Origin of the sequence: Pedobacter cryoconitis, assembly GCF_003259615.1 — a bacterium.
In the GTDB taxonomy this organism is placed as follows: domain Bacteria; phylum Bacteroidota; class Bacteroidia; order Sphingobacteriales; family Sphingobacteriaceae; genus Pedobacter; species Pedobacter cryoconitis.
Genome location: NZ_QLLR01000007.1, coordinates 115343 through 173013, shown reverse-complemented (window position 1 = coordinate 173013; position 57671 = coordinate 115343). Strand labels below are relative to the sequence as shown.

Below are 57671 nucleotides of genomic sequence, written 5' to 3'. Positions count from 1 at the left end.
AGTTTCAGCATAAAATCAGGTTCAAGCTGATCTAAAAGAGAAATTGTTTTAACGTAATAAGTGGAGAAAATCCGCTGCCTGATCGCAGACTTATCAGAACCAGCTATCACTGGATGGCCTTTATCGTTCAAAGGCAAAACAGGATAAATAACACTCTCCATATCTTTATTCAGTAATTGCAACAGTATATAACCGACACCAGACTTACCCGATAATAGCCCATAATCAAATTGATTGGCAGAAATATAGGTGTTATAACTCCGCTTGCGCGCATATTGTACACCAGCCTGATCAACTACTGATAAAATTAATCCGGCATAATTCTTTTGCTGCAGATCGGCAAACCGGGATAAAAAAGGCAGCAAACCTGTATACCCGCTGCAAAGCGTAAAATCAGTGCGGTGCATTTTTTCAAGATCCTTCGAACATTTTTTCATCACCAACTCACACTGTTCAAGGTAAATTTCCTTTCCTGTCAGCTCATATGCAAATAACCTGGCCAGACCAATCCCGCCAGCACCATGTGCCCATGAATTTACCTTATTCATTTCTGGTATGAACACATCCAGATCCCATCGGTGTGCATCTGGTAAACTCAGCCTGAATTTACCTAACCTCAGATCCAGCCAATTTCCAGAACCGGAATCAAAATACTGCATCTCATAAGCAAGCGCCTGTTCGGCAAGATAAATCAATCCATCATTTTTAAAATAATTGCCCACCTGCATTAAAACACAGGCAATTCCCGATGCTCCGTGGGAAAATCCAGCCAAACTATCAAAAGATGATTTCGATTGATTATAATCCCATTTCAACCCAAACTCCGAAATCCTGGCTTCTTTAATAATCCTGTCCACCAGCTGATGAATGATAGTCAACAAGTTTTTAGTTTGCAGATGATGGTACAGTAAAGTGATCACCAGCAAGCTGCCGGAATATCCACTTAACAAATCAGCTTTCACCGTATTATTAACAATATTTTCCTGATTGTCCGATAATAATTGTGAAGCATGTCGTAAATATTGCTCTTCTTTATTGTGCTCATAAAGTTTGATACAGACATAAATCACGCCCGTAATCCCCGTATAAAACCCAAAAGAACGCGGCTTTAAAACAGCTTCTTCCTGCAGCACTTTATTGACAATATCTGCTGCCATTTTTAAGTCTTCCCTATCACCGGAAAGTTCAAAAAGACCAATATAAAATAAAGCAATACCGCTATTTCCATTAAAAATATCAACCGTTGTTTGAAAAGAAAACTTTTCAGCAGTCTCATAAAAAGGACTCTGCCAGTATACCCCAATTTCATCCCTTTTACAGGAGGCCAGCAAATCATTTTTCACCTGCGCCAATTGCTTATGAATTCTCTGGGTTTGTAAGTGGGTAAATGAATACATGAATTTTTAAATTAAGAATTGGCAATAAAATCGAGACATCGAAGGGTACAGTACATTCCATAAGCCTCTTCCTGATTGCTTATACCCAGGCGGTTGTTATTCATGTGCATCAGACTCGTCATGATTTCAATGTATTTGGTTTCTTCAAATTCTGCCTGCTGGTAATTTTGCATGATCAGTATATTTTCCTTTAACAAATCTTGTAGCTTTTTATCTGCTGTCCCCGAAGTAACTTCTTCCCAAAAAACTTTTGATGCAGGTAAAATAACCTCTTTTGTCCGGTTAAACGAAATTTCGAATTCTTTTAACCAGAATATTTTTTGAACCGCTGTATCCGTTCCTGAAATATACAAACGAGACAGCCAGCCATCGATAAAAAAATTACAGACCGTGATCAACCGGAAAATTTCCCATCCGGTAGCCAGCAATAAAACCAGGTGTAACCGCAAAGCTTGCAGCAAGACAGAAGCGCCCGGTTTTCTCGTACAAATCCAGTCCAAAATGAAAGCTGAAGACTTAAAAAAATGAAGCTCAGCCCATCGCAAGCTCTGCTGATTGCCATAACGCATAGTTTCAGGTTCATAAACAGAAAACTGTATGGTTTGGTCAGTGGATAAAGAACCAGTCACAGCCGTAGAAGCAGAAGCGTTCAATTTCCCGGCAGCCGGATACTGAATAAAAAAATCACCCGCTCTTTTTTCCAATGCTTTAGCCAAAACATCGTGTAAAGAGATCTCAGTTTTGATCCTTAGCCTGATATGGCCTCCATTTTCCCAATAACGGATAAAAAACCAGTTTAAATCAGGAGAAAATTCACGGATAAATGGTGCAATTAATTCCTTTAACATCAAATCCAGATCTCCGGGATAAAACAGGTAGGCAACAAACCATTGATGCGCTGCAGATTTAACTTTCCTATTCATCCTAATACTTATACCATTGGAGCAAATATTCCTTAACAGGCTCATCGTAACCAGATTGAGTTGTAGCATTAGCCACAGGAAGCATTTCCTCGATAATCACATAATCACCTGCTCTAACCAGCAAACGCTTAAACATTTCGACCAGTAAAGGTTGTTCAAAGGAAATAAACTGAGGTTTATAATCATCGCCAAGTCCTTCTTTTTTGCCTTTCGCCTGTGCTGAGGGCTGAATCACAAAAGATCTTTTCCTCAGGAATAAAAATAGCATTACAGGGATACCATGCTGACTGCGCCAAACATTAATCCTGATAAAATAAGCGTAAGCCGTTTCTCCCGGCTGCTGAACAGGTATACAGCCTGTTTTTATACGCCAGGTTTTTCTCCTGAGAATAACCGAATTTTCATAAGTAATTCTTGGCAGGGACTCAATATCGTGCTCCTGTTCTCCCATATTCAGATAACAGGTATCTACTAGATTGATAAATGGCTGTAAAGAAAGTTTTGTTTCCTGGTTAAAATGAGCGAGAAGCTGGTACAGATTAGAGCGGTTATAAAAAGATTCCAGGCACAAATCGTAGGTAAAGACCTGCTGCTGTTGATAAGTTAGTTTTAAAGTGCCTGTCTGCTGTTCAAAGCTTACGGTTAATTCATCTACGGGAATCTGCTGTTTCTCCGGATAACTTTTATTTCCACCTGGCAAAGCGAGTTCGTGGGTGAGTAAAGAAGGATGGATATTGGCATTAAAACTTGAAGCATCGTTGAGCTCAACTTTGAGCATTTCAGGATGAAGCTGTGCATTATATTTCACAAAATCTGTAGTTATATCAGCTGCAAATAAGGGTAAGAAACGACCACTTACTTTACCCATCCCCGGCAGTACAGTATTGATTACGCCGAAAACACAGTCCTGATTTTGGACACCCTGTTGCAATTTCCCTTTGTAAAACTGAACGAAAAGCCCTCTTGAATACTGAGTAGCAGCAACCGGGGTTACGCCCGGTGATGGTTTCGGAAAAAAATCATTCCCCAGATCCAGCGTATTTGGTTTATGCTGTGTCAGCATAGCTAGTTTTCCACTGATCTCTTTTTCCCAATCACCCATGTCTGATAGGGCCGCACCTGCCCCGGCAGCTTTCTCCTTTTCAGGTTTTTTGACATGAAAATAATAAGCCTGGTAAAAATCAATCACTTTCACCTGCGCCTGTGCAGGGTAATGTTCCAGAAAGAAACTAATCATTTTCTCACGCTCAGTTTTCAGTAAATCGAGCGGAAGCAGGTGATTTAAAAGCTGATCGGCCTTTGCCGTAAACTCTTTAAGATAACGATCTTCCAGAATTTCCGGATCAGGTGTATAACAATCTTCATAAAACAGCTGCCTGCCGGAGAAATGATGCGGGACGAAATTCAAGGTTTCAAAAACGCCGTTAACAGGTGGTGTTTTTATCCTGCCCGGATCAGACTGCTCCACAATTAACGGGAGCCCGGCCTCAGCTTGTAATTTCTGAAAAACATCAGCTACCGTTTTCTCCGCATAATCCAGGATCAGCTTTCGCTTTACAGTATCGCTCTTTACATACGCCAGCTGATATTGCTGCAGTTGCTTAAACAAATAAATGATTTGAAAAACTGCTGGCTCACTGCTCTCAAGGCCAGTAAAGAATTTCAATAATTTATGATTCCATTGCGGATCAATTCCTGAAGTCTCCATACCAGGCTCCAGTAAACCCGCAGCGACCAGTTTAAAAAGATAGTTTTTAATTGACGTGTAATCAGCTTGCTCCACAACATCAGCCATATAATTCGCCAGTTCTTTCATATTTACTGGCTCCTGAGTATCTTTAAGGTAATTGAAGACCAATATTTGTAAACCTGAAGCCGGCAAAAGCTGAAAGGATTCTATATTATTAAAATTAACCAGGAAGTGTATTTTATCGGCCTTAATGACCGCCGTTTTATTAAGTTTGATAGTCAGCAATTCATTCACGGCAGGATGATGGACCAAGATAGATTTCAGGTATTCAAATAATGCGTTATTGAGCCGCAGGCTATTTTTAACAGTTTTAGCCACGGACGAAGGAATCCCGGACTTAGCTAATTGCATAATTCCGGTATAAGTAAAAGTGCTGAATGGAGAGGTTTTAAAGCACATCCTTGTTAAATAACGCAGCAAACTGAACTCTATCCGCAATTCCTTTTGACGGAAGGAAGCCGGCTCTTTTTGCACATAGCCTGCTAATTGTTCCAGTAAAACAGGGCTTGATAAAAGCAGTCCATTTTGCAAGCCCGTATCCATAGCCATTTCCTGAAGTTTCATGCTATGTTCCAGCATCAGCTTCTGATAGTTTAAAGTATTCATTTGATGGAAAGTCTCCATATGCTGGCTCACCTGCAGATAATTCTGAAAATCAAGGGCCAGCTCTGCAGAAAACATATCCGGCAGTTCTTCCAGCTTTTGCAGACTCACCTTTTTATCATTAAATACCTGTCTTTTAAGATTAATGAGCCGCTGCCGCAGGGCATCATTAGTTTGAACAGTAATCAGCTCAAATAACCCTTCACAAATCAATACTTTAAGCTTTGCTTTTGCAGCTTTCATCTGTTGATCTTTTCGCAGTATCCCTTTGAACTCTTCCAATTTAAAAGAATCAAAAGCCTGGTAATTCATCCCTGCATATCTTACTAAAGCGTGTGGAAATATCTCAATGCTCATTTTTTTATTTAAATTATTTACTTAGCTCCAGTTGATTTTTAATGAGCTGGTAATAGCTCCCCTTCCGGTTGATCAGCTCCTGATGTGTTCCTTTTTCAACCAGCTCACCTTGATGCAGCACAACGATCTGATCTGCGTTTTTTACCGTACTTAAACGATGCGCAACGATCAGTACCGTTTTCCCGGCGAAGAAATTATTCAGATTGTTGACAATTGACAACTCATTGTGTGCATCCAGAGAATTGGTTGCTTCATCCAGAAATATATAGGCCGGGTTTCTATAGATCAGCCGGGCAATCAGCAGCCTTTGTTTTTGTCCTTCACTTAAGCCATAACCATCTTTTCCCACTACAGTCTCATAGCCAAACGGCATAGCCATAAAAAAATCGTGCATATTGGCCAGCCTGGAAACTTCATAAAGCCGCGCTTTGTCTTTGACTGCTGAGCCGGCAAAAATATTATTCGCAATCGTATCCATAAAGATATAACCGTCTTGCATCACCACGCCGCATACTGCTCTCCACTGCCTGGCATGTACCTGATCTACAGAACGGTTACCAATCCTAATTGATCCTTTGCTCACCTGGTAAAACTTCAGCAACAGTTTGATCAGCGTAGTTTTCCCACTTCCGCTCATGCCCACGATAGCTGTAACCTTACCAGCGGGAATCAACAGGTCTACATTTTTCAGAACGAATGGTGCCCGGCTATTTCCATATTGAAAGCTCACCTGTTTCAGTTCGATAGCTTCGGGCACGGTGGCCATTTCCTGGTATCCGACCTCAAAATCTTCTTCCGCTTCCTGATGTACTTCTGCCATCCGCTGTAAACTGAACTTTGTATTTTGAGAGACCCGGGCAAACTCAACAAGTTGTGTAACCGGCGTATTGAGCTGCCCGCAGATGTAAGTAATGGCCAGCATCCCGCCCAGGGTAACCTGATCATTGATCACCAGCATTGCAGCCGCATAAGTGATCAGTACATTCTTGACTTCATTAATGAAATAGCCAATTCCCTGCATCAGCTGATCCAGTTGTAAAGCTTCAAGCTTAAGTCCGTAAGACTGATCTTGCAGCCCTTCCCATAACTCCTGCTTTTCCTGCGCACTCCCTGTCAGTTTAATTTCCTGCATCGCGTAAAAAATCTCGAGCAGCAACTGCTGGTTGGCAGAAAGCACTTTAAATTTCTTCTGGTCAATAACCTTTCTTTTTTGCTGGAAGGAATTAGACCAGACCACACTGATCACTGCGCCAATCAAAAAGATTAAAAAGATCTGCCAGTTATAATAGCACAATACCCCACCCAATACGATCAGTGTAATCGCAGAAAGAATAAAGCTGATCAGAGAATTCGTCAGGAATTCTTCGACCCGCTGGTTATCATTCACCCGCTGCATATTATCACCTGCCTGCCGGTTATCAAAAAAAGAAAAAGGCAGTTGCATCAGCTTGGCCAGAAACTCCTTTAGTAAAACGATACTGGTTCTGGCTCCTAACCTGAAAAGTAACCTGGCACGGAGAAAATCCATCAGCATCCTTCCGGAAAACAACATCAGTTGCCCGATACAGATCAGAAAAAGCAAGTTTGTATTTTTTCCCTGGATCCCCTTATCTACAATCAGCTGGGTTAAAAATGGAATGATCAGCGAGAAACCACAAGCCAGTAAAAGACTAAGCCCCACAGGAATCAGGCTCTTACGGTGCAATTTGAGATAAGGCAATAAAGACCATAAAGAGGCAGAATGATCAGCGATACTTTGTTTTTCCTGAAAAACAGGGGTGGTTTCCAGTAATAAAGCTCTGCCAATAGTGCTTCCTTCTTTAATTTGCCAGGAGCGGATAAAATCTTCCTTTCGCACTTTAACCTTTCCACTCAGTGCAGGGTCTGCCAGGTAAGCGTATTGCTCGGTCATCCGGTATAAAACCACATAGTGTTCCTTTTCCCAATGCAGGATGCAAGGTAACCGAACCTTAGTAAACAGTTGATCGTAAGGCAGTTCCGCAGCCAATGTTTTGAACCCCAGCAAACCTGCCGCCTCCAGCATACCAGCCATTGTAGTACCCTGTTTTCCTATACTGCAGAGTTTTCTGAAATAGGCTACCGGAAAAGTTTTCCCATAATACGCCGAGACTATTTTAAGACAAACCGGCCCGCAGTCCATCGCATCTGGTTGTTTATAAAACGGAAAATTCCTGCTCAAAGAGAAAGGTTGAAACATAGCTAAACGATTCTTAAATACAACAATGTTGCAAATATTATAAATATAATGCAACTTTGATGCAATTAATAATTAATAAATGTCCTCATCCGTTTCTACTCCTTTACGCACCTTAATCTGGAAAGAATTCAGGTTAGCTTTTCGTGATCAAATTATGAGCACATTAGCTATAATTATTTATACTTTGTTCCTCATCAGCGGGTTGCTGACTGCTTTTCAATACCAGTACGATCAGCAAAGCCGCGAAAGCTCCAACAAAAAATTCCGTCAGCAGTGGGAGGCGCAACATAACAATCCACATGAAGCTGCGCATTTCGGCACTTATCTTTTTAAGCCTTTAAATCTTTTAAGTGCTTTTGATCCCGGGCTCAATGATTATTTCGGAACCACCTACCGTGTAGAAGCCCATGTACAACATGAGGTGGATTATAGCAATGCAGAACGAAACGATGCTTTGATGCGGTTCGGTCAGTTTACCCTCGCTTTGATTATGCAGTTGCTGATCCCGCTGTTATTGCTGTTCATCAGTTCTTCTGCGCTCACCTGTGAGAAAGAATCCGGCACTTTTAAAATGTTAATGGCACAAGGTATAAAGCCTTCACAACTGGCCTGGGGAAAGGTTTGGTCGAATTATTTGTTGGTGATTTTCCTGGTCATGCCAATTTTTACAGTGCTGTTTTTCGTCATCCTGCTCTCTCCTTCGGGTACTGCTTTACTGGGCCGGTTTTTAATTATTGTCTGTGGTTACCTGCTTTTCTATTTACTGGTCACTTTAACTGGTGTGATCGTATCTGCATTGAGCGGCACTTCAAGAACGGCCACCTTAACTGTTTTAACAGTATGGTTATTCAGCAGTATTCTCTTTCCAAAAATAGTGGCCGGTAAAGCAGCAGACTGGTACCCTTTGAGCTCACGTGCGGCTTTTAACAATCACGTTAAGCAAGGGTTTTTAAAAGGGATTAACGGGGATTTGCCTTACCAGGAAAGGGGAGAGAAATACTATGCAGCGCTATTGAAAAAATACAAGGCCGAGAGTGCAGCTCAGCTTCCGGTTAATGCCGATGGTTTGCTGCTGCAATACCAGGAAGATTATCAGAACAAGGTATTTGACCATTACTATGCGGAACTGGCAAACACCTTTAACCAGCAGCAATCTTTTTTGAATTATGCAGGTTTAGCTGACCCTTTTATGAGTTTGAAAAGGCTTTCAATGGCAATGTCCGGTACAGATTTTTACCACCATCAAAGCTTCTTTCTTCAGGCAAAAGCATACCGCAATATGTTAATCCGCAAACTGAATCTTCAGCTGGCCACTCATCCTGTAAAATCAAATGAAAGTTACCAGGCAGATCCGCGGTTTTTTCTCCAGCTCAAAGATTTCACTTACCAGGCTCCAACCTTATCGGAAACCCTGTATTTACAACGGATGGCGTTACTTTCCATCAGCTGCTGGACAGGCCTGCTTTCCATCGCGTTATTCTTCCTTACCAAACCCTCATTGCGCTAAATATGCAGTTACCCATCTTAATTTTCCGTTTCGAATGGCGGCAATTCTTACGTCAGCCAGTTCAATTATTCTTGCTGTTATTTTTCCTGCTGATGAGTTTATATAGCCTGTACAACGGCCAGCGATTTGTTGAAAGTCAATTAACCGGACTGGATACGCTGGTAAATAATCAGCAGGCACATGTTCAGGAACTGATCAGCAGATTTCATACCGATACCACTACAGCCAAAGGGAAAATGCTGGCCCGGCAGGCCGGATTGCCGCAAGTGGTGGAATTCAAAGCGCCGCCGATAGCGACCAATCCTCCTGCCGGACTGGCTTTGATGGCTATTGGTCAGCGCGACCTGCTCCCCTATTTCGACATCATCAGTAGTAAGCGTGATGTTTTAACACCTCCGAACGCGGAAATTGCGAATCCGGAGAAACTGGCTTCGGGTAATTTCGATTTCTCTTTTGTGCTGATCTATTTGTTTCCGCTATTGATCATCATTTTGAGTTATGATCTTTTTTCCAGAGAAGCTGAGCAGCAAACTGACCGCTTACTAGCTGTTCAAAGCGGAGAAATAAAGTGCATTCTATTCCATAAAATTCTTTTCCGCCTGCTATTCGTCAGCCTGCTGACTAATATACTGAGCTTCATCGGCCTGTTTATTCACCCAGCTTCCACTGCCCTGCATCTGCCTGATGTTCTTTTATGGTTCCTGGTTACCAATAGCTATTTGTTGTTCTGGTTTGCGGTCTGCTGGCTGATGATCATCCTGCGTAAATCTTCACAACTCAACGCTTTAGTTTTACTTGGCATCTGGTTACTGCTCACGCTGATCTTACCAGCGGTGATGAATAAAATTGCAGCGCTCAAACATCCCATGCCCCTGCGTACTGAACTTGTATCCAGTCAGCGGGAAACGATGGTGCATACCTGGGAAATGCCGATCCCGGGGTTGCTTCAGGAATTCTATCGAAACAATCCGCAATACCTTAGTCTGAAAACTGACGGAGATACTGCAATTTATGGCAATAAAAGATTCGTAGCCTATTATGACCTGCTCGGCAGGCGAATGAACAAAAATGTTCAGGAATATACTACAGCTGCTGCTAAACACAATGCCTGGTTAAGTCAAATGGCGTGGTTTAATCCGGTGGCGCAAATGCAGGCGCTGCTGAATTCAACTGCAAAAACAGGGCTCAGTGATTATCTCTATTATCAAAATCAGACCAGCATCTTTCAAAATCAATGGGTAAAGCTGATGAACAGCTACCTGTTGTCCAACAAAAAATTAAGCCTTGCCGAAGTTCAGCACCTGCCCACATTTCATCCCGCAGAAGATCAAACCAGGGCCTTGCGTATTCTGATCAGTACACTATCCATCTGGCTGGCCATTTTATTCCTCCTGCTGGTTGCCCGTCAGCTTTCCCTTTCAAAGAAAAAACAAGTCCGAATAATTCACAATTCCACTAATTGCCACACCAAATGAAAAAAACCCTTTACTTACTTATCCTCAGTTTGAGCGTACTGCCAAGTTTTCTCCACGCCCAGCAACAAAAAAAGTTAGCCGATACCACGCGGCATATTAATAAACTCAACCAGATCAACGTGACCAGCAAGAAAAAGGTCAGGATCAAAACCGATACACTCTCCAACAGCCTGAAGTTACAACAACCTTTAATCCAGATCCCCCAGAATATTATCAGCGTTTCCAGCGGACTCTTGCAACAACAAGGCGCATTAGAACTCAAAGATGCTGCACGTAATGCCAGTGGTGTTTATTTCGGTTATAACAGCACCCCGTTTGATAACTCTGCGGTAGCACAAATTCGTGGTTTCGCAGCTTATACAACTTTAAATGGGATGTCGCGCCGTTTTAGTTATGGCGCTTCTATTGATGATGATGCACTGATAGAAAATGTAGAATTTGTTAAAGGGCCTGCAGGTTTCCTGAATTCTGTAGGTGAACCGGGCGGTTCTATCAATATCCTCACCAAAACCCCGGGGCATAAACTTTTCAATATCGTGCAAACTGCAGGGAGTTTCAACCTGTACCGCATCACTGCCGATATTGGTTCTGAGGTGCAGAAAAAAGGATTCTCTTACCGTTTCAATACGGCTTATCAGCACAAAGATTCTTACCTGAATGATATTCGTACCAATAAATACGTGGTGGCTCCGGTAGTCCAGTATAATTTCAGTCCAAATACTTATGTACTGGCAGAATATGATTTCATCAGAGGGGAAGTACAGAATGGTTCTGCAATTGTCAAAGTACGAAGTGAACAAGACATCTTAAAAGGTCCGGTCAGCACAAATTATAGTTCAGAGCGTAGTTTACCTGCAAGTTATACACAGAATGAAACTGCAAGGATATATGCGGTGCATAAATTCAAAAACAACTGGCAGCTTACCTCACAATCTTCTTATTTATCTTCCCCTTATAAAAACTGGAATATGACCTCCAAAGGAAGTATGGTAAACTTTGATGCGGATGGAAATACAAAACGCAGGGCCAGCTTATCCATGGGTGCAGGAAAGACCTTTTCTACGCAGCTATTTGCAAATGGCCAGCTTAAAACCGAAGATATTAAGCATCAGTTATTATTCGGTGCAGATTATACAAACAGCAGGGATTCTTTATCATTGAATAACGGAAAGATAGAATCAGCTTATAACAAATCCGGTACAATCAATACGGCCACACCCGAAACCGTGAATCAGATTACCAGGATCAACAGGACAAACAACAATACTTTTATCAAATCGGCCTTCGTTTATGACAATATCCAGCTGCATAAAAAGCTCTTATTGACTCTTGGCGCGAGATATACCTGGTATACCAATGAAAAAGAAACCACGAATGCCAAAGGTGTCGTTAAAACCAGCAATTACAATCAAAAAGCACTGTCTCCACGCGCCGCGCTAACTTACCTGGTGAATCCGGCCACCTCTATTTTCTTCCTGTATGACCAGTCTTTTGTTCCGCAAAGCTACCAGAGAGTTATCGTAGATCCGGTGAGTAAAGAAGTTACCGGAACAGAGGCGATTGACCCTCAAAAAGGTAAAGATATGGAACTAGGTATCAAAAGAAACTGGTTCAACTCGCGTTTATACACGACTGTAAACGGGTTTCATACCTTAAAATCAAATGTTCCGGTAACAGATCTGGTCAATACCGGCTTCGTCATCCCTGCAGGCCAGGTTACAAGTAACGGGATCGAGATAGATGTCATTGGAAATATTACCGATCAGCTTTCCATTTCTACCAACTATACTTATGTGAAGTCTACAATCACTAAAGACGATGATCCGGAACTGGTGGGTAAAGAACTTCCGCAAACTCCGCAGCAAATCTTTAATACCTGGATACAATACAGTTTCCCGCTAAAAAATAAAGCGAGCCTGAACCTGAGTGCAGGTCAGACGACGATGATCAAACGCAGTACCTCAGAGAAAAACCAGTACATCCCCGATTTCACCAAGTATGATGCAGGACTGAGTTATGTGCAGGATAAATATTTCTTTCGCTTAATCGCAGATAACCTGACTGGTAAACGCTACATGTCATCCGGTGATTTAATTACAGGTTATCCCTATGATGGCCGTAATTTCTACTATATCGATGGTGATCCGTTTAATGTAAGAGTATCTGTAGGAATTAAGTTTTAAACCAGAAAAATATGTTACAAGCAATAGAACTGACTAAAAAATATGGGGACCAGGTAGCGCTTAATGGCCTGAACCTGACTATTCAACCCGGCGAAGTATTTTGTCTGTTAGGCCAGAACGGGGCAGGTAAAACCACGACAATTAATCTGTTTTTAGGCTTTACAGGGGCTTCCTCGGGACAAGCACTGGTCAATGGGATTCTGGTAAGTCCGGATCAGCCGCAGACCAGGAAATTTCTGGCTTATATCCCCGAAGTTGTGATGCTGTATGCAAACCTGACCAGTTTAGAGAACCTTGATTTTTTTAGCCGGATCGCCGGATTTAATTATAAAAAAGAAACGCTCGAAACCTACCTGTTACAAGCAGGTTTACAGCCGGAAGCTTTCCATAAGCGGATTGGAAATTACAGTAAAGGCATGCGCCAAAAAGTAGGGATTGCTATTGCTGTAGCCAAAAATGCAGCGGTAATTTTAATGGACGAGCCAACCAGCGGACTTGATCCAAAAGCCACACATGAATTCAGTGAAATTGTCAAGCAGCTTTCTCAGGATGGAAGAACTGTTTTTATGGCTACGCACGATATTTTTAATGCAGTAAATGTGGGTACAAGGATTGGGATTATGCGCCAGGGATCACTCATCCACACGTTGAATGCCAAGGATATTTCTGCGAATGACTTACAAAAGTTATACCTGGAAACGATCTGAACCAGGGCACGATCTGAACCAAAAAGCCGGGCAGCAGGATTAAACCTCCTGCTCAGCTTTTAATCTTTTAGCTTCATCCTTACGTAAAAACCGGAAAAGTGCGAATCCGATAATCAGGGTAATAATCCCTTGGGCCATCACCGTATCCGGTGTACCAATCCATTGGGATAAGGTTCCGATCAATAAGCCGCCTAAAGGCTGCATTCCGAAAAAGGCCATCGCATAAAAGCTGATGACTCTTCCGCGCATTGCCGGATCTACAGTTGTTTGAATCAAGGTATTACTAATGGTAATCTGTGACATCATTCCGAAACCGGATATGGTCGCAAAGACTAAGGCAATAGGATAGTAAGTGGTGTGTGAAAATAAGACCAGTCCAGCTCCGAATATTAAAGTATTGGTAGCCAGTATTTTTCTCAGGTTCCTGCCGGGTTTTAAAGAGGCGAGGAAAATAGCACCGCAAAACGCGCCCAGCCCGATTACACTATCAATCACACCAAAGGTAGAAGCTGTTCCTTTAAAAATATCTTTCGCATAAACAGGGATCAGGGTACTGAAAGGTAAAACAAGCAGACTGATTAAAGCCAGCATAATCAGCACGAATGCAATAGAAGGTGTTTGTTTAATATATTGAAAGCCTTCTTTAAGTTCCCCAAACACATTTTTTGTTCTTGGCTTCTCTAAATATTTCGGAAGTTTCATCATCAGCAGAGAACCGATCACCGCAATAAAGCTCACCGCATTCAGACCGAAACAAATATCCTCTCCAAACTTTTCCAGCGCCAGTCCGGCAATCCCCGGGCCGATGAGCCTGGATAAATTCACCATAGAAGAATTTAAAGCGAGTGCATTGGGCAAATCGGCTTTATCATCTACCATTTCATAAACTAAGGATTGTCTTGCAGGTACATCGAAAGCGTTGATAATACCGAGTAAAGCACTGAGTGCAATAATTTCCCAGACTGAGTAATGCCTGAAGAAAATCAGTAAAGTCAGCAAAATGGCCTGCCCCATGGAAGCAAACTGCGTAATGAGTAAAAGTTTATAGCGGTTATACCGATCGGAAGCTACTCCGCCTAAAAAAGAAAAAACAAAAGACGGGAACATGCTTGCAAACAACGTAAGTCCAAGCATGAACTTAGAATGCGTTTCTGAATACACGACCCAGCTGACTGCAGTTTTCTGCATCCAGGTTCCAATCAGAGAAATAGATTGACCACTAAAATACAGCCTGTAATTACGGCTTTTAAAGGCATTGAAGGTACTGATCTCCATATTAGTCTAAACGCAGTTTGAAGATTAGCGGCCAGTTTTTACCCGTTACGTAAAGTAGTTGATGTGTTTTGTCCCAGGCAATCCCATTCAACACACTATCCTCAGATTTTGGGGTATAATCTGGTGCATAATTTGACAACAGACCGAAACAATCAATAGTCCCAACCACCTTTCCGCTGGAAACATCCACCTTTAATATTTTTGTAGTCTGCCATTGATTGATGTAGAGAAATCCATCTGCATATTCCAGTTCATTCAGCTGGTCTACTGTTCCTAAGTTATCTGTAACTTGTATTTGCCCCACTACAGCAAAGGTTTTCGGATCAAGTTTATAGACAATAGAACTTCCTACGCTCACATAAAGGTTTTTGCCATCATTAGTCATCCCCCATCCTTCATAAGGCCACTTGAAGGTCCCTGTTGGTTTGCTCAGGTCTTTCAGGTCATAGACATACGCGATATGGTTTTGATAAGTCAGCTGAAAAAGCTGGTTGCCCAGAATGGAGATTCCTTCCCCATAGATACTCTTGTCTTTGATCGGAAACTTTTGCTCCAGTTTACCAGTACTGGTATCTGATATGGAAACAAATGAATTCTCATACGTTCCGGTCCCCTCGTATATTTTTCCACCATGAAGTTCAAATCCTTCGGTGTAGGCCGCCGTATCGTGCGGTAAGGTACCTGTAACTTTATAAGTCAGATTTTCAGGAATTTGGGTTGAAGTGGAATCTGCTGAAGCAGGGGTTGTTTTTGTTTCCTTGTTATTATTCTGACAGGAAACAATGGTCATTGCCAGGCCAAAAGCCAGCACTTTATATTTGTTATACATGAAATTGTTTGTTGCTGCGATTTGAAATCTGCGGGAAATATATAAATATTCTTAACAATAAAAGGCCGCCTCATTGGAGGCAGCCTTATTTTATGAAGGTAAAAAACCTTATTCTTCTTCTTTTTTAGGAGCAAATCCGCGATCTGCATCTAAGGTGTAGGAAGCTTCTGAAGATTTATCTGCTTGTTTTAAATTGTCTATTTCGGTGGCCAGGTTATCTGCTTCGGATGCAGGAATAGCATCGATTCCGTCAGATTGTACATCTTGCTGACTTAATTGGTCATCTTCCTCTTCTTCGTTATTGTACGGTGTATTATTTTCTGTAATAATCATAATTTCCAGGTTTTAGTGATAAAACAAAATAGTAATCAGCTTGTTTCAATTCTGCATATTTTATAATGTAAAATTGCTGTGAGCTGATTAAATATGCGGAAGATTTAAGCTTTTTTAAAACTCTTTAATAGCGTAATTCCCAATATACCTGCAATCAGCGAAGCAATCAGGATACCATATTTAGCTTGTTCAATGAATTCGGGCTGCTCAAATGCGAGGTTACTGATAAACAGCGACATCGTAAAACCTACTCCGGCCAATAGCGCGACCCCTGTAATATGTTTCCAGTTTGCCTGATCCGGCAATTGTGCCAGCCCGGTTTTGACCATTAACCAGGTGAATAACAGCACACCTACGAACTTACCGATGATTAAACCCGATATAACCCCGATACTCACCGGATTGACTAAAGCGGAGAAGAAATCTGCGCCTATAATGATACCTGCATTCGCAAGTGCGAACAGCGGCATAATCACGAAAGCTACCCATGGATGCAGTGCGTACTCGATTTTCTGTAAAGGAGTTTCTGCGGCCAATGTCAGGCTTTTCACTTGTTCGATGGTTCTATGTTGTTCTGAGGTAGTCAGCAAACCGCTGTTAGGGATCTCCTGTTCAAAATCATTTGATAGTTTTCTCAGGTTTTCAGAGAAACTGTTCTCGTTAATCTTAGTCACTGCAGGAATAGTAAATGCGACTAAAACCCCGGCTATTGTGGCATGGACCCCTGATAGTAAAAATCCAATCCAAACTGCAATCCCGATTAAAAGATAAAAGGCTGTACTTCTGATTCCTAATTTATTACCCGCAATCAATATCAGCAGAAAAATTGCTGCTACACCAAGCGGAGCAAAATTCAGATTACTGGTATAAAAGAATGCAATTACTAAAACTGCGCCCAGATCGTCCGCAACTGCCAGCGCAGAAAGAAAGACTTTAACAGAGCCGGGAATATGTTTTCCAGCCATAGAAAGCAGCGCCAGGGCAAAAGCAATATCTGTTGCCATCGGGATACCCCAGCCGTGTTCAGAAGCTAGTCCTTTATTGATTATAAAGAAAATAGCTGCGGGAACCAGCATTCCGCCTAAAGCTGCCATCATTGGTAAAGAAGCCTTCTTTAACGTAGATAATTCACCTTCCATGAATTCTCTTTTCAGCTCTAATCCGATTACAAAGAAAAACAAAGCCATCAGCCCATCGTTAATCCAGATGTGGAGCGGCTTGTTCAATACATAGTCATCAAAGCCGATAGAGAATTTAATATCCCACAAGTGATGGTACGATTCATGAAATGGTGAATTGGCCCATATAATAGCAACAAGCACACTTAAAAACAAGACTATCCCGCCAGTATATTCAAGGTGAATGAATCTGCTTACCGGGGCAATGATTTTTTCAAAGGGTGATTTAGGTATTAATTCCATAGTTGTCTGATAAACCCAAAAATAAGCTTAATAATCCTATTTTACACCACCAAAAGCGGCAAAACACGAGTTTTTATGCAGTATTTCTATGTTTTTGAAACCTACTTTGCGCAGTAGATCTACCTGGTATCCGACCGAACGCGGGGTATCTTCATAGGCAATATAATTGAATACTTTTTCCCTGTATTCTACACCACCCAGTGTTTCCAGGTAAGCGCCGTACTGGTCTTTAAAAAGCTGGGTGATTGCTGGTGAATCGTGCGCAATCAAATCGGAAATCCAAATGCTTCCGCCAGGTTTCAAGCTTTGATACAGTTTACTGAAAACAAATTCCCAATCTGCATCCTCCCGAAGATGATGTAAAACTGCCGCAGCAAGGATAATATCAAAATGTGAATCTGGTAATTCAAGCTGACGCATATCGGCTTGTATGATCGTTACAGTCCCGGTGGTCTGAGCACTTACGCGTTCTTTCGCCCTTTCCAGCATAGGTAAACTCAGATCGTTCAGCGTACAATTCAGGTTAGCTGTTTTACTCAGCATTTTTAAAGTGTAGTTACCCGCGCCGCAGCCTATATCAAGCAGTTCTGTTGCTGCAGGGTTGATATAGTGTGCTGCTGCTGTACAAAGCTCCATCGTCAATGGTGCATCTATCGTGGTCAATTGCCCGGTATCCAGGTTAGAAAACCTTTCTACGTCCTGGTCAAATCTGGTTCTGATTTCTTCTGTTGTCGCGCTTTTGGAATAATCTGTATTCATCTTATTTATTGTGCTTTACGTTATTTTTTATGCCTACGGTACTTTCCAGGCTTCAAGTTATTTTCCTTGGTTTAGGTTATTTTCCAGGTTTAACGTCATCATTGACTTCAAGCCAGTGTCCGTCAGGGTCCTGGAAATAGATTTGCTTTACACCATCTACTCTGATGGTCGGCTCTTTAGCCGTACCCGGCCAGTTGGCATACTCGATTTTCTCCTGATCCAGTACTTTAATAAAATCAGGGATTGAACTTACACTAAAACACAGGTGTTCATTTTTATCATGAACAGTGATTTGTTTTGCACCAAGGATTAAGTGCATTTGTCCGGCAGCCCCAAGCGTAAACCAAATATGTTTACCGTCTTTAAAGGGTTCCTGAATTTGTTTAAGGTTCAGTAGTTTTTCATAAAATGCGGTACTTTTTGTAAGATCTGTCACATAAACAGCAATGTGGTTCAGTACTGCGGGTTCTTTTTTTGCAGAAGTCTGCGCAAATGATTGATTTATAGCGCCCGCAAATAAGCAGAGTGCAAGCAAAAAAGCATGAGGTTTCATATGGGCTAATTATTAAAAAGGGGGGTTGAAATAAGAAAGGCCGGGCATTGTTCAGTCTACCCGGCCCCGTGTCATCAATTCATATGAACTGGTGGTGTCATAAGGACAATACAAATATAAAATATCTTTAGAATTAAACAACAAATAAAAATGTTAATTACTTAAATTTCAGCTATCTATATTTAATATAAAAGATATAAAGGTGTTTTATTCTCCTTTAGTAAATTGTTTTCGCAAGTCGATTTGCTAGTTATTTAACTTAAAGTTTTGTATTATCCCTCTCTCTTTACATAAGTTTTATTTCCATTTTTATTGATATAATATTTTCCACCACGCGGTCCAGTAAGGATTTCTTCTCCATTTGGCCCTGAAATACTTCTGTCAACTGTCGGTTTGTAATCTTTTGCAGCCGGTGCGACAGCAGCTTTAGGTGCTCTGGTTGCTTTAGTGACTGTAGTTTTTGTTTCTTGCACAGGGGCGGCCGCTGGTGTGGCTGCATTGGTATAACGCTTATCTGGCGTACCGTCTTTTTTAAGTCTGACAGTTCCAGGCGCGGCTGTAGCAGCAGGAGCTGCCGTAACTGGTTTTGTAGTGGTCGTAACTTTAGTGACTTTACTTGCTTTTTCTTTATTTACTGTTTTATCCGGAGGAGAGACTTTTGTAGTTGTAGTTGTCGTATAACGCTTGTCAGGCGTACCATCTTTCTTTAGTTTTGTTGTAGTTTTTGTCTCTTTTGCAGGCGTGTAACGCTTATCTGGAGTACCATCTTTTTTAACCTTAACTGTTGCAGGTGCAGCGGTTTGTGCCATTGTTAAGCTTACCCATAAACTTAAAATAGCCACTAACGAAAGTAATTTTTTCATAAGATTCTTATTTAATAAATTGATTTATATACAATGTAAGGAATTGCCTATGTATTACACAAAAAAATGTTACGAACTGAAATTTATTGAAACTTAGGACAAAGTCTCAATCCACTGAATAGCAGCGGCCTTTTCCTTAAAAAATTGAATGTTGATCGTACTCTTCAAGGGGGCCGCGCTCTTTTCAGCGGCAAGCTGGCTAAAGCTGCTTGGAGAATAGATCCAGGCAAGATGCTGAACCCCCGCTTCTGCCAATGCCGGTAAACATTCTGCAGCAACCCAGTCTGAAGCTTCCGACCAATTTCCGCGCACTTCAGTATTATCATTTAATATGGTAGCAACCCGATTTTTTTTCACCAGGTCGAGCATAATCAGACAGCCGTCCTGTACACTTTTAAAGTTTTGATAACCTGTCCAGTTTACATCCAGTCTGTTTGCCGCTGCATTGACCTGTACCGAAATAGTTTCATCCTGATAATAACTAAACTCATCTGTATGGACTTCTGCATGCAGGTGCTGTTCAGTAAGCGGCAGAATAAAGTAAAAAGTAGCCCCGATTCCCAATTCACTCTCGATCCAGAAACTCCCGTTATGCCTTTTAATAATTTCCGAGGAAATGAACAGCCCTAACCCCAATCCGTCAAATTTCATAATGGTATTATCCACCCGGTAATACCTGTCAAAAATATTGGCCAGGTTCTCGCGTTTTATCCCGATCCCAAAGTCCTGTACAGCAACAATGATATTGCCGTTGTTAACTTCCGAGCTTACAATGATCTCTTTTCCCTGCGGTGAGTATTTGACGGCATTGGATAAAAAATTATAGATCACCTGCTCCAGTCTGAATTTATCACCTGTAAAGTTCACAGCATCCGGCTTATGCAGAATAAAATGATGATGAGGCGCAATATCCTGCATACTTAGTACTGCATCTTCCAGCATCTGATCAAAAGCGAACTCTGTATACTCATAGCTTAACTTTCCAGCATTGATTTTTGATACATCCAGTAAATTCGCAATCAGTTTTTCAAGCCTCAGTACATTAGTATTGGCTCTTTCCAGGAAATGATAGATTTTATGATCCGGAGTTATACTTCTGCCTATCAATTGAAAAAGTGCCTTGATACTTGTTAGCGGAGTTTTAAGTTCATGGCTTGCAATACTCAGGAATTCGTCTTTACGGTCTGATAACTCCTGAATGGCTATCGTAGAATGTTCCTGGTCTGTAATATCAATGATACTTCCGATATACCCCATAAACTCGGTGCCTGTATGATAGGCATTGGCTCTGGCCATTACCCAGCGCAATTCTCCGGATACATTTTTGAGCTGGAACTTTATTTCATAAGGCTGATGCCCTTTAATCAGCTTCCACCACTCCTGCCTCCTATGCTGATTTTCAGGAATAGCCATTGGTTTCGCAAATCCAAAACCCAGGCTATCTTGATAGCTCATCCCCGTAAATTGTATCCATTTTTTATTGACGTAAATACATCTTCCATCGGGATCTGAGCGCCAAACCATAAATGGGATCTGATCTGCAATCGTTATAAAGCCGTTTTCATTTTCAGAAACATTGCTGTTTGTTTCTTCAATTACATTACTGGCCGCCTGTTCAATTCCAGCCTGTTTTTTGATTTTAGCTTCCTCCTTAGCCTTTCTCTTGTTATTTTTTTTCTCCTGAGCAGAAAACACTACAAACAACAAAAGCACAGTAAGCAGCAAGATAAGATGCAGAATTAAGATCACCTGCCGGGACAGAAAGTTAAATACACCCGAAAAAATAACTAATAAAAGAATTAGCAAAAGAAGGTAAAGACACCTTTTGGCAGTGACATAGGTAGTGAATAGTTTCATCAGCAGTATATCAAATGATATAATAGATACTTTGAATATAAGTAAAAAATTAATTTACCCAAAGAATTGATGAATTGATCGTGACGAACTGATCTTTTACAGCGTCACAGCAGGATGCTCCATATTTATTTCCCACGTTTGTTCTGGAACATTGAACTCAGCACTTCTCAGCTGCCTTCTTCTGCTGACGATGTCATTTACATTTACAAAACCATCAAAAGGGATGTAGCTGTATTCATCCTGATTTTGTAATAACTCCTCAGAGTTTTGAGTGGGTTGAGGTTGCATGGGTTAATAATAATTTGGCTAGGGAATTTAAATATAAATATAGAATAATTATTAACCAAACACCTAAAGATGAATTAAATAAGTAAAAAATAATTGAAATAAAAAGATATGGCCCCGGGAACCACGCCGAGGCCACTATCAACTTAAATTTAACTTTTGAAAAAACCAGAAGATTGCGCTTTAAAAAATCAATCCTTTGCTTATAAACAATTTTACAAGTGTATCCTTTCTTTCCGCTGATGGTGATCTTTTAATAGTTTAACTGCCGTTTTAAGTTTAGAAATATCTTTCATCATTAAGGTGGCTTGTTTCAGATCTTTTCTCATCAGGTCTTCTTTTTTCAGAAATGTTGACTTATTTCTGATTTCATTTTCGAGTACGGTAATTGCTACTTCCATATATTTGTAAGTAAATAATATAAATGGTGAATTGACATCACCTGAAAAATGGTGAATCAGACATCACCTGCCTATTTAACGCAGTCCTCCTTCAAATCGCATATTAATTATACAAGTTTAAACATTTAGATCTATTTAAACATATAAATAAGATAACACAAATATAAGTAATTAGTTTTGTCTAATTCAATACAGTAAGTAATATTTATTTACTTTTGTGCCGGAGAAGCTATAAAATGAAGAAAACCTATTCTGAGGAAAACTATCTGAAAACGATTTATCACATCAGTAAAAGTGAAAGTAAGGTCAGTCTTAAGGCCATAGCTGATGTTTTAGAGAACAATCCTGCCTCAGTAATTGATATGCTGAGAAAACTAAAGGAAAAAGAATTAATTACCTATGATAAAACTCAGGGTGCGATTTTAACGGTTACAGGAGAAACTGTTGCCCTTGATATTATCCGTAAACATAGATTATGGGAAGTTTTTTTAGTGGAGAAACTAAATTATGACTGGCATGAAGTTCACCATATTGCCGAACAGCTGGAACATATCCATGATGAACAACTGGCAAAAAAACTGGATGATTTTTTAGGGAATCCGGCATTTGATCCGCATGGAGATCCTATTCCCGCTTCCAATGGCCAGATGCCTGTTTATGCCAATAAACGTTTGAGTGAACTGAAGATTAACCAGGCAGGTAAAGTCGGTAGCGTAAGGGACACCTCCACTCCGTTTTTAAAATACCTGAAGCAGCTTAATCTGGGGCTAGGCTCAAAAATAGAAGTGATAGATAAATTAGACTTTGATCAGTCTATGGTGATTGTTATTGATGGCAGTGCCCCAAAAACAGTATCCAGCAAGATGACAGATAATATCCTGCTGATTATAGATTGATAAAAAAAGATAAATTGACCAGTGAAATAATATTAAATGATCAGGGAGCTTATTTTATAAGCTCCCTGATCATTTAATATTATTTTTTCTCTCTTATTGCTTTGAATTCAGAACCTTCTTTCCATTTCGGATAAGTAGTTTCATGACTTAAGCGGTAGCCCATATCAAATAATAAACGGGTATCTTCCACCATTCCACTATAATCTGTAATCGCATCAAAATTATCACCCGGTGCATGGTAACGTGATTTCGTATACTCAGCTACCTGTTTTAATCCCCATGCTCTTCCGTTTTTGATGTTATCAACTCCTGAACCTGTAAATAAGGACGGAATCCCCACCTTAGCAAAGTTAAAATGGTCAGAACGGTAATACAAGCCAGAAGAAGGAACCGGGTCTTTTACGATGACCCTGCCTTGTTTCTTTGCGGAAACTTCTGCATAGTCTTCTAATTCTGACTGGCCATAACCGTAAACGACTATATCTTTAGTTTTTCCGGCAATTCCCATCATATCCATATTGAGATCGGCAACCGTCTCACTAACCGGATAAACCGGATGTTTCGCATAATATTCTGAACCAATCAGTCCTTGTTCTTCCCCCGTAAAAGAGACAAATACGATAGAACGTTCAGGTTTTTGTGGTGATTTTTGAAATGCCGCTGCGATTTCCAGTAAAGCTGCCACACCTGTCGCGTTATCAACTGCTCCATTGTAAATAGAATCACCATTCACTTTTTCACCAATCCCTAAATGATCCCAGTGTGCAGAATAAATGATATTCTCTTTAGGTCTTTTAGTACCCGGAATGATAGCGACTACATTATTTGATATTGATTTTTTAATCGTATTCTTTATCGTTAATGAAGTACTTAGTTTCAAGTCTACGGCTTTGAAACCCGGTTTACCAGCTGCTTTGAAAATAGCTTCACTTTGACCGCCAATTTTCAGTAAAGATTTAGCGATGTCCATACTGATCCACCCTTCTACGATCGCCCTTGACATATTGTTATCTTTTTCTTCTGCTTGCAGCTTAGATTTCGACCAGCCACTACGCACAACAGACCACGGATAAGCAGCCGGCTCTGTATCATGGATAATCAATATACCAGCTGCACCCTGACGGGCAGCTTCTTCAAATTTATAAGTCCAGCGACCGTAATAAGTCATATTTTTTCCTCTGAACTGTGTTGAATCTGCAAATCCAGGATCATTGATCATCACCACTACAGTTTTTCCTTTCACATCCAGTCCTGCATAATCGTTCCACTTATACTCCGGTGCAACAATTCCATAACCTGCAAATACAAGACTTGAATTAGCCAGTTTAACTTCAGGCTGTACCCTTTTAGTCGCAGCTACAAAGCCAGTCAGATAAGCTGCTGTGACTTCACCACCTGCTCCTTTGAAAACCATTTTACTTTCAGGAGCAGATTTAATCTCTATCATCGGTACTTCCTGAAAATAGCTATCTCCATTACCGGGCTTAAGTCCCAGCAAACTGAATTGTTCTTTCAGGTAATTAATAGATTTCGTTTCTCCGATAGTGAATGGTTTACGGCCCTGAAACTCATCTGAGGCTAAAACACGGATATGGCCGGAAAAGCTGGAATCATTAATCATTTTAATGGCTACAGAATCCGGAGAAGTTGCTGTTTCACTTTTTTCACCTGATTTACAGGCAGCAAAACAGGAACCGGCAACGGCTAAATAAAGGATAGTTTTCTTCATGCTGACAAATTTTGCTCAATTTATTACAAATAATCAAAATTGCGGCAAGTCATCCTTCATTATTCAGACCACGGTGAACATAAAATACAATCGCAAAAGTTCTTTCGCTGGAAATCAGGGATCATATAAGCGCAGACATCTGCTTTAATATTACCAAAAGTTGTTTCCGTTTTATGTTCAAAACCTGAGAAGAAGGTAGGGATGATTTTCTTTTTGAAGTCCGTTCTCGGAAAAACTGAAATGATTTCCTCCCTGTTGGCTGTACTTAATTGTTCATAACCCTCCCCCATTACATCCAAACCTACACCAGAATACATTAAAGCCACTTCTGGTTCTTTATACTCAGCAATACCAATCGTGGTATGAAAAGCAATCGTATCCCAGACCAATTGTAAAGCATCTTTAGGCAAACCATGACCTTGCAGGAAATCACGCGCTGCATTCGCCCCGTCCACTTCAAAACGCTTATCCGGACTGGAATACTTTTTAGTCAAACCCAGATCATGAAAAACCGAACTGACATATAATAATTCAGGATCATAAACAAATTTCTCCCTGTTCCCTTTTAGCGCAGAAAAAAGAAAAACTCTTAAGGAATGGTTATAGATAAATTCAGTGCCATATTCACGAAGTAATTCGGTGGCCTGAGTTGCAATTTTACTGTCGGGAATCACAATTCCGGCAACAGATTTCGGTGTAGTAACTGACATAATTTCCATTTTTTATACCCCCAAAATTAAGGGCCCCAGAAGCTTTATGAAATGTCAGAAACCGTAGATCACATGCCAAAACCAGTAACTTGTTTCCGGTACTTTTCGGGTGGAAAAGAAGTGTTCTTCTTAAAAAAGTGGCTAAACTGGTAAGGATTCGAGAAATTCAGCAGGGCAGCTATTTCCTTAATGGAGCTGGAGCTGAATTGCAAAAAGCGCTTTGCCTCTACTACCAATTGAAGCTGAATAATTTCTTTTGCCCCCTTACCGCCATGTGTCCTGCATAACGCAGTCAGCTTTCTGCTGGAGATATTGAGTTTTTCTGCAAAGAAAGACACATCATGTGATACCTGGTAATGTTTAGCCAGCAAGTCTATAAAATGCTGGTAAATTTTGTGATCGTTCTGATCAGTAATCTTCGCCAGTAAAGTATGAAGATTGGCCACCTTGATCATCAGTATTTTAAGGAAAGCAGCAAGGACATCGCCTTTATTTGTATAAACTGCAGATTCAAATTCTACCAGGATGTCATTAAATAACCTGGAAAGATCTGCTGCATCTTCTTTTTGCAGCTGCAGGGACTGATGTGCCGGGGCATCATTGAATAAAGTAGCCTTGCAGTTATTTGCACTGACCGGAGTTTTTTCCCAGAAACAATCTCCAAAACAAAGACTGTAACCTTCTAAACCCTGATTAGCCTGAAAAGAATAAACCTGGTTTTTAGCCAGTAAAATCAAGCTGTTTGCACAGAGCGTATAACCGGCTCCGTCTATCTCTATTTTGCCTTTCCCCTTTTTGAAAAAGAAAAACTGATTAAAACTGATCCTGTAATCCTGGTGCAGCTCAAAAGATGCTGCGGATAAATAAGCAGTCGAAAAAGAATCTGCCAAAGCAGTATCTATATCTTTTGTAATTACAGCCGAATTTGTCATCATTATCCTCTCCAATAAATCTTATCCATTTAACTGATAAAACGCGGTCGCATTTCCTCCAAAAAAAAGCTGTTGTTCTGAGGCAGAAAAAGAATTAAAATACGATTTCACCAATTCCAGCACAGCCTTATAATTTCCTGCAGCTAAACATACCGGCCAATCAGACCCATACATAATCCTGTTTGTACCAAAAGCATTCACCACTACATCCAAATAAGGGATAAAGTCTTCCTTAGTCCATGCTTTAAAATCTGCTTCTGTAACCAGACCTGATATTTTACAGGAAACATGAGGATGCAAAGCAACTGATTCTATATCCTTTTTCCAATTCCTGATGTCTTTTTCTTTAATACCCGGCTTTGCGATATGATCAATCACAAAACGCTGATCCGGAAAACGGGCAACAAATGCAGGAATGAATGGCAACTGATCCTGGTGGATCAGAATATCATAAGTAAATCCATAACCCGCTAATAAAGCAATGCCATCCTGAAAAGATTTCTCCAGGCAAAGGTCACGTCGTGTTTCTCCTTGTAAAATATGTCTGAAGCCTTTCAGCTTTTTAGATGCACTATAATTTTCAAGACGGGTTTGCAGATCTGCTGCCTCAAAATCTACCCAGCCGACCACACCTTTAATAAAATCGTGCGAGGAAGCTAATTGCAGCAAGAATTCCGTTTCTTCAGCCGACTGCTCTGCCTGAACAGCAATACATCCGTCTATTTCATTCTCCTGAAGTACCCCGGAAAGATGTTCAGGTAAGAAATCCCGACGGATTACCGCCATTTCCTCACTGATCCAGCTGTGTTTCAGGGCATCATATTTCCAGAAATGCTGATGGGCATCAATCTTCATTTTCTTTAATTTAATAATAACTGATCAAATTGACAATAATGGGTCAAATCGGCAGTTAATGTGCAACCGTTAATTTGATCTTTTTTACTTTCAGGTTGGTGAGTGCAAAATAGAAAACAACTGCAAAACATGCAGCAGGAACAATATAAGCCGTATGAATATTGGTCATATCAGATACTTTACCCATAATTACAGGGAATACTGCGCCTCCTACAATAGCCATAATCACCAAAGAAGAACCTTCTTTCATTCTGGAACCCAAACCGCGGATACTCAGTGAAAAGATAGTCGGGAACATAATAGACATGAAAAACACTACACCCATTAAAGCATAAACTGCAGCCATACCGTTCATCGTTACCGCAGCAAAAATCAGCGCAATATTAATCAGACTGTAAATAGCCAGCAGTTTAGACGGGGAGATATATTGCATTAAGAATGTTCCGATAAACCTGCCCGCCATAAAGCCCAATAAAGCTCCCGAAAGATACATTGCGGCCGATTTCTCCGCTATTCCAGCCACTTGCGCAGAAAAACGGATAAAGAAACTACCTACACAAACCTGTGCCCCTACATAGAAAAACTGGGCAACAACACCTAACATCAGGTTTTTCTCTCCGAACAAAGATCCAGTACTGTCTGAATCCCCTTCACGGTCCTCAATTTCAGGCAATGGGGTTCTGATCAGAAAAACAGCAACCAGCAAAACTACTGCCCCTATAATCAAAAAAGGTATTTTAACAGAAGAAGCTTCATGATTCAAATAAGTATTCAACTGCTCCGGACTCATTGCAGCTTCTGCCTTTGCATCCAGTTTTTGACCAGAGAGAATAAACATCCCTCCTAAAAGCGGTGCTAAAGTGGCGGCAAGCCCATTGAAAGATTGTGCAAAGTTCAGGCGCTGTGTTGCTCCTTTTTCATCCCCCAATACGGTGATATAAGGGTTGGCAGCAGTTTCCAGAAAAGCGAGTCCGCTGGCTATAATAAAAAGTGCAATTAAAAAGAAGATATAAGACCTGGTTACCGCTGCGGGATAAAAAAGAAATGCTCCCGTAGCAAACAACAATAATCCCAGTACAATCCCTCCCTTATAGCCAAATTTTTTCATGAATTTACCAGCAGGAATTGCCAGCAGGAAATAAGCGATATAAGAAGCAGAGTCTATAAATGCAGATTGTGTATCAGAAAGCTGGCACGCTTTCTTTAAATGAGGAATAAGGATAGGATTTAAATTGAGTGCAAAGCCCCACAGAAAAAACAGGGAGATAATCAGCACTACAGCAAATTGATTCTTTCTCATTCTAATCGTTTTATACGTTTTTGGTTTATATTGGTTAGGCTAAAGAAAGCATGTTTTCATCAAAAAAAGCAATACCTGTTTATCCAGTTATTAAGCTATTTTAACATGTGCATAAATCTTGAAGGTAATATAAACAGAAAAGCCCCGGTATTTTAAATACCAGGGCCAGTAAAAAGCACTAATGAAAGTTTTTATTGATTTTTGGAGTCTGGATTATTAACCAGGTAAGGGAATAAAGATTCCAGTAACTGCACATAAAGATCCATCCCCTGCTTAATTTCTTCGAGGTAAATAAACTCGTCGGCAGTATGAGAGCGGGCAGATTCACCGGGGCCCATTTTTACTGAGGGCATATCCAGCCAGCCCTGATCAGAACTGGTTGGAGAAATATAAGCTGCCCTTCCAATAGAAAGTCCGGTTTTAACGATGGGGTGAAGCTGATTGATACAAGAAGGCTTCAATACTCCCGGCCGAACCGTAAATTCACAGAAAGTATGGTTCTGGATAATGTGTAAAAGTTCTTTTTCGGTATAAGCGTCCGTTAGCCGGACATCTACCGTGAACTTACATTCCGCAGGAATAATATTGTGCTGTATTCCGGCATTTACTTCGGTCACAGTCATTTTTATAGGCCCCATCACCCTGGATTCAATAGGAAATACATAAGATGAAAACCACTGAATATCTTTTAACGCCCTGTAAATCGCATTGTCTCCCTCTTCACGGGCAGCGTGTCCGGAGCGTCCGAAAGCGGTACAATCCAAAACCATTGAACCCTTTTCCGCAATGGCCATCTGCATATTGGTAGGCTCTCCAACAATGGCAAAAGAAATAGGCAACAGGTCATCCAATATTGATTTAAGCCCATTTTCACCAGAATTCTCTTCTTCGGCCGTTGCCGCTAAACAAATATTGAAAGGCAAATCTCTTCTTTTAAAGAAATGAAGAAAAGTGGCGATCAAGGAGACTAATGCCCCTCCGGCATCATTACTTCCTAAACCGTACAGTTTACCATCACAGACCACCGGTTCAAAAGGGTTTTTTGTATAAGCAACTGTAGGGCGGACCGTATCATGGTGAGAATTCAGCAAAATGGTAGGCTTTTTATGGTCGAAGTGAAGATTATAGCACCATATATTATTATGCTTTCTTAAAGTAAATACATAGTTATCCTGGAGAAACGATTCAATTAAGTTTGCGGTCATTTCTTCCTGCCCGCTAAAAGAAGGCGTTGAAATTAATTTTTTTAATAATTCAAAGGATTCCACCTGGTATGGAAAGAAAGAATCCTGATCAGTTTGATATTCAAAATCTGGTTTCATAAATACAAAGTTTAATTAGCTTCTGAAAAAATACATGGGAAAATGTCTTAACCCTTCGGCAGCAACAGTAGCTTCCTGTTCTTTCTGGGGATCGAATAACATAGCGGTACACAAACAGTTACATTTTTTCTTACCCTCCAGGATGTCATAGTTCACACAACTTTTACAACCTTCCCAAAAGAATTCATCATGGGTAATCTCAGCGAAAGTAACGGGTTCAAACCCCAGGGCAGAGTTCATTTTCATGATCGCCGCACCTGAGGTAATACTGATAATTTTTGCCTCCGGATACATCCTGCGGGACATTTTAAAAACTCTTTCTTTAATTGCTTTGGCTACGCCCGAATTCCTGAATGCAGGAGAGACAATCAAACCAGAGTTGGAAACGAATTTATTGTTTTCATAGGATTGAAAATAAGCGAAGCCTACCCATTGTCCGCTGCTGGTCACAGCGACAACAGCTTTACCATCACGCATTTTTTGCGCTATTGATTCAGGAGTACGTTTCGCAATTCCCGATCCTCTGACAATTGCCGAGGCCTCGGTTTCTTTAACTATTTCATCGGCATATCTGATATCATTTAATGTGGCAACACGCACAAATATCATTTGATTCTCCATTTTAGTCTGAATTTTTCAGAACCTAAACCCAAATGATATGCCCGGACGGGCAATTCCTGATAAATACTTTTTAAAGCAATTTAAAGGGGGATTATATTTTTTGATCTGAAGAAACCAGTATCCGAACCCTTCCGAAATGGAAAGGTTCATTTTCATTTTAACAAGGTAAAACCTGGAGCAGGTTACAATTTCCTTAACAATAAACCAAAAGGCACTTTCGGCTCTATCCAGGCAGATTTTGGAGGAAGAATAATACCCTGCTGGGCAATATCCATTAACTGATCCGCATTCATCACCGCCAGGGTAAAAGCAATAGCCGCAGGATTATCTGCTAAAATTTGCTGAAGCTCACTCAGCGCATCAGCGCCACCCACAGCAATTAACTGCTCATCAGTTTCCGGGTTTTCAATGTTAAACAAAGGTTCAAACACCTTTTGCTGCAGCAGACAAGCATCCGGCATCACATTTTTATCATTCAGTTTATAAACCATCCTGTACCATTTCTCCTCCATAAACAATCCAAATTCACGGGGCTGTGAAGGAATTACAGGTTCATTACGTAGTGATTTAGTGACCGAAAAGATCTTTTTCAGTGTCCGGAAAACCTGGTCGATATAAACATCATCAGCTGGAATAATAACCCTGTGAGATCCCTTGATACTCAGCTGATCGCTGGAAAGATAAAAAGAAGAGATATAATTAAGATTCCTTGTTTCTGCTAGAGTTTTAGGTTCAATATTCCTGCATTTAGCAGCTGCCACCAGGCGATGATGTCCATCAGCAACATAAACATGCTGCAGTTCTGAAAAACATGAACTCAGCTGACGGATCGTCTTTAAATCGTATACCCGCCATATTCTGTGAAAAATCTTATTGGAATAATAAACAGAACTGGCTTCAGCCTGCTTCAGCTGGTTTAACAAGGAATTGATGGTCCGGTTGGGCCTGTAAGTTAATATTAAAGGGTCCCCTTCCAGGCCTACTTCATTCCGGTAGTTCATCAGGCTATAGGAATTACAATTCATGGTGGATTCGTGGCTCTTGATATGTCCGCGGTCAAAATCATCCAGATCAGTCACTGCCCAAACTCCTGTTTGCGTATGGGTGCCCTTAGTGATTTCATAAATAAAGATGCAAGGATGCTCCTCCTGGTAAAAATCACCCGTCAGCATCATCCTTTTCAGGTTTGCCAACAGCTGTGCATTGGTGAGTTCCTTATTTTCAGGGTGTCCGTTATCCAGCATCCTGGCGATGAACCCATTGCTCCCCCCATTACCGGGAGAAGCTTTGAGGGTTAACATTTTGTCTAAATAAACTTCCTGAGGCCTTAAAGCGACGAAAGGTCTAATTGTTGCCATAGTTATATTTCTCGTAATCCTGCATACAAGCTACCAGTGCTATTACAGATTCCAGTCTTAACGCATTATAAAGTGAAGCTCTGAAACCTCCGGCTGTCCGGTAGCCTTTAATTCCTACCATTCCCTTTTCCGCGGCGAAAGAAAGGAAATCTTCTTCCTTAGTAACGTCGTGCATTTTAAAACAAACATTGACCCTGGAACGGTGTGCCTGATCGGCCATCCCAAAAAACAGCGGGTTTCTTTCTATCTCTGCATATAATAAAGCAGCTTTGGCGATATTCTCTTTTTCAATTTCGGCAACCCCACCGTTGTCTTTTAACCATTGCAGGTTTAACATCGCTACATAAATAGAATACACAGGCGGCGTATTGAACATACTTTGATTATCCCGGTAAATCCGGTAATCTGACATCGAAGGAACCGGATGTTCCACTGTATCCAGTAATTCATTTTTCACTAAAACCAGGGTCATTCCTGCGGGGCCCATATTTTTCTGTGCACCGGCATAAACCAGGTCAAATTGTTTAATCGGAATTACCCGGCTAAAAATATCAGAAGACATATCGCAAATCAGCGGTATCCCTAAATCAGGGAAATCAAACATTTCTGTACCCTCAATGGTATTGTTGGAGGTACAGTGAAAATAGGCAGTATCTTTGCTGACCGCCCCGATTTCAGGTACTCTGGAATAACTGGCACCGGCCGAAGAGCCAACAATATCTACTTCACCAAAATATTTTGCTTCCTTAATGGATTTGTGCCCGAATAAGCCGGCATCAAGGTAAGCTGCTTTTTGATGTTTCTGTAAAAAATTCTGCGGGATCATCGAGAATTGTGTACTCGCCCCACCTTGTAAAAACAATACTGCATAATCTTCTGGTACTTCCAGAAGTTCTCTTACCAATCCTTCGGTTTTGCGCATTACTTCTTCGAATTTTGGAGAGCGGTGAGAAACTTCAAGGATAGACAGGCCACTGTTGTCCCAGTTTTTTACTGCCTCAGCAGCTTGTTCTAATACGCTTGCAGGAAGGATACATGGTCCCGCCCCAAAATTATGTTTAATCTGGATCGTCATCTTTAATTTATATCTGGTTAAGAAACAGTTAAAGATGCAATAAAGATCTCCGGATATTGTCCCTGATACAGATTAAAGATAAATAAACTGATTATCGGACAATTTTCAGAATAAAAAATTGCTAATCAGCCAAAGTCCATTCATATAACAGAATAATGTTTTATATCTTCTGGATATAGATTTAACAAAATAATAATAAACAAAGAATTGTATATTCAAGAATTAACGGTTGTTTTGTTCCAAATATAAGAAGGGGTTAATGGTCACTTATGATTCGCTTTCAGACGATGAATTACTTGCGCTTTTAAAAGATCGCGATCATCATGCCTATGCCGAAATCTACAAAAGATATTGGAGTTTATTGTACCGCTATTCCCGGAAAATCCTGCAGAATGAAGAAGAATCGCGGGATGTCATTCAGGATGTATTTGTGATGGTCTGGTCAAAATCCGGTACGCTTGACTTGCATACTTCTTTATCAGCTTTCCTGTACGCTTCGGTCAGAAACAGTATGCTTAAATTATTTGAGCGCGGAAAAGTGAAAGAGAAATACATGAATTCGCTGGAAAAATTCATTGATGAGGGCACAAATATCACAGATCACCTGGTGCGTAACCGGGAACTGGCCAGCCATATTGAAAAGGAAATTGCAAAACTGCCGGCTAAAATGCGGGAAGTCTTTGAATTGAGCCGTAAAGTAAACTTATCCCATAAAGAGATTGCCTTTAGAATGGAGATTTCAGATAAAACAGTAAAAAAGCAAATGAATAATGCGCTTAAAATTCTGCGTTTAAGACTAGGTGCACTCACTGCGCTGCTGCTTTTAATCTTCTGCTAAATTATTTTTTCATTTCCTCTACTCCCAAGCTTTGAGCAAACGTTCTTAACCATATATGAGCTGTTAAACCGGCGATACCATGGAAAACGAAAGAGCGAAAAAATTAATTGCGAAATACCTTAAAGGCGATTGCACGGCAGAAGAAAAAGCCATTGTAGAAAGCTGGTATCTGAACGAAACTGCAAATGCGCAAGAGGAAATTGAAGAACCCGATTACCAGGAAATAGAACAAAACCTTTGGGCGAATATTAAAACAGAAAACCATCAAAAGAGCTTATCCAGAAAGCGGATCTACAGCTATGCCGCGGCGGCCATCTTACTTTTGACTACTGCATTATATTTTGGCACCAGATCAACGCATATACTCCAGGAAAACGGAACTACAAATTTTACCCAAACAGATATTAACCCAGGCGGTAACAAAGCGCTGTTAACTTTAGCAGATGGTTCTAAAATAGCACTTGATGACGCTGTAAATGGAGAAATTGCCCGGCAAGCCGGCTGTCTGATTACCAAAACAAAAAACGGTCAGCTTGTTTATACCGTACAAGAAAATGCGGCTCTTAAAACTCAGGACCTGCTGAATACCATTGAAACCCCTAAAGGCGGTCAGTACCAGGTTAATTTACCCGATGGGACCAAAGTCTGGCTCAATGCCGCTTCTTCTTTAAGTTTCCCCGCCAGGTTCAGTGGTCTTCAGCGTCAGGTTGTGCTGAAAGGAGAAGCCTATTTTGAAGTAGCTAAAAACAAACATATGCCTTTCATTGTGAAAAGTGAGCAGCAAAAAATAGAAGTGCTGGGTACTCATTTTAACGTCAGTGCTTATGCAGATGAACACCAAAGCAAAACAACGCTTGCTGAAGGCAGTGTGAAAGTATCCTTAACGGCCAACCAGCAGCAGCAGCTGTTAAAACCCGGTCAGCAGGCCATTGCTACTAACCACATTAAAGTAATTCCGGTAGACATAGAAGAAGCATTAGCCTGGAAAGACGGTCTTTTTATGTTCAATGATGAAGACCTCGAAGCCATTATGAAAAAGGTAGAACGCTGGTATGATGTTCAGGTTGATTTCCAACAGGCAGACTTGCGTCAAAAACACTTCAGCGGTACCGTATCAAGATTTGGGAAAGTCTCACAAGTTTTAAAAACATTGGAATTAACAGGATCAGTACACTTTAAAATAGAAGGGAGGAAGATTATAGTCGTCAAATAGACCATACCGAATTATAATCTCCATTAAAAAAGGTCAGTGATGCTGCAAACATCACTGACCAGCATGCGGCCTGAGCCACATGATTTAATTGGGGTAAATAAATAAACCACGATAGCGTATTCAAAACCCACAACAAACGATTCAAATGTATACAATTTATACTATTTTTTTTCGCAGGTTAAGTGCCTGTATTGCCAAATTTTTACCAGTTAAGCTGCCGGGTATTCCTGGCCTTGACCAGGCGTTTAAAAGACAATTAATAATGAGCGTTAAACTTACTACAGTTTTAATGATTACGTTCCTGTTGCAGGCGGCGGCCAGCAGCAATGCCCAGAACCTCTCTTTAACGCGGAAAAATGTAGCAATTAAATATATTTTCAGGGAGATCCGAAAACAAACGGGCTACAATGTGCTTTGGGAACAAGACAAATTACAGGCTAACAAAACGATCGACGCGAGTTTTAAACATGCCTCTATTGATGAGGTTATGAAAACATGTCTTGCAGGTCAGCAATTAACCTATGCAGTTGAAGCCAATAACATCGTGATCAAACCATTATCAATTTCCCTGATCAATAAGGTCATCAGCCTTTTTAAAGATATTGAGGTCAGAGGAAGAATTATCGATGAAAAAGGTTTGCCGCTACCCTCAGTTTCTATCCAGATCAAAGGCACAAAAACCTGGTATAAGACAGATGAGAATGGAAATTTCCAATTTAAGGTGCCCCATGCAGAGGCAATACTGATTTTCACTTATTTAGGCTATAAATCACAAGAAATGCCTGTCTCTCAATCGGGCAGTATGAACATTACCTTATTACCAGTGCAGGCAGATTTAACGGAAGTAGTGGTGGTGGGTTATGGAAAGCAGAAAAAAGCAAACCTGACAGGAGCTGTAGATGCGATCACTTCCAAACAACTGGAAAACAGACCTATTGCTAACCTTGGACAGGGTTTACAAGGACTGATCCCCAACCTGAATATTTCTATTGCCAACGGAAAAGCTGGTACAGCTCCTGAATTTAACATCCGGGGTTATACTTCTTTAAACGGAGGAAGTCCGCTGATCCTGGTAGACAACGTACCCTTCTCTGCTTCAGAACTTTTAATGTTAAACTCCTCTGATGTGGAAAGTATTTCCGTCTTGAAAGATGCAGCATCCGCAGCAATATATGGTTCAAGAGCTGCATTTGGTGTCGTATTGATCACCACTAAATCTGCAAAAAGCGGGAAACTGAATGTCAGCGTGAACAGCTATACCGGTATCAGAACAATTGGTAAACTACCTGAAGTAGTGACTGATCCTTATACCGTGCTGCAAATGAAAAATGAGGCTGCATTTCCATTATACAACCCTGCCTATAACGCGAAATTAGTTGAAGCAGCGCGATTACGCTCCTTAGATCCTTCTTTACCGAATGTAATGCTGGACCCCAGCGACCCGACCAAATGGTTTTATATTGGCAATACAGACTGGTTAAGAGAAGGTTATAATAAAACCGCAGCGACTTATAATGCTGCTGTAACGGTCTCTCAAAAAGCAGATAAGTTAAGTTATTATCTGTCTGCAAATTATTTTAGCCAGAATGGAATTGCGCGTGATGCTAAAGAGAAAAACAACCTGTACAACATGAGAGGTAAGGTAGACATCAATGTCACTAAATGGCTGAACATCGCAAACAATACGTTATTTAGCGCAGGTACTTACCAGGCACCGACCATACTGGACGACCAAACTTATTTCCAGGCTATTAACCGGAGCAATATAACTGACATCCCTAAAAATCCTGATGGCTCCTGGACTTCTGCAGGCGCAGGTTCACTGGGCGCAGTCAAAGAAGGCGGCAGAAAAAATATTACCAACCACACGGTACAAACGACATTTTCTTTCGATGCTTCTTTAATTAAAGATGTATGGAGTTTAAAAGGTGATGCGACCTTCAGAAGAGTCGATACATTAGTCAGAGCTTACGATATTCCTGTAGCTCACAAAACAGGGCCAGATTTAGCACCTCCGTTAAATTCAACTTCCAGTGCATCTAACCGGAATATTAATATCAAATATGATGTAGTCAATTTATATACTGAAGCACATAAAAAACTGGGCAATCATTTTATTTCAGGGCTTTTAGGTTATAACCAGGAGCATTATATCAATACCAATTTCTATGCTTCCCGGAAATCGCTGATCTCCACTGCTATTCCTTCTGTAAATTTAGCTACTGGTGACCAAACCATTACCGAGAGAATCGGAGAATGGGCTGTACAGGGGATTTTTTACCGGCTGAATTACAATTTCAAAGAAAAATATCTGCTTGAATTTAACGGACGTTATGACGGTTCTTCCCGTTTTGCCCCTGGTCAAAGATGGGCTTTTGTGCCTTCTGCATCCGCAGGATGGTTAATTTCTGAAGAATCATTTTTCAAACCTGTAAAAGAAGCTATCGGAATGAACCAATTCAAGTTCAGAGGTTCTTATGGTGTACTCGGCAACCAGGCTTCTGTGAACGAATATGATTACCTGGCTTTAATGGACAGTAAAAAGAACGGTCAGATCTTAGATGGCAAGCAACCTAATTACGTAAATCCACCACTGGCTATCTCCAGTAATTTCACCTGGGAAAAGGTTTCTACCATCAATGTCGGTGCAGACCTGACCTTTTTCAAGAATAAACTGGAATTGAACCTTGATAAATATACCAGGTACACGAAAAACATGCTTGTTCCCGGAAAATTATTACCGGGCGTGTTCGGTACAGCCTCCCCTACAGCTAACTCTGCAGATTTAAAGACCAAGGGCTGGGAGATCAAATTGAGCTGGAGAGACGAAGTTCAGGTTGGAGGCTCACCGCTTTCCTACAACGCGACCTTTGCCTTAAGTGATAGCCGCGCTTATATTACCCGTTTTGATAACCCAACTAAATCATTTGGTAAAAAAAGTGATGGCAAAAACAATTATTATGAAGGCATGGAGATTGGTGAAATCTGGGGATTGGAAACTGAAGGATTTTTCCAGAATGCAGAAGAGTTAAAAAACCATGCGAACCAGACTGCTGTGGGTACTGACGATCAGCGTTATCAGTATTTTGTAGGTGATATTAAATTCAAAGACCGCAATAGTGATGGAAAAGTAGATTTTGGAGATAAAACGGTAAATAATCCGGGAGATCTTTATAAGATCGGAAACAGCCAGATCCGTCTTCCTTATAGTGTTGATTTATCCGCTGCATGGAAAGGATTTGATGTCAGAGTATTTATACAAGGTGTAGCCAAAAGAGACTGGTATGCAGAGGGAAGTAATATTTATTTCTGGGGTATTTATGCACAACCCTGGACGAATGTGACGACCCAGAATATGGATCACTGGTCACCTGAAACTCCAAATGCCTACTTCCCAAGGGTCAAAGCTTATTCGGCAGAAGATACAGGAGAAGAACTGGGTATCCCTAACACCAGATACCTGCAAAATGCGGCTTATTTAAGGGTTAAAAATATAACCATTGGCTATACGCTTCCTAAAAGCATATTGAAGAAACTCAAGCTGGATAATGTCCATTTCTATGTGAGTGGAGAGAATCTTTTTGAATATTCTAAACTGAAGGTAAAGCTGGATCCGGAAGGATTACAGGGGAATATTTATCCCTTTCAACGTACTTATTCATTTGGCATGAACCTTAATTTTTAATCAGATGTTATCAAGATATTATACCCCGCTGGTTATTGTAGTACTCGCAATAACTATACTCACAGGTTGTAAAAAGAACTTCCTGGAAAGAGAGCCGCAAACCTCAATTAACCCTAAGTATTTTTTTAAAACTACTGCCGATCTGGAAACCTACAGTAATGGGTTTTATGAAATGACAGGGATGACTGCGCTGAATGATGTGATGGAGAGAAAAAATGATGTGTTTTCAGATAATCTCTCCGTTTACCTGGGTGGTAGTGAAATTGACAACATGATCAGAGGGAAAATCAGTGCAACCACAGTGACTCCTAAATCCTGGAACTGGGAAAACCTCCGCAGAATAAACTATATGCTCAATAACCTTCAGGATGTTCAGGGAGATCAGGCAACTGTAGCACATTTTACTGGTATCGCCCGTTTTTACAGAGCCGATTTCTATTTTGAAATGCTGAAAAGATATGGTGATGTTCCTTATTATACGACCGTACTGGAGGCGACTGATGAAGCTGCACTTTATAAAAAACAAGATCCGCGCGCACTCGTAGCAGATTCTATCCGTGCAGATCTTGAATATGCTGTTAGCCATGTGAAGGCTGATGGGACTAAATCAAGAATCACGAAATGGGCTGCGCTGGCTATGCTTTCCAGATTCTGTCTTTATGAAGGTACTTTCCGAAAATACCATGATGAACTGGGGCTTCAGGCCAGTGCAACCCCATTTCTGGAAAGAGCGGTTTCAGCTTCTAAAGAAATCATGAGCGGAGGTTTCTCTATCTACAATACGGGTAAAAAAGGAGAAGATTATCAAAAGATATTTACCAGTGCAGATTTGAGCTCCAATAAGGAAATACTTTTTTACCGTGATTTCGACCAGGCTTTAAACCGCTCTAACGATACACATTATGTTTTTGACTGGCAGTGGTCTATCAGTAAAGCTATGGCTGATACTTATCTGATGGCAGATGGTACTCCTTTTACTTCCAACCCGGGCTGGAATACCAAAACTTATACTGAAGTTTTTAATAACCGTGACCCAAGGATGGCCGTAACGATTATGCCTCCGGGATTCTCTACAACTTTAGGCAGACCAAATCTGATCAGACCTACCTTTGGAGGCTATCCGCAAATCAAATTCTATGCAATAGATCCCAATACTAAAGTATATACGGAATATTCAGATTTACCAATTTTCCGATACGCAGAAACGTTGCTGATTAATGCAGAAGCTAAAGCAGAACTCGGTAGTATCACGCAGGGCGATCTGGATCAGACTATCAATCTGCTGCGTAACCGTGCTGGTGTATCGCCTTTAAATATGAGCCTGGCAAATGCGACCCCAGATCCTGTTCTGGTGAATATGTATCCACAGGTTTCCAGTGGAAATAAAGGGGTTTTACTTGAAATACGCCGGGAACGTAATGTAGAACTGGCTTGTGAAGGTTTCCGTTACAATGATTTATTAAGATGGAAAGCAGGTAAATTATTAGAAAGGCCTACCCAGGGGATTTATGTTTCCAAATTAGGTGCAATGGATGTAACCGGCGATGGTGTGGAAGATATTGCCATCCTGGAATCTCCGGAAAAAACTGATCCGCTTGCAGGTGTTCCGGCTGCTGTAAAGGCAAACCTGGTGATGTATTACCTGAACAGTAATAGTTTTTATCTGAGTAATCAGACTTCAGGATTTATCATGTTTCCGGAAAACGTCAGCACTCCAAGATCATTTAACGAAGCGAAATATTATTATTTCCCAATCCCTTTCCAGCAGGTATTACTGAATCCAAAACTGGTACAACCTAAAGGCTGGTAATCGTTTGATAACAATCATTTAAAATCATCGGGCCTGTTTAGTTTAAACAGGCCCTTATAAAAATAACTATACAATGAAAAGAAGAAGCTTATTAAAAACTATCCCGCTTGCTGCTTTGGGACTGGCTTTCGGAAAAGCCGCTGAGGCTGCCATCATTAGTGTTGAAACCTCAAATGCGCCAAAAAGAAAACTGGTATTAACAGTAGCTCACATTACAGATGTACATATCAGACAATTCGAAGATGCGACTACCAGGTTTGAAAAATGCCTTCAGGAAATCAAAAACTTAAAAGTAGATTTCTTTCTCAATGGCGGTGATAGTATTCATGCCGCCGATTATGACAATATCAAACGGGAACAGGTTATAGAACAGTGGGCAGTCTGGGATAAATGTATCAGCAAGATCTCTGGTTATGAACTGCACAGCTGCATCGGAAACCATGATACGTGGTGGGCAGCGCCTTCCAAAGAAGATGAAATGTACGGTAAAGACTATGTAGTTAAAAGATTAAAAATACCTAACCGTTATTATAGTTTCTCTAAAAAAGGGTGGCATTTCATCATTCTGGATGGCAATAATAAAAACACATCACTTGATGAGGAGCAGTTTAAATGGCTGGAAAATGAACTGGAACAACTTGCGCCGCATACCCCGGTATTATTGATGTCCCATTACCCGGTGTTAACAGTGACCAATACCTGGGAAGGCGGGCAACATGGTGACCATAAAGAACTTAAGCATTTGTTTTACAAATACAAAGATAAAGTTAAAGTATGCCTGAGCGGACATCAGCATTTGCTGGACAGCGCCTGGTATAATGGGGTCGAATATTATTGCAATGGGGCAATGAGTGGTTTCTGGTGGGGTAAAGGCGATGAAAAGTCAGCACACCCTTATTATTATCAGGAAACGCCTCCGGGATATGCGATTATCAAATTATACGATGATGGTACTTTAGAAAATAAGTATATCACTACGAAGATTTAATTAAATGATCAATTAGAATTACGCGGTTGTTTAATACCGGACAGCTGCGTATTTCCCTGGTTTTTTAGCCGGGAATAAGCCAATATTCAAAGAGAAAGATACCCCTGCCGATTTTAAACTCGCATCCCCATATCCGATTCCTGTTAATGGCAGTTTTGCAAAGGGCTGTACCCCCACACTAACCGATGGCGTAAGCTGGTGGTCAAAACTAACTGACACATTCGCAATTCCGAAAAGGTGTTGATTCTGATTGTCGATTTCCAGATTAGTTATCTTCTCTGATGCCCCCTGTCCTGTTGTAAACTGATACTTTTCTTGCAGCATAAAATAACTGGAAAGCCCGGTGTTCAAGCTTACCGATAGTTTTTTCTTGTTAAAGATCTTATAGTTTACATTCAATGGAATATCCAGTACATTACAATCTGCACTCACCTGCCAGTCTGATCCCGGCACGTAACCATTGTTGCCCCAGGGTGCTCCCCCACCCGAATTATAGAACTTTCTCGAATAAATGGCTCCTGAGGTCATGCTGATTTTCGGGGTAAAAGCATAAGTAGCCAGCACTCCTAAATTGGAACTTACTTTAGAAGGTTTACTTGATTTCGCAAAAGACATATCAGGTGCAGCCATTGCACTCAATATCAGGTCATTTTGCGGCTGTAAAGCTTTCTCCATTTTATTTTTCACACTGCGTGCAATTTCTGAGGCTTCAACTCTTTCAAACGGATCTTTACTGTGCGCTAAAGCATTGGCCTTTCTCACCAGGATAGCACTGTCTGTTTCCACTATTGGAACAGCTGATTTTGATTTAGCATTTCCAGCAATAGTCGTTGCAGGGGTTATTACAGGAGACACGGGAATTATTTGAGGATATAATACAGAGGTTGTTGAGTTCAATATCGGGTTTATATTTTCAGCAACGTATCCGCCTTGCGTACCTGCAGATTTCCCGGCAACTGGTATTTCAACAGCTGGAATATTCATGCCCGGCCTTTGAACATCCTGCACCCGAACGCCCGGCACTTGAACATCAGGTACTTTATTACCTGCTACCTCCGCACCTTTTACTTTCAGCGAATCCGCAACAGTTAAAGGCACAACCTCTTTACCTGGCTTAACTACCCGACTGGTTAATGGATCTTTAACTATTTGATCTGAATGGGAAGGCGCAAGAAAAATCAAGTATAAAGAGATCATCAATACCGCGGCAATACCGCAAGCAGTATACACCCATATTGGAATTACCTTTTTTTTCTTCTCTCCGTCCAGCCTGCGCTCCATCTTTTCCCAATTCATTTCATCGAAAGGGATCTCAGGATCGCTTAACCTATCTTTAAATAGCTGATCTATCTCGTTATCTTCCTTCATCAGTATTTATTATTTTCTTTGCATTTCATTGTTAAACCCAGATTTATTCTCCATTATACCCAATGACCCTTCACTCAACCTGTTGTAAATCGGCCGTTCCCTCTGCCGGCTTGTTTACATTCAAGGCCGTGAGTTTTTCTCTTAACTGTTGTCGTGCTTTAAATAGATTAGATTTAGATGTTCCTGTTGATATTTTTAAGAGACTGGCTATTTCTTCATGCGAATAACCATCAATAGCATATAAGTTAAATACGGTACGGTAAGCAGGGGAAAGCGTCTGAACTAAAACCAGTAAATCTTTATAAGCCAGTTGCTCATAAATCGAAGCAGCCTGCCCAATCTCCTCATGATCATTGACATCATCATGGTCTGAAAACTTCAGATTCATCCGGTAATGGTCAATCGCGGTATTTGTAATAATGCGCGCAAGCCACGGTTTAAAGGGTTTCTCAGGATCATATTTTTCTATATGTGTAAAAACTTTCAAGAATCCATCATTTAATACTTCGGCAGCATCAAAATCATTTAAAGCGTACCGACGGCATATAGCCATGCAATAACTATAAAATTCTTTATAGAGTAAATACTGACTTGATCTTTCCTTATTGATGCACCCGCTAATGATACTTTGCACCTATTCTTATAATTTAACCTGCGCCATTTTCCTACCTATACGTCGCTTATACGCGAAAGGTTGCCAAACGTAATAATAAAATTTGTTTTTGCACTTAAAAACCTGTAAGACAGACAATTATTTTTATTAACAATATTTTATTGCTCCACCACACAACCTTTAGCTCTTGGTCTGCGTAACCGCAATAATTAAAAATATTATTAACATTTATCCTCAGCAATCATGAATTTATCTCTAAGAAAAGGTATGACCCTTTGCAGCTTAACATTGATCGTTATGCTCTCGGCCTGTTCAAAAAACAATGACTCCACACCTGGTGGACAGGATCCTTACGGTAACCCACCTGTTACCGCGCCTGTCTCCGCGAACCTCGCACTAACCACCGATGCAAAGTTTGGCAGTATTCTAACCGATGCCAATGGAAAATCACTTTACGCTTTCGCGATTGATGCCAATGGTACATCAGGCTGTTCAGGTGCCTGTGCCATCACGTGGATGCCTTATTATGCCGGCAATGAAACTGCCCCTACAGGAATTACAGCAACAGATATAAGTACGATTACCCGTGCAGATGGCAAAAAACAAACCGTTTATAAAGGATGGCCATTATATTATTTCTCCGGAGACAGCAATAAAGGTGACGTAAACGGAGACGGCTCAGGCGGAACCTGGTTTGTCGCTAAACCAGATTACTCAGTGATGTTCGCAAACAATCAGCTGGTAGGTGTTGACGGCAAAAATTATACTGCTGATGAAAAAGAAGGCACAGGAACTACCCAATACCTAACCGATGCGGCCGGCAGAACCTTGTACGCATTTGCACCAGATAAGTTTAACCTGAACACTTATACCAAAGCCGATTTAAGTAACAACGGAACCTGGCCGATCTATGAATCAGCTGTGCTGAATGTACCCTCAGTAATCAAAAAAGACATGTTTGTACAGATTACAGCTGCAGGTAAACAACAATTAACCTACAAAGGCCACCCATTATATTATTTCGGCCCGGATGCTAAACGCGGCGATACTAAAGGAGTAAGCGTAGGCGCAGGATTATGGCCAATTCTTACTGTAAACACCATTGCTCTGACACCATAAACAAAATCGTTTTAAAAACTTAACCTACCGCTATGTCAAAATTCACCTATCCTGTGATTACGATCATGATGACTTTATTTATTTTATCAGCCTGTTCAAAAAACCAGGCTGATGAACCTCAACCTGTGGTACCGGAAAAACCCGGTATCCAGGTTTCTTATGCCGCTGTGGTACAACCCCTGCTTCAGGCCAGGTGTGCAGGCTGTCATGCTCCTGGAAAAAGAGCCGCTGCTGCCTGGAGCTTTAATGGTTATACTTCCGTGACCGGCAGTGCCGATAAAATTAAACAAGCTGTTTTAGTCAGCAAAACCATGCCCATCGGAGGAACACTTTCTGCGGCAGAACTTCAGTCTGTCAAAGACTGGTTTGACCAGGGTATGCCCCAATAATTATTTGATCACCTATTTAATCATCACCTTATGAAAACATACAATCTAATCAAAAGGGTATCCCTATTTATCTGCATCTGCCTGTTCGCAACTCATGCCCGGGCCCAGGATATTTTAATCAGTAAAAATGCTTCTGTTTCTTTCTTTTCCAGTACCGTTATGGAAGACATAGAAGGAAAAAGCAATACAGCCAGTTCTGTAATTAACGCTAAAACCAAAGAGCTCATTTTTAAAGTCAGCAATACGTCTTTTCAGTTCCAGAAAAAACTGATGCAAGAGCACTTTAATGAGAACTACATGGAGAGCGACAAATTTCCGTTTTCTAAGTTCAGCGGCAAAATCACAGATGATATTGATTTCAGTAAAGACGGAAATTATACCGTTTCTGTAGCCGGAAATCTGGATATACATGGCGTGGTTAAACCTTATCAGGGTAAAGTAACCCTGGAAATCGCACAGGGGGTAATTACTGCAAAAACAACCTTTAAAGTAAAAATCGAAGATCACCATATCAAAGTGCCATCCCTGGTTTTCAAGAATATTGCTGAATTCGTAGAAGTGCGCTTATCTGCAGTATACCAGGCAAAAAAAACATCTTAATTCTCCTCAACCGACCATTTACGAAAACAGTATAAAATGATACAAAAACAATTCACGCTATTCCGGAAAGAACTGCTGCTGATCGCACTGATCTGCTGTGCGCTGCATAGTTTTGGACAGCAAGACCTGGAAAAAGAACTGACCAGTACAAACCCGGCTCATGAAAAGGTATTTGCCACCTTTAAAGACACCAAACTAATTAACGGGCACACCAATGAAACGATCCACAAAAATGAACTGGAATTTAAAGTTGATCACCGCTTTGGAGATATTGCAGGCAGCAATGGTGGATTAAAGCAGTTTTTTGGACTGGACAATTCTACTGATGTAAGGATTGGTTTTGACTATGGGCTAACCGACCGGTTAAGTATCGGCCTGGCCAGGGCAAAAGGTGCAACTGATGTACAGCAATTATACGAAGGAAGTATAAAATACAGGTTACTGGAACAGACAACGGACGATTATATCCCTTTTGCTGTTACTTTATTCGGAAGTAATACCATCGCCGCGGTTAAGGCAAGCGATGATCCTGCCGCTGCTACTGCTTACCACAAATTCAGTGACCGGATGAACTTTGTGAGCCAGGTTATTCTGGCCAGGAAGTTTAATTCAAATTTCTCCTTTAGCCTTACCCCGACCTACCTGCATAAAAACTTTACGGCCTTCAGAGATCAGAATGATCTTTTTGCTGTTGGCGCAGGTGCAAGAGCTAAAATAAGCAAACGGATGGCTATTGTAGTCGATTATTTCATTCCGTTCCGAAACAAAGATGACAAAGCTTACCTGGAACAAACCAGTGGGGTGAAATTTTATAATCCCCTGGGTGTAGGCCTGGAAATTGAAACTGGCGGACACGTTTTCCACCTTAATTTCACCAATGCCGCAGCTATAGAAGAGATGCAGTATATCTCTCAAACTACCAGTTCGTGGTTAAAAGGTCAGTATCGCTGGGGCTTCAGTATTGCCAGAAGATTCTCTTTCAATAAGAACAAAAAAGAGAAAATATAGTCCTTTATCTTTTTAGATTTTATGTGTGCATCATTTCTATGTTTTAATAATAATGATGCGCACATAAAATCTATTTTAATGTTTATAACTTCTCTTCCAGCTTTGCTTTCACCAGGTCAAACCACTCTCGTTTTAAAATACTGAATATAGCACTGTCTCTTCTGCCGCCATGTCCGTCGGGCATGTGGTTACGAAGCACTCCTTCAAGTTTACAGCCAATACTTTTCATCGCAGCAAGACTTCTGTGGTTACTATTGTCCGCTCTGAATTCAACCCTTTCTATACCAAGCTCTTCAAAGGCATACTTTAATAAAAGATATTTGCAGTTTTTATTAAGTCCCGTGCCCTGGAAATCTCCCCCATACCAGGTATAGCCTAAAAGCAGGGTTTTATAAGTTTGTTGTATATCATAATACCGTGTAGAACCAGCATAACTATTCGTCTGCTTATCAAAAATAATAAATGTATAAGAGTTACCCTTTTCCTGGTCATCTACGGCTGCTTTGATATAGGCCGTCAGCTTTTCAGCACTATCCGGACGCGTTAATGAATAATGCCATATTTCAGGCTCATTCAATGAAAAAGGCAGCAAATGTTCATAATCAGCCAGACTAAGCGGTCGGATTAAAGCACGTTCATTCTCTAATATAATAGTAGTTTCTTTCAATAATTCGCTCATATCTTAAGGTAATAATTTTTCTTCAGATGCTATCAACAATTTAAAAAACACCTGTTAATAACGGAAGCTTAAGGAGATATAAGGATACCATCCTTCCTCAGAATGTCCGGCAACAACCCGTACAACCGTCATTGAAGCAGGCGCAAAGTATAAACCTCCACCCACACCATTGTGCCATTTAGTCGAATCTTCCCCCTTTTTCCAGACTCTGCCTATGTCATGAAATCCAAGCAGCCCTAATTGCCCCGGTAATACATAACTTACAAAATCTGCCAGTTTAACGCGCATTTCAAGGTTATTATAGAAGCTATGATCTCCTGCAAACCTGAATTGACGGAAGCCTAGTAAAGTTCCTTCTCCGCCTAAAAATGCAGATTGATAAAATGGTTGTTTACCTACGGTTACTGTCCCGCCAAAACGCTCCGCAATTACAAAATTAGCTCTGTTATCCAGGTTTTTATACAAAGCGACACTTCCGGTAAACTGGCCATAAGTATTGGCATAGCTATTCAATCCTGTATACCCCTGCAGTCTCAAATTGATGTAACTTCCTAAAGAAGGCAGGATTTCATTGTTCCGGGTATTGTTGATAAAATTAACCACCACACCTGTATACAACTTATCTTTTGCGATGGTCAGACTATCCGATGAATGCAGATTTGCACTATTGTTAATAAACCTTCCGGTATTATCATCCCTGTTAAAGCTATAATATTGAAAAGATGGGCCAATACTCAATGAGGATTTTGGCCGCTTCCAGCGCAATGCAGGATCAAACTGGTATAAACTGAATCTTGCACGGTAATAGCTGATCCCATCAATTGATTTATCAAATGATGTTTCATTCCCTGCACCAAAGAAATTCTGTGTATTGTGCGGCGCATAAGCACTGGCCTGTAAAATCAGGTCCGCGTTTCCGAAGGTGTGCATCCATTCCCCATGGTAGTCAAACTTAAAGGCTTTCGTACTAAAAGAGTGGATAAAAGAGAACTGCTGTGTATTTCCATAAGGGAATTTCCTGAAGCCCGGATTCATAAATTTAACGGAGAAGCCCAGTGATAACCCATCATCTTTATTAAACCCGCCATTCAGTAAATACATACTTCTGTGGTATAAATCGGTTTGTTTGTAAGAAACATTGGCCGTATCATTCGATAGTGTTTTAGTAAACCTGCCCGTATCACCAGTAAAAACAGCACTATCAACCTTATCATAAAGCTTTACTTTATGATAAGAGTTTTCTACATGATATGCCTTAATACCATGACCGCCGATAATGCGCAATTGAATATCAGTTCCCTTATTGTTTAAAACAAGACTATCATTCCCATTGTGGGTATATAACCTGATTTCTTTTGTGATTTTCGGATCAAATGTTTTGATGAACATCTGCTCTTTCACCTTTTTATTTTTTGATAACTGATGGATATTCACTGTTAAGCCCCCACCAGCAGCATCCGAAATCTCTATCAATTCTCCCTTATCACTTGCCTGTATGTCTACGATCTTATTTAAGAAATGATAATATTCATTCATCATTTCAGGTAATTTTGCTCTTCTCTCTTTCAATTGTGCCAGCAGCTGGTCATGGCGCAAAGAATAACCCGGTTCGGGTAATTTCTTCAATGCTTTTTCCATGACTTCATCCGTTAAATCAGCGCAAAAAGTATGGATAATATCCATCCATTGTTTTTCTGATAACTGACTTAATAAACGGGTGGCCATAGCCCTGCTTTCCCAGACAAACCAGTTGACATCATTCACATTTCTTTCATATCCCTGGATCATTGGCAACAGATAAGAAGACTGTGCATACCTGGGAATCAGTCCCTGGCTCAGATAAAATACCTGGTCACGGTCACGTGGAACTGGTTGATAAACTTCTCTTTCTCCTGTTTTATCCAGTGTCCACCTCCATTGATCAAAATGCCTGTCCCAATCTCCGATCACAATGTCCAATGCTTTCGCTCTCAGATATTGAGGCCCGTCATAAGTATAATCATTGTCCTTAGCCAGTTTCTTATACATTTTATAGGTGTTATCAGACTTGCCAGCAGGCTCTCTTTCTTCCAGCAGACAAAGCGTATTTTCAAATACCCTTCCATACTTACCCAGGTTAGCGTCCGGAGAAATCCATCCGATAATCGGGTTGGCATGTGCCACACCAACAGCTTCAGCTATATCCGGTACAATTAATGCCGAAAACGGATGCTGTGCAGACATGTTATCTTTTAAAATATCTTTTGCAAAAGTCTCTCTCAGGTTTTCCGGTAAAAGCGACTCAGGGTATTTTTCCACGCTTCTCAGCACCCATTCTTTTCCTTGCTTATCTACCATGCGCAAAGAGTGTGACTGAAATCCGCCACCTCGCTGAACAGGCATTAAGCCTCCTTTAATCTCCGAAAGCCGGATCACTTGTACTTTAGTTTCCAGCGCATATTCTTTCCGGTAATTCTCTCCGAAAAAGAAGCGGTGAACTTTACTTACACTATCATATTTCGGATATATTTTGATAGAAATACTATCTTTTGTAATCACTTTAACCGTATTTCCGGATTCACGGGCAACAGGGACAAAAGGTTTAGTATAACTGTATACTTTTTTGACACCGCCTTCGGTATAAACGTAGAAATCATAACGCATATCATTATTCATCAGCAAATCGGCAGTGACATAACCTTGTTCTGATTCCTGAAAAATAGAGTTTTTACCTTTTTTATTGGCCGAATGTTTGGCTCCGCCACCACTCACAACCTGCAAATTCAGCTGCTCACTTTTGATGAGCTGCAAACCGTGGTCATGCCCGGAAAAATAAGTAAGATTCGGATAAGCACCGAAAACTCCGTTTATCTTTTTAATCATATCCTTATAAAAGGGATGCTTCAGGTCTTCCGGACTTAAAAAAGAAGACCGCAGCAAAGGATACAAAGAGCCAATAACAGGTAAAGGAATATATAGATTTTTATTCAGTGAGGTTAAAGGGAAAATGTGATTTTTTAAGGTGAAATATCCGCCATGCGCACCATAACTCTGCAACGGATGATGATCGGCAAATAAGATAACTTTCCCCCTGTTGGCTTCCAGCAATTCCTGCATGCGGGCAATTACATCATCTTTAGTCTTGCAGCTGCACTCAGATTCGGGGTTTTGTTTAGCGTAAGGATATAACCACCATTCACTATCAAAAGCAATAATCGTTAAATTATCTGTCAGCTGGATCGCAGTTGGATCAGGACATCCGTTTGGCGGGATCATTTTGAGTAAAGAGTCATTTTGCTCAGCCAGGTATTCCCCCTGACGAATAATTTTCGCTAAACCATCCGGCCCCATTTTATCCCAATCATGATTTCCCGGGATAAAATAAACAGCGGCACCCATCTGCCGCATCGGCTGAAACTGAGATTGCAGAATCTGCCTGGTCGTCTCTTCTTCTTTACTTCCTGGTAATCCCATTCCTCTTGGATAGATATTATCTCCCAGGTACATCACAGTTGTTTTTCCGGCGATGACATGTTTGGCTGCATTTTTCAAAGATTCTCTTTGTGCAGTATTCATTTCTCCTGCATCACCGATAAAGATCACCCGGTATTTTAACGAATCCTGCGCTTTAACAAAAGCAGTACTGATTAACAGGAAAAGTAAGAGCGTAGCATTTTTCATTCGTATATATTTGTTTTTTTTAGCGGTAATGGGGCTATCATGATTTTATGTTCATTCCGGTATGTGATTTGAAAAATCATGATGGTTTCATTCGGCAGATAACATTTATAAGATGTTATAAAATTACAGCATTTCTAACAAAATAAAAGCTTAAAACACGACGGTTTTCAAGACTTGTTTAAATAGCTATTAACTACTCACAATTAAAAATTATATTAATTTTTAATTCAAAAGAACATTAGATAACTTGCGCCTCAATTTCACCAGAATATGTATCGCTTCAATTTTCCCTTCTTCTGTTTGTGTTGCTTTTTTTTAACAGCATCAGCACAACGCCAGAACACTTATTTTATTAAAAATAATGGAAATCAGGTCACTCAACGTGATAGTGCCGATTTTATCCGTCATGTCATAGAGCCCGATCAGGGTACTGAATTGTATAAGGTCAAGGAATTTTACCTGGATGGTACTGTGAGAAGCACCGGATTTTCCAGTAAAATTGATCCGCAGGTTTTTGAGGGATTACGCACTACATTTTTTCCGAATGGCAATCTGAAAGAAACAGCTCATTTTGTTAAAGGAGAGCAAACAGATACAACAAACAGTTATTATCCGGATGGCAAATTATACCATACAAAAGTTTACAGCCTGAGTGCTAAAGAGGATAAAATCAAGGCATTTATGGACCCCCGGGTATTCATATTAACTGAAAAAGATCAGAATGGCAAAGATCTGGTCAAAGATGGCAACGGCAGGTACATTGGATATACTGATGATTTTAAAGGAATTACAGAAACAGGCCAGGTTAAAAATGGGCAGCACGAAGGGGTCTGGACAGGAACATCAAATCAAGGCAGTTCTAAATATTCAGAGACTTATGCTGAAGGCAAACTGATCTCTGGAGAGAGTACAGATAAAAACATGGTCATTTACAAATATACAGAGGCCTACATTCTTCCAGGGTTTAAAGGCGGAACGAAGAAATTTTACCGTTACCTGGCCAGCCATGTCAAATATCCGCCCAACTGTTATAAAGCCAGGATTCAGGGGGTAGTAAAAATAAAATTCACTATTGAAAAGGATGGCAATTTAACAAACATCACCGCAATCAATTCTGTACATCCGGACCTTGCCGCAGAAGCCATCCGGGTGATCAGAGATTCGCCTGAATGGGAGCCTGGAAAAATCAGGGGAGAGCCTGTAAAAGTTGTTTATAATATCCCGGTATCCTTTAATCTTCAATAAAAAAATAACGAATAGTTATGGTATAGAAGCAAAATTAGTCATACCTTTTATCGTCAATCAATAAGACCAGACTAAAAACAACCTGATTATGGAATATTCAGTGCTTCAACCACGAAAACCTGAACATATTGCATTAAGCTTCTCGGGTGGTGGTTTTCGGGCAGCATCATACTCACTGGGCTGTTTGTCCTATATGGAAACTGTTTATATTGACGGTGAAAAACTAACCTCGCTTGTTCATTTTATCTCTTCCGCATCGGGTGGAACCATTACCAATCTGGCTTATACTGCCAGTCAGCGGAATGGGCAGCATTTTGATGAATTTTATGCGCATATGAACAAGCATATCTTACATGGAACTAAATTAATTGACCGTGTTTTTAAAATCCTCAACGCAGAAAGCATCTGGAAAAAACGACCTGATAAATCAAGAAATATCATCAATGCCTTTTCTATTGCCTATGATGAGCTGCTTTTTAAAGAAGAAGTATTTGGCATTTACTGGAAGCCTGTAAAAAACGGAGTTAAAGAAGTTTGTGCCAATGCGACTGAATTTGATAATGGTATGCTTTTTCGCTTTCAGAATGCAGGCCTGCCTGGTAATAAATTTCTGAGATTTAAAAGAGAGAAATATGCACTGGAAACCCTGAAGAAAATCAAGCTCGCAGATATACTGGCCTGTTCTTCCTGTTTCCCGGTAGGCTTTGAACCTTTCGTGTTTCCAAATGATTTCACGTATAATCAATTGAGTAAAAGTGAGCTCGAAGCTTCGATTAAAACAGATCCGCGTTTTTCACCTGACAAGGGGGAACAGTCCATCATCCCCCCACCCCATTTTGTATTAATGGATGGTGGAATTGATGACAACCAGGGGATCGACTCTTTTACCAAAGCAGAAGAAAGGCTTCAGAATAAGAACGTATTCGGCTATGACCTGTACATTACCTGCGATGTAAGCAGTAATTATACCAGCGGTTATAATTTCCCTGAGGAGAACAAAAAAAGCTGGCTGCAAAGGCTTAATCTTCTTCAGTACCTTTTTATACTCATCCTGTTCACCGGACTATGTATGACCGGGGTACTGACTAAAACCTGTATTGAGTTATCATTTTCACTTTTAGGGATGAGTTCTGCCTTACTCCTGACCACCTTTTATTTTTCAGTCATTGGCTTTTTCGCCTTCCAGAAAGTACAGGAAAGGAAACAGACCTATGGCATCGTTATTCTTGGGCGTATTTCCTATTTCTTACGCCTGCGGCTTAGTGTTCTTTTGCAATTGATAGTTTCACGCGCTACTTCTGTAGCTTATCTTTCTGCGATTGTATTTCTAAAAAAGATAAGAAGAGTATCTTATGATAGATTATTTGAGAAGATTTCGGAACGTAAGCTGAAAGCTGACGGCACTTTATTGAAAAAAGGCGAAAAAGAAAATTTAGTCCAGCAAATAGAATTGAAACACTGGCGGCAGTTCACCCTGATGAATGCTATTTATTCCCTGAGCCCCAAAAACGACTGTCAGCGGGTGGCAGATCTTAAAAGCGAATCCTGGTATAAAAAGAACCTGACCGTATTGATTAACGGAAAAAAAATGAGCCTGACAGAACTGATGAAGCCTACCCTGGCTTTACAGCAGGTAGCAGAACTGGCAACAGAAATGGACACTTCACTCTGGTTTGACAAAAACCATCTGGCAGAAAACAGGCCCGCTGCATTAATTGCTACCGGACAGTTTACAACTTGCTATAGTTTGTTACGTTATGCCTTCAGGTTTGATCAAAACGATCCTTACTGGGCTTCCCTTCAAAATCAGCTGGCACAAGACTGGTGGGATTTTAATCAATCGCCATTCCGGCAACACAACAAATCCTGAATCAATTCTTAATCCTGGTTTTCACGTCCTTGTCCGTTCCTGATTTTAATAGCTACTGGTCAAGCCATTTCTTAAAAGCTTCTGCTCTTTCTTCACTGACCACAACCTCTGCATTTTCCGGTTTTGGCGATAAATGTATCCTCACCCTGTTGCGGGAAAGCTTATACATTTCCTTAATTGCGTTGATATGAATGATAAATTTGCGGTTGATCCGGAAGAAATTATCCTGATCCAGTTTAGGCTCCAGGCTGCCAATGGTTTCTTCTATAATATAATTTTGCTGATCTTTGGTGACCAGAAAAAGATACTTATCATCGGCCATAAAATAAGCTACCTGATCGGCAGGTACTGTTTTAATCAGCTTGCCCACCTTCACCATAAAACGGTTACGCGTTTTCCCTAATACTTCTTCTACCTTTTGTACCAGCGCAGGGGTATTCAGTTGACCGGCCTGGCGGATATTACTCAGTTTAGTTAATGCGCCGCGCACATCTTCTTCGTCAAAAGGTTTAAGCAGATAATCGATTCCCTGGTTTTTAAAGGCCTTTAAAGTGTATTGATCGTAAGCAGTGGTGAAGATGACCGGACTGCTCACTTCTACCCTTTGAAAGATTTGGAAGCTCTCTCCATCACCCAAATGAATATCCATAAAAAGAAGGTCTGCCTGGTGATTTTGCAACCAGTTTACCGCAGCTTCTACTGTCCCGACTATCGCATGTACCTGTATTTCAGGATTAATGTGCACGAGCATACTCTGCAGTGTAATTGCAGCCAGTTCTTCGTCCTCAATAATCAGTACAGTCATGCTTGAATTGCTTAACTGTAAATGTAAAAAAAAACTCCGGCCTGCAGAAACAGACCGGAGTTAAATCAATTTTAATATATCATTTGATACTTTATACCCTGTCTATAACAGATCCGGGTTATTCACTATAGCATCCTTAGGAAATGGCAAGGTATATCTTGTATCATTTTGTTTTAAAATATAGTCTGTCCCATTAATGGTATGCGTAATAGCAGGTTGTCCATATCTTCTTAGATCATACCAGCGGTGACCTTCCAGTGCCAGCTCTCTTTCACGCTCTGCATAAATTTCGTTCAGCAGATCAGCTTTCGCCAATGCCTGAATCCTGGTTTTCTCCGTTGCAAAATATGCCGGTTTTAAACGTTTCGCTTTTAAAGCCAGTAAACTTTCCGTTGCCAGTGCAGTATTTCCGGTTTGTAAAGCAGCTTCAGCCTGAACCAGGTATAACTCGCCGTTACGGAAAGAAATAACCAGCTCGTTATTTCCTGTTTTCACAGAAACATAACCCTTACTGGATTTGCTGAAATAGATTGGAAAACGCAGATCATTAGCTTGATTATAAGTATTAAGCAAATGAGCCGAAATAAAGAAAGATTGAGAAACAGAAACATTAAGTGTTTTTTCCATAGACATAATGTTCTCTTTAGCCTGGTATTGATTCGGTAATTTACTACCTGCAACATTCAGATCTTCTAACTGGTTGTTCAATGCCAGAGCCTGCTGTGCTGCAGCCAGTGAATTAGTCCAGTCCCCTTTAAATTCATATACTCTTGCTTTCAAAGCCAGTGCCGCGCGGGTTGTAAAACGATAGTTTTTTCCTGCTTCAAAGGTCGCTACATTTAATAGTTTCTGACCTTCATTAATATCCGCCATCACCTGGTTATAGACAGCTTCAACAGTAGCCGGAACAAACTTTTGTTCCAGATCCATTTTAAGCGATAATGGTACTCCGCGGTCAGTTCCCGCAGTAGCTGCCTGGTAAGGTTTGGCATATAAATTCAGCAATTCAAAATGACTGTAAGCTCTCAATAAATAAGCTTCCCCTTTCATTTGATCTGTAGCCGCACTCACTCCTGCTTTATCCTGTACTTCTGCAATCACTTCATTCGCAAAAAATATAGTATTATAAAATGCAAGGTATGGGAAAGCGCGTGTAGCAGGATCTGCAGCCGCATCATTCCAGTTATATACATCACGGTAAAGTGCCAGGTCATAACCTGCTTCATTTAATGCCAATTCGTCTGTACGTACCGCCAGATATGATTTATGCTCTGCAAAACCTGCATAGGCAGAAGTAAGCAGCGCCCTGAAATCAGATTCAGTTTTAGGGATTACTCTCCCTACTGGCTCAATATCTAAGTATTTTTTACAGCTGCCCAGGGTAAGCAATACCACAAGGACCGCACATAATTGTATAATTTTCTTCATCTTGAATTATTTAAAATGTTGCATTTAAACCAATTGAAATACTTCTGGAAATAGGTTGTGCATAAATATTACCATAAGTCTCAGGATCAGAATATCCTTTATAGCCTGTACTTAATACAAACATGTTTCTGCCCTCTACACTGAATCTCAGCGAATTTGCCTTAACTTTTGAGGAGATTTTTGCAGGTAAAGTGTAACCTAAACGGATACTGTTCAAACGCAGATAGCTCACCTTTTTCGCAAAAATATCCAGAGATCTATAAGAGTTTGCAGGATCTCCCCTGTTGTACCAGTTAAAAGCCATCCAGCGTGAACCATCACCCGTCTCGTTATCAATAATCTGAGGTTGGTCCGTGTTGGTATTAGTTGGTGTCCATGCGTTTAAGATGTCCTTGTTAAAATTCATTCCGCGGTCAACTGCTGCCGGATTGTAGGAAGGAGTAACAGACACCATCTGGCTCAGGTTAAAGATCGCAGAAATCGCCAGGTCAATGTTCCCAAAACGGAAACGGTTAACCAGTCCTCCTGTATATTTAGGATCTCTGTCACCAGCATAAGTGTATAAGCCCTGGTATTCTTTGTTGGTTAAAGCGGTTGAAGTTGCATATCCCGGATCAAATTCTGCATAAGGGTCATATAATTTGTAGAAATTCTCCAGGGAAACTACCTTACCATCTTGTAAGAATTGTGGAATTCCATTGGCATCCAGCCCTGCTGTTTTCAAAACAAACAAAGCATTTACAGGATAACCTTCTCTGGATGGGGTGAACTGGTTAGCTTTGGCCATTTCACGGGTCACCTTACTTTTATTATGGGCGATGTTAAAATCGGTCCACCATTGGAAACCTTTAGTACTGATGTTCCTTGTCGAAATAGTCAGTTCCAATCCTTTATTTTTGACTTGTGCAAAGTTAGAGTTGGTAAACTCAAATCCATTCTCTAATGGTAAGGATTGCAAGCCAATCAGATCTTTACTGTTTCTGTTGTAGTAATCAAAAGTGATCTGGAAAGCATTGTTAAATAAGCCTAAGTCTACACCTGCATTAAATGTTGTCGTTTTTTCCCAGCGAAGTTTACCATTTGGCGGACTTTCTACGTTAATAGTTCCTTCTGAACTGCCTGGTAATATGTTGGTATTGCTATATCTGCCCACAATTTGCGGAGAGGTATTTTTATCAATATTTCCCTGGATACCATATGAAGTACGGAAACGCAGATTAGAGATCGCCTTTATTTTTTTGATAAAGTCTTCTTCATTCGCATTCCATGCACCCGAGATAGAGTAAATTGGCAGGTATCTGTATTTAGGATCTACACCAAATAAGTCTGAGCCATCATAACGTACACTACCATAAGCAGTATATCTTCTGTTATAGGTATAAGAAAGTGTACCGTAGAAAGAAGCGTAAGCATTGCTTAGTTTAGTCTTCCTGTAAGCCCGGTAAATATCGTCGTTTATTCTTTCTGAATTTGGGAACAGGATATTCTGATTGGTTAAAGTACGCTCGTTGAAACCGAACCCTTTCGTCAAAATATCCTCATTGTTATTCTTTCTGAATTCTGTACCAGCGAGTGCTTCAATTTCATGTTTCTCGTTGATCACCTTTTTATATTCCAGCAAAGTTTTCCAGTTGTATTGAAAGAATGAGGTTTGCTGATTCTGGATAATTCCGCCTTCAGGCAAGAAGAACTCGTATTGCTTGGTTTTAGAATTGTAGTAACTTGTACCTTGTTTGAATTTGCGGTTAAAGTAAGATTCCTGACCTGCATATTTCTCCATGGCAGTCTCTTCAAATTGTAAACCCAGTTCAGAATGCAATTTCAGATCTTTAAAGATCTGGTAATCCATATCAATAATA

The 57671-nt window shown here is 40.6% G+C and carries 46 protein-coding genes (2 of these 46 running past the window's edge); 16 read left to right on the top strand and 30 right to left on the bottom strand.

The window, feature by feature from the left end:
* The 4 genes in view from LY11_RS10300 to LY11_RS10285 are tightly spaced (at most 13 nt apart) and all read right to left on the bottom strand, a layout consistent with a single transcriptional unit that may run on beyond the window.
* Window positions 1–1397: the 5' portion of a lanthionine synthetase LanC family protein gene (locus LY11_RS10300; protein ID WP_111633626.1), read on the bottom strand. The gene continues 556 nt to the left of window position 1, outside the view; the window shows 1397 of its 1953 coding nt (coding positions 1–1397); it begins with the start codon at window positions 1395–1397; its stop codon lies off the left edge, out of view.
* A gap of 11 nt (window positions 1398–1408) precedes the next feature.
* Complete coding sequence (locus tag LY11_RS10295; RefSeq protein ID WP_170132666.1) at window positions 1409–2320, bottom strand: thiopeptide-type bacteriocin biosynthesis protein; 912 nt, start codon at window positions 2318–2320, stop codon at window positions 1409–1411.
* 1 nt (window position 2321) lies between these two features.
* Window positions 2322–5030 carry a lantibiotic dehydratase gene (locus LY11_RS10290; protein ID WP_111633624.1) on the bottom strand — a complete coding sequence of 903 codons (2709 nt, stop codon included), beginning with the start codon at window positions 5028–5030 and terminating at the stop codon, window positions 2322–2324.
* A gap of 13 nt (window positions 5031–5043) precedes the next feature.
* Window positions 5044–7248, bottom strand: a complete 2205-nt coding sequence (locus LY11_RS10285) for a peptidase domain-containing ABC transporter (RefSeq protein WP_111633623.1) — start codon at window positions 7246–7248, stop codon at window positions 5044–5046.
* 79 nt (window positions 7249–7327) lie between these two features.
* Here LY11_RS10285 and LY11_RS10280 point away from each other — a divergent pair, with 79 nt between their 5' ends.
* Genes LY11_RS10280 through LY11_RS10265 form a run of 4 tightly spaced genes read left to right on the top strand, consistent with a single transcriptional unit; the run spans window position 7328 to window position 13120 of the window.
* The gene (locus LY11_RS10280; protein WP_111633622.1) at window positions 7328–8755 is read left to right on the top strand and encodes an ABC transporter permease subunit; all 1428 of its coding nucleotides are present in this window, start codon (window positions 7328–7330) and stop codon (window positions 8753–8755) included.
* 2 nt (window positions 8756–8757) lie between these two features.
* Window positions 8758–10230 (top strand): DUF3526 domain-containing protein, encoded by a 1473-nt coding sequence (locus LY11_RS10275; RefSeq protein ID WP_111633621.1) that lies wholly within the window; start codon window positions 8758–8760, stop codon window positions 10228–10230.
* Complete coding sequence (locus LY11_RS10270; RefSeq protein ID WP_111633620.1) at window positions 10227–12413, top strand: TonB-dependent siderophore receptor; 2187 nt, start codon at window positions 10227–10229, stop codon at window positions 12411–12413. Before LY11_RS10275 ends, LY11_RS10270 begins: the two co-directional genes overlap by 4 nt.
* A gap of 11 nt (window positions 12414–12424) precedes the next feature.
* Window positions 12425–13120: an ABC transporter ATP-binding protein gene (locus tag LY11_RS10265; protein ID WP_111633619.1), complete on the top strand. Its 696-nt coding sequence runs from the start codon at window positions 12425–12427 to the stop codon at window positions 13118–13120.
* Between the two features lie 39 nt (window positions 13121–13159).
* Here the strand turns inward: LY11_RS10265 and LY11_RS10260 are convergent, their stop codons facing one another.
* The 10 genes from LY11_RS10260 to LY11_RS10215 all read right to left on the bottom strand — a co-directional run bounded on the left by LY11_RS10260 (window position 13160) and on the right by LY11_RS10215 (window position 21696).
* The gene (locus LY11_RS10260) at window positions 13160–14395 is read right to left on the bottom strand and encodes an MFS transporter (RefSeq protein ID WP_111633618.1); all 1236 of its coding nucleotides are present in this window, start codon (window positions 14393–14395) and stop codon (window positions 13160–13162) included.
* A 1-nt stretch (window position 14396) separates the two neighbouring features.
* The gene (locus tag LY11_RS10255; protein ID WP_111633617.1) at window positions 14397–15224 is read right to left on the bottom strand and encodes a glutaminyl-peptide cyclotransferase; all 828 of its coding nucleotides are present in this window, start codon (window positions 15222–15224) and stop codon (window positions 14397–14399) included.
* Between the two features lie 108 nt (window positions 15225–15332).
* Window positions 15333–15557: a hypothetical protein gene (locus LY11_RS10250; protein WP_111633616.1), complete on the bottom strand. Its 225-nt coding sequence runs from the start codon at window positions 15555–15557 to the stop codon at window positions 15333–15335.
* A gap of 104 nt (window positions 15558–15661) precedes the next feature.
* Window positions 15662–16978, bottom strand: coding sequence for a Na+/H+ antiporter NhaA (gene nhaA, locus LY11_RS10245; protein ID WP_111633615.1), 1317 nt, complete (start codon window positions 16976–16978; stop codon window positions 15662–15664).
* 36 nt (window positions 16979–17014) lie between these two features.
* A complete protein-coding gene (locus tag LY11_RS10240) occupies window positions 17015–17737 on the bottom strand; it encodes a class I SAM-dependent methyltransferase (RefSeq protein WP_111633614.1) in 723 nt (240 codons plus the stop codon).
* Window positions 17738–17813: 76 nt separating this feature from the next.
* A complete protein-coding gene (locus LY11_RS10235; RefSeq protein WP_111633613.1) occupies window positions 17814–18290 on the bottom strand; it encodes a VOC family protein in 477 nt (158 codons plus the stop codon).
* A gap of 272 nt (window positions 18291–18562) precedes the next feature.
* Window positions 18563–19153, bottom strand: coding sequence for a hypothetical protein (locus LY11_RS10230; RefSeq protein ID WP_111633612.1), 591 nt, complete (start codon window positions 19151–19153; stop codon window positions 18563–18565).
* Window positions 19154–19246: 93 nt separating this feature from the next.
* A complete protein-coding gene (locus tag LY11_RS10225) occupies window positions 19247–21010 on the bottom strand; it encodes a sensor histidine kinase (RefSeq protein WP_111633611.1) in 1764 nt (587 codons plus the stop codon).
* A gap of 96 nt (window positions 21011–21106) precedes the next feature.
* Complete coding sequence (locus LY11_RS10220) at window positions 21107–21298, bottom strand: hypothetical protein (RefSeq protein ID WP_111633610.1); 192 nt, start codon at window positions 21296–21298, stop codon at window positions 21107–21109.
* 212 nt (window positions 21299–21510) lie between these two features.
* Complete coding sequence (locus tag LY11_RS10215; RefSeq protein ID WP_111633609.1) at window positions 21511–21696, bottom strand: hypothetical protein; 186 nt, start codon at window positions 21694–21696, stop codon at window positions 21511–21513.
* A gap of 236 nt (window positions 21697–21932) precedes the next feature.
* On the opposite strand from LY11_RS10215, the gene LY11_RS10210 reads away from it, so the two are divergent.
* The gene (locus LY11_RS10210) at window positions 21933–22592 is read left to right on the top strand and encodes a metal-dependent transcriptional regulator (protein ID WP_111633608.1); all 660 of its coding nucleotides are present in this window, start codon (window positions 21933–21935) and stop codon (window positions 22590–22592) included.
* 79 nt (window positions 22593–22671) lie between these two features.
* Here LY11_RS10210 and LY11_RS10205 read toward each other — a convergent pair whose 3' ends face one another.
* The 9 genes from LY11_RS10205 to serC all read right to left on the bottom strand — a co-directional run bounded on the left by LY11_RS10205 (window position 22672) and on the right by serC (window position 32494).
* Entirely contained in the window at window positions 22672–24321 is a 1650-nt protein-coding gene (locus LY11_RS10205) for a M28 family metallopeptidase (RefSeq protein WP_111633607.1), read from the bottom strand.
* Window positions 24322–24380: 59 nt separating this feature from the next.
* On the bottom strand, window positions 24381–25031 hold the full coding sequence (locus tag LY11_RS10200; protein ID WP_111633633.1) for an HD domain-containing protein: 651 nt from the start codon (window positions 25029–25031) through the stop codon (window positions 24381–24383).
* A 68-nt stretch (window positions 25032–25099) separates the two neighbouring features.
* Window positions 25100–25966 carry a helix-turn-helix domain-containing protein gene (locus LY11_RS10195; RefSeq protein WP_111633606.1) on the bottom strand — a complete coding sequence of 289 codons (867 nt, stop codon included), beginning with the start codon at window positions 25964–25966 and terminating at the stop codon, window positions 25100–25102.
* 18 nt (window positions 25967–25984) lie between these two features.
* A complete protein-coding gene (locus LY11_RS10190; protein WP_111633605.1) occupies window positions 25985–26818 on the bottom strand; it encodes an amidohydrolase family protein in 834 nt (277 codons plus the stop codon).
* 55 nt (window positions 26819–26873) lie between these two features.
* A complete protein-coding gene (gene fucP / locus LY11_RS10185) occupies window positions 26874–28118 on the bottom strand; it encodes an L-fucose:H+ symporter permease (RefSeq protein WP_211321523.1) in 1245 nt (414 codons plus the stop codon).
* A gap of 191 nt (window positions 28119–28309) precedes the next feature.
* Complete coding sequence (locus tag LY11_RS10180; RefSeq protein ID WP_111633603.1) at window positions 28310–29440, bottom strand: M20 family metallo-hydrolase; 1131 nt, start codon at window positions 29438–29440, stop codon at window positions 28310–28312.
* A 15-nt stretch (window positions 29441–29455) separates the two neighbouring features.
* Window positions 29456–30061 (bottom strand): GNAT family N-acetyltransferase, encoded by a 606-nt coding sequence (locus LY11_RS10175; RefSeq protein WP_111633602.1) that lies wholly within the window; start codon window positions 30059–30061, stop codon window positions 29456–29458.
* 182 nt (window positions 30062–30243) lie between these two features.
* The gene (locus tag LY11_RS10170) at window positions 30244–31419 is read right to left on the bottom strand and encodes a DUF1015 family protein (protein WP_111633601.1); all 1176 of its coding nucleotides are present in this window, start codon (window positions 31417–31419) and stop codon (window positions 30244–30246) included.
* Window positions 31406–32494 (bottom strand): 3-phosphoserine/phosphohydroxythreonine transaminase, encoded by a 1089-nt coding sequence (gene serC, locus LY11_RS10165; protein ID WP_245952703.1) that lies wholly within the window; start codon window positions 32492–32494, stop codon window positions 31406–31408. The genes LY11_RS10170 and serC overlap by 14 nt, the downstream gene beginning before the upstream one ends.
* A gap of 259 nt (window positions 32495–32753) precedes the next feature.
* On the opposite strand from serC, the gene LY11_RS10160 reads away from it, so the two are divergent.
* From LY11_RS10160 to LY11_RS10140, 5 genes are all read left to right on the top strand, one after another.
* Complete coding sequence (locus LY11_RS10160; RefSeq protein WP_111633600.1) at window positions 32754–33332, top strand: RNA polymerase sigma factor; 579 nt, start codon at window positions 32754–32756, stop codon at window positions 33330–33332.
* A gap of 79 nt (window positions 33333–33411) precedes the next feature.
* Window positions 33412–34545, top strand: coding sequence for a FecR family protein (locus LY11_RS10155; protein WP_111633599.1), 1134 nt, complete (start codon window positions 33412–33414; stop codon window positions 34543–34545).
* A gap of 262 nt (window positions 34546–34807) precedes the next feature.
* The gene (locus LY11_RS10150) at window positions 34808–38230 is read left to right on the top strand and encodes a TonB-dependent receptor (protein WP_211321522.1); all 3423 of its coding nucleotides are present in this window, start codon (window positions 34808–34810) and stop codon (window positions 38228–38230) included.
* A 4-nt stretch (window positions 38231–38234) separates the two neighbouring features.
* Window positions 38235–40040, top strand: coding sequence for a RagB/SusD family nutrient uptake outer membrane protein (locus LY11_RS10145; protein WP_111633598.1), 1806 nt, complete (start codon window positions 38235–38237; stop codon window positions 40038–40040).
* 73 nt (window positions 40041–40113) lie between these two features.
* The gene (locus LY11_RS10140) at window positions 40114–41028 is read left to right on the top strand and encodes a metallophosphoesterase family protein (protein ID WP_111633597.1); all 915 of its coding nucleotides are present in this window, start codon (window positions 40114–40116) and stop codon (window positions 41026–41028) included.
* Window positions 41029–41058: 30 nt separating this feature from the next.
* Here the strand turns inward: LY11_RS10140 and LY11_RS10135 are convergent, their stop codons facing one another.
* Together LY11_RS10135 and LY11_RS10130 are read right to left on the bottom strand one after the other, a co-directional pair.
* The gene (locus tag LY11_RS10135; RefSeq protein WP_111633596.1) at window positions 41059–42396 is read right to left on the bottom strand and encodes a hypothetical protein; all 1338 of its coding nucleotides are present in this window, start codon (window positions 42394–42396) and stop codon (window positions 41059–41061) included.
* A 70-nt stretch (window positions 42397–42466) separates the two neighbouring features.
* Window positions 42467–43030 (bottom strand): RNA polymerase sigma factor, encoded by a 564-nt coding sequence (locus LY11_RS10130; protein ID WP_262510917.1) that lies wholly within the window; start codon window positions 43028–43030, stop codon window positions 42467–42469.
* Between the two features lie 222 nt (window positions 43031–43252).
* Here LY11_RS10130 and LY11_RS10125 point away from each other — a divergent pair, with 222 nt between their 5' ends.
* From LY11_RS10125 to LY11_RS10110, 4 genes are read left to right on the top strand one after another with little or no spacing between them, the layout of a single operon-like run.
* Window positions 43253–44128 carry a hypothetical protein gene (locus LY11_RS10125; protein ID WP_211321521.1) on the top strand — a complete coding sequence of 292 codons (876 nt, stop codon included), beginning with the start codon at window positions 43253–43255 and terminating at the stop codon, window positions 44126–44128.
* Window positions 44129–44160: 32 nt separating this feature from the next.
* Window positions 44161–44517, top strand: coding sequence for a c-type cytochrome (locus LY11_RS10120; RefSeq protein ID WP_111633594.1), 357 nt, complete (start codon window positions 44161–44163; stop codon window positions 44515–44517).
* A 30-nt stretch (window positions 44518–44547) separates the two neighbouring features.
* Window positions 44548–45117: a YceI family protein gene (locus tag LY11_RS10115; protein WP_111633593.1), complete on the top strand. Its 570-nt coding sequence runs from the start codon at window positions 44548–44550 to the stop codon at window positions 45115–45117.
* Window positions 45118–45153: 36 nt separating this feature from the next.
* Window positions 45154–46125: a DUF5777 family beta-barrel protein gene (locus tag LY11_RS10110; RefSeq protein ID WP_111633592.1), complete on the top strand. Its 972-nt coding sequence runs from the start codon at window positions 45154–45156 to the stop codon at window positions 46123–46125.
* Window positions 46126–46207: 82 nt separating this feature from the next.
* On the opposite strand, the gene LY11_RS10105 is transcribed toward LY11_RS10110, so the two are convergent.
* Complete coding sequence (locus LY11_RS10105) at window positions 46208–46804, bottom strand: GNAT family N-acetyltransferase (protein WP_111633591.1); 597 nt, start codon at window positions 46802–46804, stop codon at window positions 46208–46210.
* A gap of 54 nt (window positions 46805–46858) precedes the next feature.
* Window positions 46859–50464 (bottom strand): BamA/TamA family outer membrane protein, encoded by a 3606-nt coding sequence (locus LY11_RS10100; protein ID WP_111633590.1) that lies wholly within the window; start codon window positions 50462–50464, stop codon window positions 46859–46861.
* A 270-nt stretch (window positions 50465–50734) separates the two neighbouring features.
* Between LY11_RS10100 and LY11_RS10095 the strand changes: the two genes are divergently transcribed.
* Window positions 50735–51709 (top strand): energy transducer TonB, encoded by a 975-nt coding sequence (locus LY11_RS10095; protein ID WP_111633589.1) that lies wholly within the window; start codon window positions 50735–50737, stop codon window positions 51707–51709.
* A gap of 88 nt (window positions 51710–51797) precedes the next feature.
* Window positions 51798–53579, top strand: coding sequence for a patatin-like phospholipase family protein (locus tag LY11_RS10090; RefSeq protein WP_111633588.1), 1782 nt, complete (start codon window positions 51798–51800; stop codon window positions 53577–53579).
* Window positions 53580–53631: 52 nt separating this feature from the next.
* Here LY11_RS10090 and LY11_RS10085 read toward each other — a convergent pair whose 3' ends face one another.
* The 3 genes from LY11_RS10085 to LY11_RS10075 all read right to left on the bottom strand — a co-directional run.
* A complete protein-coding gene (locus tag LY11_RS10085; RefSeq protein ID WP_111633587.1) occupies window positions 53632–54384 on the bottom strand; it encodes a LytR/AlgR family response regulator transcription factor in 753 nt (250 codons plus the stop codon).
* 102 nt (window positions 54385–54486) lie between these two features.
* Window positions 54487–55812, bottom strand: a complete 1326-nt coding sequence (locus LY11_RS10080) for a RagB/SusD family nutrient uptake outer membrane protein (RefSeq protein ID WP_111633586.1) — start codon at window positions 55810–55812, stop codon at window positions 54487–54489.
* 10 nt (window positions 55813–55822) lie between these two features.
* Window positions 55823–57671, bottom strand: the 3' portion of a protein-coding gene (locus LY11_RS10075) for a SusC/RagA family TonB-linked outer membrane protein (protein ID WP_111633585.1). The gene runs 1511 nt beyond the window's last position; only the last 1849 of its 3360 coding nucleotides appear in the window; its start codon lies beyond the right edge, outside the window — the gene reads right to left on this strand; the stop codon is at window positions 55823–55825.

What these genes read in the sequence shown, in the direction of transcription:
- LY11_RS10265 (WP_111633619.1), top strand. Translation starts at nt 12,425, where the DNA reads ATGTTACAAGCAATAGAACTGACTAAAAAATATGGGGACCAGGTAGCG.
- LY11_RS10200 (WP_111633633.1), bottom strand. Translation starts at nt 25,031, where the DNA reads ATGTCAGTTACTACACCGAAATCTGTTGCCGGAATTGTGATTCCCGAC.
- LY11_RS10135 (WP_111633596.1), bottom strand. Translation starts at nt 42,396, where the DNA reads ATGAAGGAAGATAACGAGATAGATCAGCTATTTAAAGATAGGTTAAGC.
- LY11_RS10205 (WP_111633607.1), bottom strand. Translation starts at nt 24,321, where the DNA reads ATGAAGAAAACTATCCTTTATTTAGCCGTTGCCGGTTCCTGTTTTGCT.
- LY11_RS10180 (WP_111633603.1), bottom strand. Translation starts at nt 29,440, where the DNA reads ATGAAACCAGATTTTGAATATCAAACTGATCAGGATTCTTTCTTTCCA.
- nhaA (WP_111633615.1), bottom strand. Translation starts at nt 16,978, where the DNA reads ATGGAATTAATACCTAAATCACCCTTTGAAAAAATCATTGCCCCGGTA.
- LY11_RS10115 (WP_111633593.1), top strand. Translation starts at nt 44,548, where the DNA reads ATGAAAACATACAATCTAATCAAAAGGGTATCCCTATTTATCTGCATC.
- LY11_RS10275 (WP_111633621.1), top strand. Translation starts at nt 8,758, where the DNA reads ATGCAGTTACCCATCTTAATTTTCCGTTTCGAATGGCGGCAATTCTTA.
- LY11_RS10125 (WP_211321521.1), top strand. Translation starts at nt 43,253, where the DNA reads ATGAATTTATCTCTAAGAAAAGGTATGACCCTTTGCAGCTTAACATTG.
- LY11_RS10175 (WP_111633602.1), bottom strand. Translation starts at nt 30,061, where the DNA reads ATGGAGAATCAAATGATATTTGTGCGTGTTGCCACATTAAATGATATC.
- LY11_RS10295 (WP_170132666.1), bottom strand. Translation starts at nt 2,320, where the DNA reads ATGAATAGGAAAGTTAAATCTGCAGCGCATCAATGGTTTGTTGCCTAC.
- LY11_RS10105 (WP_111633591.1), bottom strand. Translation starts at nt 46,804, where the DNA reads ATGAGCGAATTATTGAAAGAAACTACTATTATATTAGAGAATGAACGT.
- LY11_RS10260 (WP_111633618.1), bottom strand. Translation starts at nt 14,395, where the DNA reads ATGGAGATCAGTACCTTCAATGCCTTTAAAAGCCGTAATTACAGGCTG.
- LY11_RS10170 (WP_111633601.1), bottom strand. Translation starts at nt 31,419, where the DNA reads ATGGCAACAATTAGACCTTTCGTCGCTTTAAGGCCTCAGGAAGTTTAT.
- LY11_RS10145 (WP_111633598.1), top strand. Translation starts at nt 38,235, where the DNA reads ATGTTATCAAGATATTATACCCCGCTGGTTATTGTAGTACTCGCAATA.
- LY11_RS10140 (WP_111633597.1), top strand. Translation starts at nt 40,114, where the DNA reads ATGAAAAGAAGAAGCTTATTAAAAACTATCCCGCTTGCTGCTTTGGGA.
- fucP (WP_211321523.1), bottom strand. Translation starts at nt 28,118, where the DNA reads ATGAGAAAGAATCAATTTGCTGTAGTGCTGATTATCTCCCTGTTTTTT.
- LY11_RS10150 (WP_211321522.1), top strand. Translation starts at nt 34,808, where the DNA reads ATGAGCGTTAAACTTACTACAGTTTTAATGATTACGTTCCTGTTGCAG.
- LY11_RS10155 (WP_111633599.1), top strand. Translation starts at nt 33,412, where the DNA reads ATGGAAAACGAAAGAGCGAAAAAATTAATTGCGAAATACCTTAAAGGC.
- LY11_RS10280 (WP_111633622.1), top strand. Translation starts at nt 7,328, where the DNA reads ATGTCCTCATCCGTTTCTACTCCTTTACGCACCTTAATCTGGAAAGAA.
- LY11_RS10190 (WP_111633605.1), bottom strand. Translation starts at nt 26,818, where the DNA reads ATGAAGATTGATGCCCATCAGCATTTCTGGAAATATGATGCCCTGAAA.
- LY11_RS10220 (WP_111633610.1), bottom strand. Translation starts at nt 21,298, where the DNA reads ATGCAACCTCAACCCACTCAAAACTCTGAGGAGTTATTACAAAATCAG.
- LY11_RS10290 (WP_111633624.1), bottom strand. Translation starts at nt 5,030, where the DNA reads ATGAGCATTGAGATATTTCCACACGCTTTAGTAAGATATGCAGGGATG.
- LY11_RS10270 (WP_111633620.1), top strand. Translation starts at nt 10,227, where the DNA reads ATGAAAAAAACCCTTTACTTACTTATCCTCAGTTTGAGCGTACTGCCA.
- LY11_RS10100 (WP_111633590.1), bottom strand. Translation starts at nt 50,464, where the DNA reads ATGAAAAATGCTACGCTCTTACTTTTCCTGTTAATCAGTACTGCTTTT.
- LY11_RS10230 (WP_111633612.1), bottom strand. Translation starts at nt 19,153, where the DNA reads ATGAAAAAATTACTTTCGTTAGTGGCTATTTTAAGTTTATGGGTAAGC.
- LY11_RS10080 (WP_111633586.1), bottom strand. Translation starts at nt 55,812, where the DNA reads ATGAAGAAAATTATACAATTATGTGCGGTCCTTGTGGTATTGCTTACC.
- LY11_RS10250 (WP_111633616.1), bottom strand. Translation starts at nt 15,557, where the DNA reads ATGATTATTACAGAAAATAATACACCGTACAATAACGAAGAAGAGGAA.
- LY11_RS10095 (WP_111633589.1), top strand. Translation starts at nt 50,735, where the DNA reads ATGTATCGCTTCAATTTTCCCTTCTTCTGTTTGTGTTGCTTTTTTTTA.
- LY11_RS10085 (WP_111633587.1), bottom strand. Translation starts at nt 54,384, where the DNA reads ATGACTGTACTGATTATTGAGGACGAAGAACTGGCTGCAATTACACTG.
- serC (WP_245952703.1), bottom strand. Translation starts at nt 32,494, where the DNA reads ATGACGATCCAGATTAAACATAATTTTGGGGCGGGACCATGTATCCTT.
- LY11_RS10255 (WP_111633617.1), bottom strand. Translation starts at nt 15,224, where the DNA reads ATGTATAACAAATATAAAGTGCTGGCTTTTGGCCTGGCAATGACCATT.
- LY11_RS10195 (WP_111633606.1), bottom strand. Translation starts at nt 25,966, where the DNA reads ATGATGACAAATTCGGCTGTAATTACAAAAGATATAGATACTGCTTTG.
- LY11_RS10240 (WP_111633614.1), bottom strand. Translation starts at nt 17,737, where the DNA reads ATGAATACAGATTATTCCAAAAGCGCGACAACAGAAGAAATCAGAACC.
- LY11_RS10215 (WP_111633609.1), bottom strand. Translation starts at nt 21,696, where the DNA reads ATGGAAGTAGCAATTACCGTACTCGAAAATGAAATCAGAAATAAGTCA.
- LY11_RS10285 (WP_111633623.1), bottom strand. Translation starts at nt 7,248, where the DNA reads ATGTTTCAACCTTTCTCTTTGAGCAGGAATTTTCCGTTTTATAAACAA.
- LY11_RS10120 (WP_111633594.1), top strand. Translation starts at nt 44,161, where the DNA reads ATGTCAAAATTCACCTATCCTGTGATTACGATCATGATGACTTTATTT.
- LY11_RS10210 (WP_111633608.1), top strand. Translation starts at nt 21,933, where the DNA reads ATGAAGAAAACCTATTCTGAGGAAAACTATCTGAAAACGATTTATCAC.
- LY11_RS10110 (WP_111633592.1), top strand. Translation starts at nt 45,154, where the DNA reads ATGATACAAAAACAATTCACGCTATTCCGGAAAGAACTGCTGCTGATC.
- LY11_RS10160 (WP_111633600.1), top strand. Translation starts at nt 32,754, where the DNA reads ATGGTCACTTATGATTCGCTTTCAGACGATGAATTACTTGCGCTTTTA.
- LY11_RS10090 (WP_111633588.1), top strand. Translation starts at nt 51,798, where the DNA reads ATGGAATATTCAGTGCTTCAACCACGAAAACCTGAACATATTGCATTA.
- LY11_RS10235 (WP_111633613.1), bottom strand. Translation starts at nt 18,290, where the DNA reads ATGAAACCTCATGCTTTTTTGCTTGCACTCTGCTTATTTGCGGGCGCT.
- LY11_RS10225 (WP_111633611.1), bottom strand. Translation starts at nt 21,010, where the DNA reads ATGAAACTATTCACTACCTATGTCACTGCCAAAAGGTGTCTTTACCTT.